The organism is Candidatus Competibacter denitrificans Run_A_D11 (assembly GCF_001051235.1).
GTDB classification, from domain to species: Bacteria; Pseudomonadota; Gammaproteobacteria; order Competibacterales; family Competibacteraceae; genus Competibacter_A; species Competibacter_A denitrificans.
Map to the genome: position 1 here is coordinate 1 of NZ_CBTJ020000032.1, position 57,671 is coordinate 57,671.

Annotated in this window: 50 protein-coding genes (1 of these 50 running past the window's edge); 17 read left to right on the forward strand and 33 right to left on the reverse strand. The window is 53.6% G+C overall.

What is annotated here, in order from left to right:
• Window positions 1-299: 299 nt before the first annotated feature.
• From tyrS to argC, 3 genes are all read right to left on the reverse strand, one after another.
• Window positions 300-1,502 (reverse strand): tyrosine--tRNA ligase, encoded by a 1,203-nt coding sequence (gene tyrS / locus BN873_RS06630; RefSeq protein WP_048671994.1) that lies wholly within the window; start codon window positions 1,500-1,502, stop codon window positions 300-302.
• Window positions 1,503-1,683: 181 nt separating this feature from the next.
• The gene (erpA, locus tag BN873_RS06635) at window positions 1,684-2,046 is read right to left on the reverse strand and encodes an iron-sulfur cluster insertion protein ErpA (RefSeq protein WP_048671996.1); all 363 of its coding nucleotides are present in this window, start codon (window positions 2,044-2,046) and stop codon (window positions 1,684-1,686) included.
• A gap of 75 nt (window positions 2,047-2,121) precedes the next feature.
• A complete protein-coding gene (argC, locus tag BN873_RS06640) occupies window positions 2,122-3,153 on the reverse strand; it encodes an N-acetyl-gamma-glutamyl-phosphate reductase (RefSeq protein ID WP_071244043.1) in 1,032 nt (343 codons plus the stop codon).
• A gap of 184 nt (window positions 3,154-3,337) precedes the next feature.
• Between argC and BN873_RS06645 the strand changes: the two genes are divergently transcribed.
• Window positions 3,338-3,838: a peroxiredoxin family protein gene (locus BN873_RS06645; protein WP_139031656.1), complete on the forward strand. Its 501-nt coding sequence runs from the start codon at window positions 3,338-3,340 to the stop codon at window positions 3,836-3,838.
• Window positions 3,839-3,886: 48 nt separating this feature from the next.
• Here BN873_RS06645 and BN873_RS06650 read toward each other — a convergent pair whose 3' ends face one another.
• The 5 genes from BN873_RS06650 to BN873_RS06670 all read right to left on the reverse strand — a co-directional run bounded on the left by BN873_RS06650 (window position 3,887) and on the right by BN873_RS06670 (window position 10,202).
• Window positions 3,887-5,074: a polysaccharide deacetylase family protein gene (locus tag BN873_RS06650; protein WP_048672001.1), complete on the reverse strand. Its 1,188-nt coding sequence runs from the start codon at window positions 5,072-5,074 to the stop codon at window positions 3,887-3,889.
• Window positions 5,075-5,194: 120 nt separating this feature from the next.
• Window positions 5,195-6,658 carry a glycosyl hydrolase family 57 gene (locus BN873_RS06655; RefSeq protein WP_048672003.1) on the reverse strand — a complete coding sequence of 488 codons (1,464 nt, stop codon included), beginning with the start codon at window positions 6,656-6,658 and terminating at the stop codon, window positions 5,195-5,197.
• Window positions 6,659-6,822: 164 nt separating this feature from the next.
• Complete coding sequence (gene glgA / locus BN873_RS06660; RefSeq protein WP_048672006.1) at window positions 6,823-8,295, reverse strand: glycogen synthase GlgA; 1,473 nt, start codon at window positions 8,293-8,295, stop codon at window positions 6,823-6,825.
• Window positions 8,296-8,389: 94 nt separating this feature from the next.
• A complete protein-coding gene (locus BN873_RS06665) occupies window positions 8,390-9,670 on the reverse strand; it encodes an alpha-amylase family glycosyl hydrolase (protein ID WP_048672008.1) in 1,281 nt (426 codons plus the stop codon).
• A 187-nt stretch (window positions 9,671-9,857) separates the two neighbouring features.
• Window positions 9,858-10,202 carry a (2Fe-2S)-binding protein gene (locus BN873_RS06670; RefSeq protein WP_139031657.1) on the reverse strand — a complete coding sequence of 115 codons (345 nt, stop codon included), beginning with the start codon at window positions 10,200-10,202 and terminating at the stop codon, window positions 9,858-9,860.
• Window positions 10,203-10,388: 186 nt separating this feature from the next.
• On the opposite strand from BN873_RS06670, the gene BN873_RS06675 reads away from it, so the two are divergent.
• From BN873_RS06675 to BN873_RS06685, 3 genes are read left to right on the forward strand one after another with little or no spacing between them, the layout of a single operon-like run.
• Window positions 10,389-11,096, forward strand: a complete 708-nt coding sequence (locus BN873_RS06675) for a glycosyltransferase family 2 protein (RefSeq protein ID WP_048672012.1) — start codon at window positions 10,389-10,391, stop codon at window positions 11,094-11,096.
• 10 nt (window positions 11,097-11,106) lie between these two features.
• Window positions 11,107-11,526, forward strand: coding sequence for a DUF2304 domain-containing protein (locus tag BN873_RS06680; protein WP_071244045.1), 420 nt, complete (start codon window positions 11,107-11,109; stop codon window positions 11,524-11,526).
• Window positions 11,526-12,689: a glycosyltransferase gene (locus BN873_RS06685; RefSeq protein ID WP_102047001.1), complete on the forward strand. Its 1,164-nt coding sequence runs from the start codon at window positions 11,526-11,528 to the stop codon at window positions 12,687-12,689. Before BN873_RS06680 ends, BN873_RS06685 begins: the two co-directional genes overlap by 1 nt.
• On the opposite strand, the gene BN873_RS06690 is transcribed toward BN873_RS06685, so the two are convergent.
• The 8 genes from BN873_RS06690 to htpG all read right to left on the reverse strand — a co-directional run bounded on the left by BN873_RS06690 (window position 12,676) and on the right by htpG (window position 22,407).
• Entirely contained in the window at window positions 12,676-14,133 is a 1,458-nt protein-coding gene (locus BN873_RS06690) for a hypothetical protein (protein ID WP_048672016.1), read from the reverse strand. The two genes, BN873_RS06685 and BN873_RS06690, sit on opposite strands and share 14 nt — an antisense overlap.
• A 5-nt stretch (window positions 14,134-14,138) precedes the next feature.
• Entirely contained in the window at window positions 14,139-15,338 is a 1,200-nt protein-coding gene (locus tag BN873_RS06695; RefSeq protein ID WP_139031658.1) for a hypothetical protein, read from the reverse strand.
• A gap of 8 nt (window positions 15,339-15,346) precedes the next feature.
• On the reverse strand, window positions 15,347-16,348 hold the full coding sequence (locus BN873_RS06700; RefSeq protein ID WP_071244049.1) for an NAD-dependent epimerase/dehydratase family protein: 1,002 nt from the start codon (window positions 16,346-16,348) through the stop codon (window positions 15,347-15,349).
• The gene (locus BN873_RS06705; protein WP_048672024.1) at window positions 16,342-17,163 is read right to left on the reverse strand and encodes a glycosyltransferase; all 822 of its coding nucleotides are present in this window, start codon (window positions 17,161-17,163) and stop codon (window positions 16,342-16,344) included. The genes BN873_RS06700 and BN873_RS06705 overlap by 7 nt, the downstream gene beginning before the upstream one ends.
• A gap of 3 nt (window positions 17,164-17,166) precedes the next feature.
• The gene (locus BN873_RS06710) at window positions 17,167-18,675 is read right to left on the reverse strand and encodes a methyltransferase domain-containing protein (RefSeq protein WP_048672027.1); all 1,509 of its coding nucleotides are present in this window, start codon (window positions 18,673-18,675) and stop codon (window positions 17,167-17,169) included.
• A gap of 5 nt (window positions 18,676-18,680) precedes the next feature.
• Window positions 18,681-19,547 (reverse strand): DMT family transporter, encoded by an 867-nt coding sequence (locus tag BN873_RS06715; RefSeq protein WP_048672030.1) that lies wholly within the window; start codon window positions 19,545-19,547, stop codon window positions 18,681-18,683.
• Window positions 19,544-20,254: an ABC transporter ATP-binding protein gene (locus tag BN873_RS06720; RefSeq protein WP_048672033.1), complete on the reverse strand. Its 711-nt coding sequence runs from the start codon at window positions 20,252-20,254 to the stop codon at window positions 19,544-19,546. The genes BN873_RS06715 and BN873_RS06720 overlap by 4 nt, the downstream gene beginning before the upstream one ends.
• A 251-nt stretch (window positions 20,255-20,505) precedes the next feature.
• Entirely contained in the window at window positions 20,506-22,407 is a 1,902-nt protein-coding gene (htpG, locus tag BN873_RS06725) for a molecular chaperone HtpG (protein ID WP_048672035.1), read from the reverse strand.
• Window positions 22,408-22,548: 141 nt separating this feature from the next.
• Here htpG and BN873_RS06730 point away from each other — a divergent pair, with 141 nt between their 5' ends.
• The gene (locus BN873_RS06730; RefSeq protein ID WP_048672037.1) at window positions 22,549-23,160 is read left to right on the forward strand and encodes a Uma2 family endonuclease; all 612 of its coding nucleotides are present in this window, start codon (window positions 22,549-22,551) and stop codon (window positions 23,158-23,160) included.
• A 15-nt stretch (window positions 23,161-23,175) separates the two neighbouring features.
• Here the strand turns inward: BN873_RS06730 and BN873_RS06735 are convergent, their stop codons facing one another.
• The 7 genes from BN873_RS06735 to ffh all read right to left on the reverse strand — a co-directional run bounded on the left by BN873_RS06735 (window position 23,176) and on the right by ffh (window position 28,051).
• Window positions 23,176-23,658: a methylated-DNA--[protein]-cysteine S-methyltransferase gene (locus BN873_RS06735; RefSeq protein ID WP_048672040.1), complete on the reverse strand. Its 483-nt coding sequence runs from the start codon at window positions 23,656-23,658 to the stop codon at window positions 23,176-23,178.
• Between the two features lie 2 nt (window positions 23,659-23,660).
• Window positions 23,661-24,476, reverse strand: coding sequence for a 3'(2'),5'-bisphosphate nucleotidase CysQ (gene cysQ / locus BN873_RS06740; protein WP_048672044.1), 816 nt, complete (start codon window positions 24,474-24,476; stop codon window positions 23,661-23,663).
• A gap of 75 nt (window positions 24,477-24,551) precedes the next feature.
• Complete coding sequence (rplS, locus tag BN873_RS06745; RefSeq protein ID WP_048672046.1) at window positions 24,552-24,899, reverse strand: 50S ribosomal protein L19; 348 nt, start codon at window positions 24,897-24,899, stop codon at window positions 24,552-24,554.
• 4 nt (window positions 24,900-24,903) lie between these two features.
• Window positions 24,904-25,695 (reverse strand): tRNA (guanosine(37)-N1)-methyltransferase TrmD, encoded by a 792-nt coding sequence (trmD, locus tag BN873_RS06750; protein ID WP_048672049.1) that lies wholly within the window; start codon window positions 25,693-25,695, stop codon window positions 24,904-24,906.
• 63 nt (window positions 25,696-25,758) lie between these two features.
• A complete protein-coding gene (gene rimM / locus BN873_RS06755) occupies window positions 25,759-26,259 on the reverse strand; it encodes a ribosome maturation factor RimM (protein ID WP_048672052.1) in 501 nt (166 codons plus the stop codon).
• A 33-nt stretch (window positions 26,260-26,292) separates the two neighbouring features.
• A complete protein-coding gene (gene rpsP / locus BN873_RS06760) occupies window positions 26,293-26,547 on the reverse strand; it encodes a 30S ribosomal protein S16 (RefSeq protein WP_048672055.1) in 255 nt (84 codons plus the stop codon).
• Window positions 26,548-26,680: 133 nt separating this feature from the next.
• Entirely contained in the window at window positions 26,681-28,051 is a 1,371-nt protein-coding gene (ffh, locus tag BN873_RS06765) for a signal recognition particle protein (protein WP_048672059.1), read from the reverse strand.
• Between the two features lie 166 nt (window positions 28,052-28,217).
• Between ffh and BN873_RS06770 the strand changes: the two genes are divergently transcribed.
• Entirely contained in the window at window positions 28,218-29,027 is an 810-nt protein-coding gene (locus BN873_RS06770) for a cytochrome C assembly family protein (protein ID WP_320411704.1), read from the forward strand.
• A gap of 63 nt (window positions 29,028-29,090) precedes the next feature.
• On the opposite strand, the gene BN873_RS06775 is transcribed toward BN873_RS06770, so the two are convergent.
• The 3 genes from BN873_RS06775 to BN873_RS20045 are packed head-to-tail and all read right to left on the reverse strand — an operon-like array spanning window position 29,091 to window position 32,298.
• Window positions 29,091-31,019 carry a polysaccharide biosynthesis protein gene (locus BN873_RS06775; protein ID WP_048672064.1) on the reverse strand — a complete coding sequence of 643 codons (1,929 nt, stop codon included), beginning with the start codon at window positions 31,017-31,019 and terminating at the stop codon, window positions 29,091-29,093.
• On the reverse strand, window positions 31,016-32,044 hold the full coding sequence (locus BN873_RS06780; protein WP_071244047.1) for an MraY family glycosyltransferase: 1,029 nt from the start codon (window positions 32,042-32,044) through the stop codon (window positions 31,016-31,018). Before BN873_RS06780 ends, BN873_RS06775 begins: the two co-directional genes overlap by 4 nt.
• A gap of 23 nt (window positions 32,045-32,067) precedes the next feature.
• Complete coding sequence (locus BN873_RS20045) at window positions 32,068-32,298, reverse strand: hypothetical protein (protein WP_139031659.1); 231 nt, start codon at window positions 32,296-32,298, stop codon at window positions 32,068-32,070.
• A 20-nt stretch (window positions 32,299-32,318) separates the two neighbouring features.
• Between BN873_RS20045 and BN873_RS06785 the strand changes: the two genes are divergently transcribed.
• The 4 genes from BN873_RS06785 (at window position 32,319) to BN873_RS06800 (ending at window position 36,949) form a co-directional block, all read left to right on the forward strand.
• A complete protein-coding gene (locus BN873_RS06785) occupies window positions 32,319-33,131 on the forward strand; it encodes an ABC transporter permease (RefSeq protein ID WP_048672067.1) in 813 nt (270 codons plus the stop codon).
• A 2-nt stretch (window positions 33,132-33,133) separates the two neighbouring features.
• Window positions 33,134-33,883, forward strand: coding sequence for an ABC transporter ATP-binding protein (locus BN873_RS06790; protein WP_048672069.1), 750 nt, complete (start codon window positions 33,134-33,136; stop codon window positions 33,881-33,883).
• Window positions 33,884-33,906: 23 nt separating this feature from the next.
• Window positions 33,907-35,841 carry a glycosyltransferase family 2 protein gene (locus BN873_RS06795; RefSeq protein WP_082161135.1) on the forward strand — a complete coding sequence of 645 codons (1,935 nt, stop codon included), beginning with the start codon at window positions 33,907-33,909 and terminating at the stop codon, window positions 35,839-35,841.
• An 85-nt stretch (window positions 35,842-35,926) separates the two neighbouring features.
• Window positions 35,927-36,949: a glycosyltransferase family 2 protein gene (locus tag BN873_RS06800; RefSeq protein ID WP_048672074.1), complete on the forward strand. Its 1,023-nt coding sequence runs from the start codon at window positions 35,927-35,929 to the stop codon at window positions 36,947-36,949.
• Window positions 36,950-36,985: 36 nt separating this feature from the next.
• Here BN873_RS06800 and BN873_RS06805 read toward each other — a convergent pair whose 3' ends face one another.
• Window positions 36,986-38,443: a class I SAM-dependent methyltransferase gene (locus BN873_RS06805; RefSeq protein ID WP_048672076.1), complete on the reverse strand. Its 1,458-nt coding sequence runs from the start codon at window positions 38,441-38,443 to the stop codon at window positions 36,986-36,988.
• A gap of 124 nt (window positions 38,444-38,567) precedes the next feature.
• Window positions 38,568-42,215 (reverse strand): glycosyltransferase, encoded by a 3,648-nt coding sequence (locus BN873_RS06810; RefSeq protein WP_171820426.1) that lies wholly within the window; start codon window positions 42,213-42,215, stop codon window positions 38,568-38,570.
• 859 nt (window positions 42,216-43,074) lie between these two features.
• On the opposite strand from BN873_RS06810, the gene BN873_RS06815 reads away from it, so the two are divergent.
• From BN873_RS06815 to BN873_RS06835, 5 genes are all read left to right on the forward strand, one after another.
• On the forward strand, window positions 43,075-44,679 hold the full coding sequence (locus BN873_RS06815) for a hypothetical protein (protein WP_139031660.1): 1,605 nt from the start codon (window positions 43,075-43,077) through the stop codon (window positions 44,677-44,679).
• Between the two features lie 215 nt (window positions 44,680-44,894).
• Complete coding sequence (locus BN873_RS06820) at window positions 44,895-45,356, forward strand: hypothetical protein (protein WP_048672080.1); 462 nt, start codon at window positions 44,895-44,897, stop codon at window positions 45,354-45,356.
• 76 nt (window positions 45,357-45,432) lie between these two features.
• Window positions 45,433-47,022 carry a hypothetical protein gene (locus BN873_RS06825; RefSeq protein WP_048672083.1) on the forward strand — a complete coding sequence of 530 codons (1,590 nt, stop codon included), beginning with the start codon at window positions 45,433-45,435 and terminating at the stop codon, window positions 47,020-47,022.
• Between the two features lie 117 nt (window positions 47,023-47,139).
• Window positions 47,140-48,033 (forward strand): peptidylprolyl isomerase, encoded by an 894-nt coding sequence (locus tag BN873_RS06830; protein WP_082161137.1) that lies wholly within the window; start codon window positions 47,140-47,142, stop codon window positions 48,031-48,033.
• A 66-nt stretch (window positions 48,034-48,099) separates the two neighbouring features.
• Complete coding sequence (locus BN873_RS06835; protein WP_048672088.1) at window positions 48,100-49,764, forward strand: hypothetical protein; 1,665 nt, start codon at window positions 48,100-48,102, stop codon at window positions 49,762-49,764.
• Window positions 49,765-49,825: 61 nt separating this feature from the next.
• Here the strand turns inward: BN873_RS06835 and BN873_RS06840 are convergent, their stop codons facing one another.
• From BN873_RS06840 to cysQ (BN873_RS06860), 5 genes are all read right to left on the reverse strand, one after another.
• Window positions 49,826-50,704: an ATP-binding protein gene (locus tag BN873_RS06840; RefSeq protein ID WP_082161138.1), complete on the reverse strand. Its 879-nt coding sequence runs from the start codon at window positions 50,702-50,704 to the stop codon at window positions 49,826-49,828.
• Window positions 50,705-50,715: 11 nt separating this feature from the next.
• Window positions 50,716-52,848, reverse strand: a complete 2,133-nt coding sequence (locus BN873_RS06845; RefSeq protein ID WP_053085258.1) for a carboxy terminal-processing peptidase — start codon at window positions 52,846-52,848, stop codon at window positions 50,716-50,718.
• A 55-nt stretch (window positions 52,849-52,903) separates the two neighbouring features.
• Window positions 52,904-53,752: a LabA-like NYN domain-containing protein gene (locus BN873_RS06850; protein ID WP_048672091.1), complete on the reverse strand. Its 849-nt coding sequence runs from the start codon at window positions 53,750-53,752 to the stop codon at window positions 52,904-52,906.
• Window positions 53,753-53,968: 216 nt separating this feature from the next.
• On the reverse strand, window positions 53,969-55,090 hold the full coding sequence (gene zapE, locus BN873_RS06855; protein ID WP_048672094.1) for a cell division protein ZapE: 1,122 nt from the start codon (window positions 55,088-55,090) through the stop codon (window positions 53,969-53,971).
• A 50-nt stretch (window positions 55,091-55,140) separates the two neighbouring features.
• Entirely contained in the window at window positions 55,141-56,061 is a 921-nt protein-coding gene (gene cysQ, locus BN873_RS06860) for a 3'(2'),5'-bisphosphate nucleotidase CysQ (RefSeq protein WP_242434387.1), read from the reverse strand.
• Between the two features lie 124 nt (window positions 56,062-56,185).
• Here cysQ (BN873_RS06860) and yrfG point away from each other — a divergent pair, with 124 nt between their 5' ends.
• A complete protein-coding gene (gene yrfG / locus BN873_RS06865) occupies window positions 56,186-56,851 on the forward strand; it encodes a GMP/IMP nucleotidase (protein ID WP_102047002.1) in 666 nt (221 codons plus the stop codon).
• 29 nt (window positions 56,852-56,880) lie between these two features.
• Window positions 56,881-57,671, forward strand: partial view of a trypsin-like peptidase domain-containing protein gene (locus BN873_RS06870; protein WP_048672101.1) — the 5' portion only. It continues 421 nt past the right edge of the window; 791 of the gene's 1,212 nt are visible here — the first part of the coding sequence; its start codon is at window positions 56,881-56,883; its stop codon lies off the right edge, out of view.

A 57,671-nucleotide genomic window follows, 5' to 3' on the forward strand; every position in this document is an offset into this window, starting at 1 on the left:
CAGAAGTCTATTAGGACTGCTCCTAATTTCTTACGAAGGTCGCCCGCGCGCCTCTCGGCTCGCAAACTCCCCCCAACAACCCCTGAGTTTTAAAGAGATAGAGCTTCAGCCACTGCCCCGATGGCAGCCAGCGTTGAACTACAATAAATCCTACTACTCAAATCTTAGAAAATCCCTTCCACTTGATTTTCCCTAATTTCAACTCCGAATCTGCAATTTGCGAATTCAGGTTAGAAGGGGAATTCTAATCTTAAAGATAATCTTGTCAACATTATTTTTATCGAAAGCCCCGGCCCTCATCACCTCACCAGCACTCGTGCAATTCGGCGCTTGCCGACTTGGTAAACGTGGCAGCTTCCAGCCATGAGTTCGATGTCTCGACTGCCGACGCGCTCGCCATCAATGCGCACCGCACCTTGCTGGATCAGGCGCACCGCCTCGGACGTACTATCTGCCAGGCCCGCCTCCTTGAGCAGATTGGCGATGGGCAAACGGCCATCACGAGATTGCACCTGCATCTCCAGCAAATTTTCCGGCAGCGCCCCCTTTTGGAAGCGTTCGATAAACGCCGCCAATGCCTTGCGACCAGCATCAACCCCATGAAACCGTGCTACCAACTCCTCAGCCAGCTTAAATTTGATATCCCGCGGATTCAAACCCTCATCGGCCACCTGTCGCTGCCATCCAGCAATCTCACCAGCCGACCGAAAACTTAACAGGTCGAAGTAACGCCACATCAACTCATCGGAAATCGACATTAATTTGCCGAACATTTCATTCGGTTCATCGCGGATACCGACATAGTTACCGAGCGATTTGGACATCTTTTGCACACCGTCCAGACCTTCCAAAATCGGCATGGTCAAGACGATCTGTGGTGGTTGGCCGTAATGTTTCTGCAATTCGCGGCCAACCAATAAATTGAATTTCTGATCGGTGCCGCCCAACTCGGCATCCGCCCGCATGGCAACTGAATCGTAGCCCTGAACCAGCGGATACAAAAATTCGTGGATGGCTATGGGCTGGCCACTGGCATAACGCTTACCGAAATCATCCCGCTCCAGCATTCGGGCAACTGTATGCTTTGCAGCCAGGTGGATAAAATCAGCAGGTGCCATTTGATTAAACCAACTGGAATTGAACAACACCTCGGTCTTGTCAGGATCAAGAATCTTAAAAATCTGTTCCTGATAAGTCTTGGCGTTATCCAGAATCTGGTCCCGGTTCAGCGGCAGGCGCGTGATGTTTTTTCCAGTGGGATCACCGATCATCCCGGTAAAATCACCGATCAAAAACATGACGTGATGGCCAAGCTCTTGAAATTGCCGCATCTTGTTGATCAGCACGGTGTGACCAAGGTGTAAATCGGGCGCGGTGGGATCGAAACCGGTTTTGATCCGCAACGGCCGACCCGACTTGAGACGGTCCACCAGTTCTTCTTCTAGCAGCAAATCGACCGCGCCGCGTTTGATCAGCTCAAGCGATTCTTCCAGCGAGTGCATGGTTCATCCTCAAAAATGGCGGAGATTCTACCAAACCATGCTCGACTCGCTAGGCGTCCAAACAGGTTCTCCAAAGCATACATAACCATTCGGCACAAACCCGCGCCGAGGCAAAAACAGGGCAAATCCAGGAAAGCGCAGTCTGGCCGGGCAAAATTGGGAGATGCCCGGCGCTGGCTTATCAGGCAGAAAAAGACGAGCCACAACCGCAGGTCGTGACTGCATTGGGATTGCGAATAACAAACTGGGCGCCTTCGAGACCCTCGGTATAATCGATCTCGGCACCGACTAGGTATTGAAAGCTCATCGGGTCAATCAGCAGCTTCACACCGTGGTTCTCTACCACGGTGTCGCCATCACCCAACGCTTCATCGAAAGTGAAGCCATACTGGAACCCAGAGCAGCCACCACCGGAGATGAATACCCTCAGCATGAGGTTCGGATTCTGCTCTTCTTCCAACAATCCCTTAACCTTTAAGGCAGCCGCATCGGTGAACAACAACGGGCTTTCGGCGGGTGTAAAGGTTTCTGCAATGGCACTCATAGTTCTATCCTCTTGAAAAGACCCATAGTATTGTCTAGTTCTTGACCAAAGCGGTCAAGAATAGTTTGACCGCGGTTAGGGTAAAAGCGCGATTCCTTCCAGCCCAGCGGCTTCCGGCAAACCGAACATTAAATTCATGTTCTGTATCGCCTGCCCAGCCGCGCCTTTGACCAGATTATCAATCACCGACAGCACCACCGCTGTTTTGCCATGCTGAGGCCGATGGATCGCCAGCCGACACTGATTCACTCCACGCACGCTGCGAGTCTCCGGATGTGATTTCGGTGGCAACACATCCACGAAATCTTCAGCGGCGTATCGACGCTCGAACAAAGCTTGCAAATCGGCATCAGGATCAGTCAGCGTCGCGTAAAGCGTGGCATGAATCCCGCGAATCATCGGTGTCAGGTGGGGAACGAAAATCAGCGCGACCGGCCCCCCTGCCACTGCGCTCAACCCCTGGCGAATCTCCGGCCAATGCCGATGCCCTGCCACGCCATACGCTTTGAAATTGTCACCGGCCTCAGCCAGCAAAATACCCACTTCGGCCTTGCGGCCGGCGCCGCTGACCCCGGATTTGGCATCAGCAATCAGCGATTGCGGATCGATCACCCCCGCTTCCAGCAAGGGTAGAAATCCAAGCTGCACAGCCGTCGGATAGCAGCCGGGATTAGCGACTAACCGCGCGTTTCGGATCGCTTCACGATTGATCTCGGGCAACCCGTAGACCGCTTCAGCCAGCAACTCTGGACAGCTATGCGGCATCCCATACCATTGCTCCCACTCCGCAGAGTGCCGCAGCCGAAAATCAGCGGCCAGATCGATCACTTTGACGCCAGCACTGAGCAAGGCCGGCACGCTTTTCATGGCGGTACCGTTGGGGGTTGCGAAAAACACCACATCACAGCCTTGCAAGGTAGCTTCATCCGGCTCAACGAACGCCAGATTCACCCGGCCGCGCAAATTGGGAAATAAATCACTGACCTTAAGACCTTTTTCACCACGCGAGGTAATGACCGTCAATTCAACGCCAGAATGGCCGGCCAACAATCGCAATAATTCAACCCCGGTATAACCTGTTCCGCCGACGATACCCGCTTTAATCATCATCTGCTCCACGCGCCTGCTCGTTGCCAAACCAGCATAATACGGCCTTCAGCGGCCCGCGCAAATCGGATCGCCTCTGGCATAATGGTATCGGTCACAGCGACTTTCATTGCCTACTGCGGTCTATCTGACAGGCCGGCTAGCTATCCGCACCGCGCTTGTTGATCTTCAGGAGACCCATTTTGTGAAATTGCATAAAGAAACTATGATTGCCGGCATCGTCCTCGTGGTTGCGCTGGTTGCGACCGCCGCTTGGTTTATGCCGATGGGCTTACGCGCGGCACCATCCTTGGTCGGCCAGACCTTGGCCGGGCAAACATTGACCTTGGAGCAGTATCGCGGCAAACCGGTATTGGTGACCTTCTGGGCGACCACCTGTCCGTCTTGTATCGAGGAAATGCCCCATCTGATTGATCTGTATCGGGAACTGAACCCCAAAGGGCTAGAGATCATCGGCGTCGCCATGGCTTACGACCCGCCGGAACAGGTCCGAGCCATGGTCAAACAGCGTCAAATCCCCTATCCCATCGTTTTAGACACGCAAGAGCGCATTGCGCGCGAGTTTGACAACGTGCGTTTGACCCCAACCACAGTGCTCATCACCCCGGAAGGCCGCATCGCGCATTATCGGCTGGGCTTGTTGGACATGCCTAAACTGAAGGATACGATTGAGAAAATGCTTTGATGCAGTGAATCGCGGCCACTCTCCGCAATTCACCGATCAATGGATCGCTCAGACGTAGCGCGGATCAGCGCGATTCAGATACTCACACGCCTGGTCAAGATCAGCATGACAGCGCATCACCCAGGCATCCCCCCAAAAGAAGTTGCAGCTCGTTTGCGCTCGTAAAACTCGCCAGTAGGCTTCCTCCAGCAGTTTCGACAATTCCGGGTTGCGTGAACCGAGGTGTTTGGCGTTTTGCATTGCCGCATGGACCGCTTGGCTGATTTCGTCTACCCGTGTCAATGCATCCTTCTGTGCCGGTGTGCCTGCCCATCGGACGAAATCGCCCCCCTCGTGCCAAGCGGTATTCCAAGCGCCAGGCCCAGCAACAACCTCGCCGCTGGCGCCAAAGCGATCAAGATAATCCTTGATGAAGATCGGCTGAATCGAGTCCTGATCGGCGCGGGCGCGCTCCATCAGTCCCCGGTAGAACGTATCCCAAAAATTACTGCCCGGCATCACGTTGCGGAACCAACCGGTATTTTCACCATCAGTACATGTCGTTACCAACGGTGGGAAATCGCACGCCTTGGTGCGCTCACGAATTTCCTGCTCAAACCACGCCACTTCCATCCCTGTTTTCTGGGCCTCGGATAATTCACGGTCCCGCACAATCACGATGATTTCTTCCCCGCCGAAGCGGGCAATATGCGGTCGGTAACACAATTCCGCCGCAGACATTTTGCCGACTGGACGCACATGCTCACTGTCCACCAGCACGAACCGATAACCGAGACGCCGCAAAAAGGGGATCATTTCCATGCAAAAGCCCATTTCCGGCGGCCAAAATCCTTGAAAATCGCTGTGCACAAACCAGCGCCGCCCCACCCCACGCCAACGCGCCAAATGTGACTCCCAATCGGCTGGCGGGGTCAGCGGCATAACCGGATGGTAATAGGCGGTACCGAGCATATCGATTGCCCGGTTATTTTGTAACTGCCAAAGCAGCGCCCCACAATCGACGATGCCGTAAGCCCGACTCTGAAATTCCGAGTGGGTCAACGTTTCCATCAAGGTGCCGGATACGCTGAGATGGACCCGCCCGATGTCCTGATAATCGGCTAAGGTGCGGGGAATGCGGTCCATGGCTAATAGAATTTCCCTGGCCTCTCCCTCGCGAAGGGCCAAGAGATGCTCTAAGTTGCCATGAGGCTGATGCAGGTTCAGCACCAGTGCGTGATAGCGTTTATCCGTCATGATTCAGCCTCCTTGGGAGATGGGCGGGGATCAAGCACTGTGTGCGGTCAGACCCCCTACCTTTACCCCCTTATTTTTTATCCGATGGCTCGGCCTCAGCACCAACGCGCGTCATCGCTCTCAAAAATCTGCCTCGACGATAGCGCTCACCCGCCGACAGATCTCTCGGCCATAATCAGTCCACAACCCCTGACCCCAGTATCGGTAGCAACTGGTCTGCGAGCACATGAGATGATAAAGCGCATTGCGAAACCGAGGATCACTGGGGGATACATCCGGCTTCAACACTTTCTCATAGAATTGCGAGCTGGCTTTTTCCATCGGCCCCAGCACGTTATCGTAACCACGCACCCAGGAAATATCGTTGGTCCAACTGCCACCCTCCATGTGAAACCGACCATCCTCTTTCTTCAATTCGGCGATCACGGCTTCCAACTTCTCCGGCCCACCACCCGGTTGAAAACGATCCCAAATCCGCTTCTGAAATAGCGGTTGGAGTTGCGGTAAATCGCTTTCCTGAATGCCAGAGGCGAACAGATGCTCCAAATATTCGGTCGCATTCATAAACGGCGTATCCGATCCTGACGCTTCGCGCACCGAGTCCATGAACTTGCCGGGAAATTCGTTCATCATCACGCCGCCGTTCTCACCATCGGCGATCTGGGTAACCAGCGGTGGCACCGATTTTCCGGCCAGTTCCCAGCGCGACAACCCTTTGGCTTCGTAAAAGGGTTGCATCTGGGCTACCAGCTTGGTATCGCTACCCTGGGTCTTGATGATCGCGATAATGCTGACTGATTCACCCTGAGAATTAGTGCATATCAGCCGATGGGGCAGATGCTTTTTCTCCGGCCCCCAACCGTTCTCAGGCTGTTCAACGGTATGCTCCTGCACCAACACCCACTGAAAACCACAATCGACCAGGGTTTTGATGTACTCGTAAGCGGTATCGGGGTGATTAGGCAAAGCCATTTCCGATGGGGAAAACCCACGCACACGCCCTAGCGCTTCCAAGCCGAAAATAGCAGCAAAATGATGCTGCCAAGCCTTGACGTGCAGCCGGAAATCCTGGGCTGGCGTCGAAGGTGCCACCGCATGGCCCCACGGACATCCCAACCACTCCACCGCCCGCCGGTAAGCAGGATTGCACGTTGCATTCTTGAGGGCGTCGAACACATCGTGCAACCCCATCGCCCGCAAGCCGTGGAACAAGGTGCCGGAATACTCCAACATCACCCGCGGCTCCTTGCCCTCGTGAATCAGTTGCGGGATAAATTCGCCTATCCGCTTGTAGCACCAGTGAAAAACCGGCGCATTGTGATTATCGCCAATGCCCTGGTTATCCATCATGTACTGGAGGTTGCTGATAATGGCCGCCGTGGCCAGGTCGCCGCCACCTGCGGGAATCAAGGGTTGGTGCATGTGCAAAGCGATGGCACACGCCGCGCGGATACGCCCGAAATCGATCCGACTCTCCGGCAGGAAAATCGGTTGGCTGCGGCTAGCGCGCAGGGTTTCTTCGACCAGATGTTCCGAACCGCAAACGTTCGGCAATCCATCGACATACTCCGGAAGCTGGCTCATGCGTGACGTTCTCCTGGATTGATCATTGCTCATTGGGCTAAAGAGGCGGCTTCCTGGCGGCAAGCGCTGCACCGCCCATAAAGTCCGACCCGATAAAGGTGAGCGCCTTAGCGCGCTTGTGGCGCCGAGGCGCCATCAAGAAGATAGGGGCCTGTCCGCACAACTCACTTGCAGCGGATGTGCTCGTAGATATTCATGTAATCCTGGCCGGGACGACACCATGAATAATCGTATTTCATGCCATGCACCATCAACTGGCGAAAATCGTCGGGGTAAGCGAACCACAGGTTAATGGCGCGATACATGGCGGATTCGAGACCAGCATGATCGGCGTTATAAAACACAAAGCCGTTGCGTTCTTCCCACGGCTTGCCGTCGTAATCTTTATCAAACACCGTGTCTTTCAAACCACCGATTGAGCGGACAATCGGCACCGCGCCGTACTTCAGGGCAATCATCTGGGTCAGGCCACACGGCTCGAACAAGCTGGGCATGATGATCATGTCCGCGCCTGCGTAGATTAAATGCGACAGATCCTCATCGAACGCCAATTCCAGATGACAGTCCGGATTGTCATTTAGGTGCCGTTTCAGGTTCCAGAAATGCTGGTTGGTATGCGATTCGGGACTGGAGCCGAGCAGCACGAACTGGGCGTTATTGCGTAGTGCATAGAAAATCGCATGGTGGATGAGGTGAACCCCTTTTTGACTGTCGAGCCGACCAACGTAAGCGATGATCGGCTTGAACTCCTTGCGCAATAACAGCCGGTCGCGCAACGCTTCCTTGTTGGCGTATTTTTGGTCGAGGCTATCGAGGCCATAACGGCTGGGAATGTGCGGGTCAACTTCCGGATTCCAAACATCGTAATCAATGCCGTTCAGTACACCGCCGAACTTGCCTTTATGCACATCCAAGGCATGATTCAAGCCATAGCCCTGATCGGTAAAACGCGCTTCGTCCGCATGGGTCGGCGAGACGGTGGTGGTGAAATTGGCGTAGACGATGCCACCCTTCATCAAGTTAACGGCGGTAGGGTTAAAATTGTCCCGCAGCCGATCAAAGTTGAAATAATTTCCGATATTGGTCAGGCCGACCGCCCAGAGCACATACTCGCCGGTCAAGCCCTGATGCTTGAAATTGTGGATCGTGTAGCAGACCCGCTGCCAGTGCATACCGGCCTGGGCATACTGCTCGTACAACAGAACGGGCACCAACCCGGTCTGCCAATCATGGCAATGGATGATATCCGGCCGCCGGTTATCCTTCAGCAGAAACTCTAAAGCCGCCTTGCTGAAAAAGGCAAACCGACTGACATCATCGGGAAAACCGTAGTAATGGGCACGATTGAAGAAGTTGTCCTGTGAGTGCGGCTCGATGAAAAAGCATTTACGGCCGTGTACGAAGCCGAACCAGACCGTGCAATGCACGGCCCCGTTGTACCAGGGCACCCAGAGATCGCGCATACTGACCTGCAAGCCCCAGATTTGGTCATAGCGCATACAATCGTACTTCGGCAGGATGATGTGGACTTCATTGCCACGGATCTCTAATTCCCGGCTCAAGCCAAATACGACATCACCCAACCCGCCAACTTTCGCTACCGGGGCGCATTCAGGAGCAATCTGCACGATATACATAAACGTCCATCCTTAATTTCATAATCCGGGCACGGCTTCGGCGATGCGGACAGCTCACCTTCGCGAGGCTCGCATCGCCACCAAGCCGATTTGCCTAGTGCGGCATGTGATCGCGGCTAGTGACCAGCACGAAGGCTTGGCCAGGGCGTAAATCATAAGAAAACGGCCGAGGAATATACTCCAGGGGATAGTCGGGAGACACATCAATCAGCGGGGCGCCGGCCTGAATATAGATGCCAAGATTTTCAGCATAAAAATACTGATGATTCCAGGGATCTTTGTTGAGAATAATCAAGGCTTCTTCGTGGGTTTGCGCCGAGGCTTTCCACATCACCAGAATATTCGGGTTTTGGTAGGGCAATAGGCTAGTCGGACACTCTTCCTGGAAAATCCGATATTGCCGCTTGATGGCATTGACCCGCCCGATAAATCCGCACAAGTCGATATTCGGCGATTCCCAATCGGTCGGTCGGGTATTGACGACATGGAGGCGGCGGCGGAAGCCGTACTCGAAACCGATGGGGATCATTGCTCCAGCCGAGAACAACGCCGCAAACAGATAGCGCTGTTTCATAGCCGCTTCGTTGCCGTTGACTTCCTGAAACAGGCGCTCGGTATCATGACTTTCGGGGAAGCTGATGGACGGCGCGATCTCGCGCACCAACTGGTATTGCTCCATCAACCAAGCGCCGTGGAAATCCCACCACTTGGAGCTATTGAAGACATAATCAAAACCCGCTTGCGCGGTCTGCTTGGTCTGGTCGGCAGTACAGCCGAGCGTTTCGGCGGTAAATAGAGTATCGGGGTATTTTTGCCGAACTTCCTGAATCAAACGCCGCCACAACTGCCCCGGTACTTGATAGGCGGCGTCGCAACGGAAGCCCTTAAAGCCCAGCTTCAACAGATATTCGACAATCTGATAAAAATAGCGATAAAGCCCTTCAGGATCAGAGGTGTGCTGATGATTGAAGCGTACTAAGTCGCCCCACACGACCTTTTGCCCATTTTCGATACAAAACGGATGGGCGATCTCGCCATTTTCAATGATGAACCATTCTCGGTGCTGGCGGGTTAATTCGGAGTCGAACGCACAATGATTGATCACCAAATCGACCATCACCTTGAGGCCAAGCTTGCCAGCAAGCGCCAGGGTTGCTTGAAGCTGCTCATCACCGCTTTTCTTGGAACGCTGATCAATCAGTAGGGGATTCAACTGAAAGTAATCGACGGTGGAATACAGGCTGCCTGACGCCCCCGGCTTTTGCACAGGATTGAGAAACACCCAATCGAAGCCCATATCAGCAGCTCGTTTAAGGTGCGGCTCCCAAGACCCACAGGGACCAGCCAACAAAGGAAAAAGATTATAGACGAGCATGGCAACTCCCCTGAGTCTTTAGTTATGATGTGGCCACACCGAGTTGGTGCGCCCGAAACAAACAGCGCTGGCTTCCATAGAGAAAGTACCGGTAAATCCTACCATGAAACCGCGCCAACTTGAGCCTGCCCAGCCGCTAGGCACCTCGCTAACTTGGCGAACCACGCCTTCTCTGCCGCTGGAATCCTCATAAATCGACCGCAAACCATGCGGCTCGCTCAGGCGCTGGTTTTTCGGGAGGGGCCGGTAGGGTCGCTTCGGCTGATTGTGCAGAATGCGCCGCGACAGCGGATAATGGCGGCGTTACAGCGGAGCTGGCAGGCGATACCGCGCAAGCATCAAGAAACTGGCGAATATCCTCCAGGCACTTGCCGCATTCAATGCCGACCCCGAAGCGGACGCTGAGGTCTCCGATAGTGCGCACACCTTGCTCGAATGCCTGGCGGATCTGTTGATCGGTAATCGACTTACACATGCATAGATACATGACGGCTTCCTCCCCACCCTCCAAGATGGTTTTCGGTTTGCTCACGATTTCGATTGCAGTATAGACCCTGTTGGGACATAGTTCGGCCGCGAAAGCCGCTGATCACCAAAACGGCTCCAGCAGACACCGAGCCATGAACAACGTAGCAACGCACCACATGATCCGCGACACCCGCCATAGTCTGGCGATCCACTTTAAATTCGCGCAACACCGCACCCCTCAAACCGGCCGATGCCTGCACAAGACCGTTTGATCGTTCTGATTCCCGCGTTCAACGAAGAACCTACGATTGGTGCCATTGTCAGCCACGTCAAGCGGCGCTGGCATTGCCCGGTAGCCGTGATCGATGATTGCAGTACTGACCGCACTGCCCAGGTCGCCCGTGCCGCCGGTGCCATCCTTCTACCCCTGACCCTCCAACTCGGCGCTTGGGGCGCGATGCAAACCGGTTTGCGTTATGCCCTACGGCAAGGTTATCGCACCGCTGTCACGCTGGATGCTGATGGCCAGCACGACCCGGATAGTATTGGTGAGCTTTTACAACCTCTAGCGGCCGGCCACGCCGATGTCGCCATCGGTGCCTTCCCCGAACGCGCCAGCCGTGCCCGGCGGATCGCTTGGTCGTATTTTCGCTGGCTAACCGGTCTACAACTGGAAGATATTACTTCCGGTTTTCGTGCTTACAATCACGCAGCCATCAGTGTACTCGCCGCCCCAGAAGCGAGCTTGCTCGATTATCAAGATGTCGGTGTGCTCTTAATCTTGCGCCGCCGAGGGTTACGGACCATTGAGGTGCCGGTTGCCATGCAACCACGTACGCAAGGCGCGTCGCGGGTTTTTCGCTCCTGGTGGCTGGTGGGACAATACATGTTGCAAACGAGCGTCCTGTGCCTTGCGCGTATCGGCCACGGCCATTTATCACGCTCTACCGACGATTGAGCTTTAATTCATGATCACATATCAAGTCACCTCCATGGTGATTGGGGCTTGCATCGCTGCCGTGATCCTTTGGCTAGTCCGGCGGGATCACTTGCATGGGCCTTACGCCATCTGGTGGATGGGAGCCGCCGTTACGGTAGGTGGACTGGGATTTTTCCCTCAACTCTTTGATTACTTAGCAATTTATGCGGGGATTCGATACCCCCCTATTCTGGCTATTGTGCTGGCTTTAGGGCTGTTGATTCTCAAGATCCTAACGATGGATTTGGAGCGGTCCCGACAAGAGCGCTTAATTCGGCGTTTGGCGCAACGACTGGCGATGCTGGAAGCGGGTGAGCCATTAAAGTCCACTGAAATGGCCGAGCCAAACACGGAACAGCGGTCGGAACATCCATCTGACTCTTCAGCAAGCGCTGTTCGAACCCCGTGATGCGCGTCCTGCACGTCGGTAAGTACTATCCACCATTCGCCGGTGGCATGGAACGCTTTCTGGCCGACTTGTTGCCTGCACTGCAAGCTCAGGGTATCGCCACCGCCGCGCTCGTACACGATGAACGGCGTGATCGCTGGGGACAGCGGCCAGGGCCAGTTGATGCGCCCGCTATTTACCGTGCCCCCTGTCATGGCCAACTACTCTATGCACCGCTCAGCCCGGCGTTTCCCTTCTGGCTCCAGCGCGCCATCCGCGAATTCAGGCCCGATCTGCTGCATCTACATCTCCCGAACACCTCGGCCTTCTGGGCGTTATTGATGCCTGCGGCTCGTCGTTTGCCGTGGGTGGTTCATTGGCACGCTGATGTCGTGGCCTCCATGATCGATACACGTCTAGCCACCGCGTATCGACTCTATCGACCATTCGAGCAGCGCCTATTGGCTATCAGCAAAGCCATCATCGCCACATCACCGACTTATTTGGCGGCAAGTGCTGCTTTGATGCCGTGGCGAGACCGTTGCCATATCACTCCACTTGGACTGGATGCAAACCGCATCGCTACGCCTGACCCCGCCATGCAACAACGTGCAGCAGCACTCTGGGGACAAGCGGCTTTTCGCGTCTTGGCCATCGGCCGTTTAACGTATTACAAAGGCCACGACGTCCTGATCCGGGCAGTCGCCGAACTAGCGGAGAGCCGAACGCTGATCGTTGGCACTGGCGATCAGCGCGACCGGCTGAGGGCACTAATCGACTCGCTCAGTCTCGGCAACCAGGTGCTACTGCCGGGTTTTCAAACGGAAGCAGATCTTAATGCGCTGCTGGAAAGTTGCGATGTGTTGTGCCTGCCGTCGCTGGAACGCACGGAAGCGTTCGGCCTGGTCTTATTAGAAGCAATGCGCTTTGGCAAACCAGTCATAGTCAGCGACATTGCCGGATCGGGGGTTGGATGGGTGGTGCGTGCAGCAGGCCATGGTTTGTTGGTGCCAACTAACGACCCGGTAGCCCTGGCCGTCGCACTACGCCAGATGCAGTGCGGCTCCAAGCTCCGCCAACAGCTAGGCCGTGCTGGGTCTATTGCACTGACCGAACAATTCGACATCCAGCCAGTCGCCGCCAAAGTCAGCGCCTTATACCGGCAAGTCCTCATCCATCGTTGAGTGTTCCGCTGTAGGGAACAGAGCCAGTACTCCCCTCGCCTAGGCGCGGAGGAATCCAGACAGTGAGCACCCAAAACAAAAGCGCCGGGACAACATGCATGAATACCCGATTGATGCTGGTGTATTGCGCCGCCCACTGCTGAGCATCAGTGCAAAAAAACAAGACGAACAGCATCAACCCACAAGATCCGACGAAAACAGCCATCACCCGCCGCCAACGCTCTGCCCACAACTTCGGCACCGCGATGACGAGAGAGACCAGCACCAAATACCAAAGCAAATGCCAGTTAGCTAAAACAAAAAAATTCTTCCACACCGGACCCCAAGTACCGCGATAGCCCAAGGCGAACCGCCCCAAATAGGGCACTTCAATTAAATCCGGTCGCAACGTAAAGTGACCCAGGCCAGGGATATTGAAAGCCATCCCCCCCAACCACCACCAAGCGATGGCCAAGATCATCACTACGCCGGCGAACACTCGTAATGGCCGCCCTCTCAACCAAACCACCAACAGCGCCGGTACAAACATCGCAAGCCATACTGTCCCTTCCAGTTTGATGAGAGGGCAAGCGAGTGCCAGCAGCAACGCTAAAACCCCTTGCCGGCGGTCAGCGGTACGCACCCATTGAAAGAAGGCAATAGCCGCCAAACTAAATGCCGCCGCCATCCACAGATCGGCATAACCAGCCAGGGCTATATGGGTATCCAAGATAGGCAAGGACAATAGCAACCAAGTAAATAGCAAGGCGGCCAATGGGGTGGCACCCCACAACCGTACCTGACCGTAAAAACCCAGGCCCAAAGCCAGCGCAGCCCCAAGCCATGGCAGGTTAGCTATCGTCTCCTGCCAGTTGCCAAAGGCCAGCGTCGGCCATGATGCCAATAATGAAACCGTGATCGGATAAGCCCATGCTTCGACGGTATAAACAGCGGGGGCAGGATCGGCGAGCCATTGTTGAGGAGTGACGAAGGGTGCCCATTGCCGCAGTTCAACCCAGACTTTCGACCGAACTGCCCAGTTTGTCCAGGCATCCCATGGATAGAGTGGGCGCCACCAAATCTCCAACGCCAGTCCCGTCACGCGCCAAAGCAACCAACTGAGAAGCAAGGCAAATACGATCCGCTGCCAAAGCGGTTGCTGACTCCAACGCTTACCGAAAAACGCAAAATGCCCAGCAACACCACCCCGGTACCACAGCCACCAACCCCCCGCTGCGCCCAGCACGATCAGCTCTATGAGAGGATCACTGAAATCGGGTGCAAAACCGGCCACAGCCTGCAACCGTAAAAAAAAAGTAACCGTCAGTAACCCCAAGATATAGCCATAACCCAACGCCAGCGGCCAAAGCCCAGCAGGCGGTGCATCGCGCCAAGCGCATCGAATCCACAAGGCACCAACAGCCCAAGGCAACCCCAGCGCTAAACCCACCAACCACCATCCCACTGCGCTCACTCCCCTAAAACGCGCAGCACCGCGCCCAATTCCGCTGCGTATAGTCGTTCAGCCGGTAATTGCCCACCGCCTGCCCACATCAGCAGCCGACGCTCGCGGTCATAGCGCACACCGGGCAAAGGGGATAGGATCAGAACGTAATCGCCGGGACGGGCCGTACCGACAGCAGGTGGCTGTAAGAATCCCATGTAGCCGTTATGCGGTAATAAATGGTAACGGGCGCGCCCTGCCCAATAACCGCCTGGGGTTGTGCTGACGATAAACAGGCGCCGAACTGGTTCCCTGGGAAGCCGCCGACGCACTTCAAGCAAAAATTGATAAAACTCGCCTTCCGCGCCTGCCAGTGTCCGCTCATCTCCGGTCTTGCCAGCAAAAAGAGTCTCGGTTTTCACCAAACGCTGGCTCAAATCCCATTGCCAGCGCACATCCAACACCAGCCAACCGAGCAGAAACAGTGCCGCATACGACTTCCATGCGCCTAGCGCACGCGGTGTCTGTCCGAAGAGAGCCAAAAAAACCATACTAAATCCGACCCAAAGCGCGACGATCAGCACAGGAGGAAACAGGGCATCCAACGGTGCGCCTGCGGTGAAATTGATCGAGCGCTGGCTCCAATCCTCGAAAGCGGTCCATTCGGTCAGCGCCATGCGGGCAAGCTCCGCCACCCCCAACATCTTTGGCACCAATTCCAAACGGCGAACCACCAGTGGTCGGGCGAGAGACCCCTGTATAACCAAACCTATCACAGCGATCCGCCCGCGCCAGCTCGGTTGTGTGGCTAAATCGAAGGTACCGCTCGCCGCTCCGACCACGGGCAGCAGCACCTCACGCACCGTATCCGGTTCAGCCAGGGTGCTCCAGATCAGTCGTAGCTTATGACCGGATTCCAGGCCATCCACCTGCCAAGACACTCGATGATAGATCGATGCCCGCACCATGCGGGCCGAACCTTGCACCGAACTCAACCCTTGCGCGCCAGATTTGCGAATCTCCAAACCAGCCGGGGTTTGGCCACCCTCGCCACGGGCCAATTGCAGGGCTTCCCCAGCAAGCACCACCGGTGGCATAACCTCCTCCAGCCCCCCAGCCCGATAGAACAGCACCAGCACAAGGGCCGTTGCCAAGAAACCGCACACCGTAGCCGCGATAACTCGACCCACTGGCCTTAATCGGTCTGCCATCCATGACGATTGCATGATCCAACTCATCCCTGCAATCCACTTTCTTTGCAATACCGCACCAACGTCCAAGCGGGCCGATACCCTAGCTCCACCTCGATCCGGCTAGAATCGTAGCACGCCCATCCCAATAGCTTATCCACCATTGCATGAACCTTCCGATCCGCGCGCCCGGCTAGCCGCAACAACCCATCCGCCAAGGCTGCGATACTATAAATCGCCTTGGCTGGCACGGTATAGCTGATCAACGGTCGCCCTAGCGTCTCCCGGAGGATGAGGGACAACTCCCGCCCTGAATAGGGTTGGCCATCAGTCACAAAATACGTTTTACCGGCAGCCACAGGATGAGCGGCCCCAAGCAACATCGCTTGAACAACATCATCGACATGCACCAATGAGCGCCGGTTACCCGTTTCCGGTAATGGTGGCAACCAGCCGCGCCGTGCGGCCGCGATCAGCCGCGCCAGATTGGCTTTCATCCCCGGCCCATACACCAGCGCGGGTCGTAGATTGACAGTATGGAATCCATGCTCATGCCCCAAGGCGGTCAACCGCTCCTCGGCCGCTCGTTTCGCACAGCCATAAGGCGTCTGGGGCTGCATATCCCAACATTCATCGACGCAATGCGAACCTGGATCAGCCACTGCCTTGACCGTACTGAGAAACACCAAGCGCTCGACGCGGGCAGCCGCAGCGGCGATGAATAGGCGCACACTCCCCTCGAAATTTACAGCCCAATGGCGGGCGGAAAAATCCGCCACGCCATCTGCGTCGGCATGAGCGAAACCGGCAACATGGAACACTGTATTGGCACCGGAACATGCCCGCGCCAAACTGGCCGGATCAGCAAGATCGCCAAAGACGATTTCAACCCCTTGCCAATCTGCTGGAAGCACACTAGAGGATCGGGTCATCACCCGCAAGTGCGCGCCTCGTGCCCGCAGCACTGCGACTAACCGTCTGCCGATAAAGCCAGTCGCGCCGGTAATTAAGACGGCGCGCTCATAGTAGAAATCGGGGCTTACCACCACCGCCACCCATGCCGATTGAAAAACAGTGCGGCGGCACGCAGAAACAAGCCAACATGGCGCAGCCCCTTGCGCGCAGCATGACCACCCAGATGGACGATACGAACTTTGGGCACCCGCGCCAGGCGGGCCACGCGCGCCAGCCGCAGACTCAAATCGAAATCCTCGAAGTACAGAAAATATTCTGGACGAAACCCGCCGACCCGATCCAACGCCTCACGTCGGCATAGCATGAAGCAACCACTGGCGATGGACGGGTCCCATAAGACCGTATCACCCAACTGGTCGCGCAGCTCGTAACGGTCCAAGCGAGCCTGAAAGCGGCGCCGAATCCACAGCGGTGCAAAACCACGTAACGCCAAATCGAAGACAGCCGGGTAGTTTTTGCATAAATACTGCGGCTGGCCGCTACCATCGTGTGCTACAGGGGCTACTAGGCCCGCTTCGGGATAAGCGGCCAGAAACGCCAATCCTTCGCTAAGCGCGTCCTCTTCCAGCAACACATCCGGGTTCAGCACCAAATGAAAATCCCCGGCGGATCGCGCCAGCGCGAGGTTGTGGCCGGCCCCATAGCCCACGTTACCATGACCACTCAGCAGATCTAGCTCCGCCGCCGGCGAGGCCGTAACCAGCAAACGTTGCAGCGGCACAAGCCAGTCGGAACCAGGGCCGTTATCCACTAACACCAATCGCGCCTGCGCCAATAGTCCTTGCTCCCGAGCGTGCGCCAGCGCCCGATCCAGCCGCTCTAGCACCGTCACCAACATCGGCATGTCCGGCGCGTAAGTGACGATGGAAATAGCCAGCGAATTCACAGTTTAGTCCCGCCAATGCCGACGCAGCCCGGACCATACGCGCTCCCGCCAAGAACGCCGCAACCCATGGATCTCGGCAGCCTGTGCATCAATCCGCGCACGCAGCTCATTCAATTGATTTTCCAGATCGATTCGACCTGCCGACTGCGTAGATAACATAGCCTCCAATTCCCTGTTGCTTGCGGAGGTGGTGGCCACAGCGGCTGTCAATTCGTTGTTGCGAACGGTCAAGTGTGTGTTGGTCGCCTGCAATGCCTCTACTTGCTGACTTAAAACCGCTTGGGCTGTCTCTGCGTCCCGGCGCGGAATGCAATGCTGAACCAGTGCCAAATAATCGAGCGACATCGGCCATGAAAACTCCACGGCGAGTTGGCCACCTGCCTGCAATCCTACCAACGTCACTGCCGGGACCGGCAATTCCAAATGCGGATCTTCTCCAGCCAGGAATAACACCACCTCATTGGAAGACAAACCAGACTCGACGATGACCAACTGCCGGCTAGGCTGGGTCGCTAAGCTTTCGCGGTGGCCGTCCCAACGCCAAAGCAACTGCCCGGCGTCATCGTGTAACACCAAGCCATACAAGCGCATCAAGCCCGGCCGATCAGCAAAATCGAGCCGTAACGCTTGAATTGGCCCTGCCAAGGCAGGAATGGGCAGCGTTAAACTCTGCCGTTCCGCCCCCATTTGACCCCAGGTCGCGCTGCTCGCGTCGGCCTGATAATCGGCCCCTGATAGCCGCCAAAACAACTGGCAAGCAAAGCGCAATTCTGGCGGCGGGCAGCGCAATAGCGGCCCTGGGGATTCATCTACTGGGCCGGTGATATTGGCAGAGACGATAAACTGATAGACCAGTGCGTCAGGTCGGCCAAGCAATGCCCGAATCAACGCGGGCGGTAACGCATCAAGGCAGCGTTCAGTAAATTCGGACTGGTGGAGTTCACAGATCGCGGCATCGACCGCCACCGCTTGCAAGCCGGCCTCTTCCAGCAATCGCAGCAGCGAGCGCAAAGTAAAAAACCGCAGATGGGTTGCATCAAGCAAGCCTTCCGGCCGGTAGCGAAACTCCCCCGCCAGCAATTCGGCGATGAGACCGGCATGGGCTACGTTCGGAACAGATGCGAGAACCTGTCCATTCGGAGCCAGCAATCCTGGCAACTGGCCGAGCAAATTGGCGGGCCAGCGCAGATGCTCCAGAATATCGGCGCAGATGATGAATTCGTAGTGACAATCGCCAAAATACTCAGCCAGATCAATCTGTTCAAGATCAACGCATTCGAGGCGACGGTACCAATGAGCCGCTTGCTCAACCGCTGCTTGCTGGTATTCAACGCCATCCACCGTACACCCAAGCTGCTCTACCAGATGACGGCCCAAGATACCGGGACCGGCACCCAGATCCAACACGACGCTACCCGGACGTACTAAACGGGCGAGCTTCGCCAGCGAATCCTGACCCTTGAGGTCCAACGGGCGATGATAAATGTGGTGGCTTAAAATTCCCCGACCCATCTCAGCTATCGCTTATCTCGCGCCCGCGCCAGAACAGCACCTAAAATGATGGCACCCCCCAGCAAAGCCAGTGGCCCTGGCGTCTCTCCCAACAGCAGGAAGACCCAAACCGGATTCAGCACCGGTTCGATCATGGGAATCAAAATACCTTCAACGGCACGCACATGGCGTAGCGCGAAAGCGTACATCACGTAAGGCAGCCCCAGTTGCACGACACCGAGTAGCACGAGTCCAACCCAACCGGTAACATCCGGCAGCGACTGAAACATAAAAGGCAATCCAATTAAAGCGGCTAAAAGATTGCCAAGCACCAACGCGGGAATGGCCGACTGGTCACGATGGCGGCGCAGAAACAGCGTCAGCCATCCAAAACAAAAACCGCTGACCAGCGCAACACCGTTCCCGAGATAGCCCTGAAAGCTCAGCTCATCGCCGAAAAACAGCAGCATTCCGAGCATGATCACCGCCAGACTTAGCCAGTCGTTCCGCCGGGTCGGCTCGCCCAGAAACCAGGGACTAAACAGCGCCACATAAACAGGAGCGGTATATTGCAGGAGAATGGCATTGGCCGCCGTGGTGAGTTTGTTGGCAACCACGAACAGCACCACAGTTCCTGCATAGGCGACCGCTGCGCCAATCTGCTCGAATGACCCGTTAAATTGTAATTCGTGGCGGAAAACCAGCACCATAATAGCCGCGCCAATCAGGCTGCGCATCCCAGCGATGGCCAGCGGATTCCAGTCAACCCACTTGATCAGTAACCCCCCCAGACTCCACAGCAGCGCCGTTACCAACAACATCAGCACAGCGCGGCGGTGGGTTAAACTGGCGACTGCTGTCGCAGAGGTCGAATGCTCAGGCGTTACGCTCATTCGCCGCCCAAATAGGCGTTGCGGACTTCCGGGTTGGCCAATAGTGCATCGGCGCGATCTTCCAGCACGATCCGGCCGACCTCCATGACATACCCGCGATGCGCCAGCTTCAACGCAGCACGGGCGTTCTGTTCGACCAAGACAATCGTCACACCCGCTTCATTGATTTCCCACAAAGTTTGGAAGATCGCCTTGACTAATAATGGTGCCAAGCCAAGGCTAGGCTCATCCAGCAGCAGAATGCGCGGGTTGGCCATCAAGGCCCGGCCAATGGCCAGCATTTGCTGCTCGCCACCACTTAAGGTGCCGGCCAACTGGTTATGGCGCTGGGCCAATACCGGAAACAGCTCGTAAATCCATTGCAAAGTTTTAGCGATTTTGCCCGCATCGGTTTGCGAAAAAGCCCCTAAATTCAGATTTTCCCGCACGGTAAGGGTGCCGAACACTCGACGACCTTCCGGGGATTGAGCAATTCCCATCGCGACCAGGCGATGAGCGGGCAATTTATGAATCGGCTGTGATTCGAAGCGGATTTCCCCTTGTGCCGGGCGCAACAGGCCGCTGATTGTGCGCAAGGTGGTAGTTTTACCGGCGCCGTTGGCTCCAAGGATGGTGACGATCTCGCCTTGCCGCACTTGCAGGTTGATCCCGTGCAATGCTTCGACATTCCCGTAGCGGACGTGTAGATCTTCGGCTTCTAGCAACATGGGTTTGGGCTAACTGTTTCATCGTCAATGGCGGCAACAGCGACAGGCTGAGGAATCAGCGCTGCTGGAATTGCTCGAAACACCAACATCAAAATGTTCAAGCGCCGATTATCCTACCGCGTGCGCTAGCCGATGTCCCGCATCGTAGTCATTTCGTAGCAAAGAACCGGCGCAAAAAAGCATCGGCCCTTCTCTATCTTAGGGTAGAAAAGGGCCGATCAGCCGACGCTCCGGCTATCCCTTAAGGTGTGTTACCCCATCGCCAGCAACAAAGCGTTCAAGCGCTTCACAAAACTGGCTGGGTCTTCCAACTGACCACCTTCCGCCAACACTGCCTGCTCGAACAGCAGATTGGTCAAGTCACCAAAGCGACTGGCATCACTCTCGCTCTTAAGACGGCCGACCAGCGGATGCTGAGGATTCAGCTCCAGATAGGGCTTGCTCATCGGCACATTCTGGCCGGCGTCGCGCAGCATTCGTTCCAGATGGGAACTGAGCGCGTGTTCGTCCACCACCAGACAAGCCGGCGAATCGGTCAGACGAGTCGAAACCCGCACCTCTTTGACCTGATCGCCCAGCACCTCCTTGACCTTCGCCAGCAAGTCCTTGTGCTGATCCTCCGCCTGTTTTTGCTCCTGTTTTTCCTCTTCCGAGGCGATCTTGTCCAGATCCAACGCGCCCTTGGCGACCGATTGGAAATGCTTGCCGTCGAACTCATTGAGGTGCGACATCAACCACTCATCCACGCGGTCGGTCAGCAGCAACACTTCCAGGCCCTTCTTGCGGAAGATTTCCAGGTGCGGGCTGTTTTTGGCGGCGGCGAAGCTTTCCGCCGTAATGTAGTAAATCTTGTCCTGACCGTCTTTCATCCGGCTGATGTAATCGCTCAGGGTCACGATCTGATCGGAGCTGTCGGTGTGAGTCGAGGAGAAGCGGAACAGCTTGGCGATCTGCTCACGGTTGCCGTAATCCTCCGCCGGGCCTTCTTTGAGCGCTCGGCCGAATTCCTTCCAGAATTTGCCGTATTTCTCGGCGTCGTTTTGCGCTAGATCTTCCAGCAGCCCCAGCACTTTCTTGACCGAACCGGCGCGAATGCCGTCCACCACCTTGCTGCTTTGCAGGATTTCGCGGGAGATATTCAGCGGTAGATCGTTGGAGTCGATCACCCCACGCACAAACCGCAGGTAACGCGGCATCAGATGGTCTGCATCGTCCATGATGAACACCCGTTGCACGTAGAGCTTGACGCCGTGGCGCTGCTCCCGATCCCACAGGTCAAACGGCGCACGGCCGGGCAGGAACAACAGCGAGGTGTATTCCAGCTTGCCCTCAACCCGATTGTGGGTCCAAGCCAACGGGTCCTCGAAATCGTGACCAACGTGCTTGTAGAACTCTTTGTATTCCTCTTTCGTGATCTCTTGCTTGGGCCGCGCCCATAGCGCCGCTGCCTGATTGATACGCTCGTCCTCGATTTGAGGGGGCGCATCCTTATCTTCGCTGTACTTCTGCACCGGCATGATGACCGGCAAGGTAATGTGATCGGAATATTTGGTAATGATCGAGCGTAACTGCCACTCGTTCAGCAATTCGGCCTCGTCCTCGCGCAGATGGAGAGTGACCTCAGTACCGCGCGCCGCTTTATCAATATTTTCAAGCGTGTAGTCACCCTCGCCGCTGGATTCCCACAACACACCGTGCTCTGGCCCCAAACCGGCGCGGCGGGTGCGCAGGGTCACCTTGTCGGCGACGATAAAGCTGGAATAGAACCCGACACCGAACTGGCCAATCAGGTTGGCGTCCCTGGCTTGGTCGCCGGTCAGCTTTTGCATGAACTGGCGAGTGCCGGAGCGGGCGATGGTGCCGATGTTGTCGATGACTTCCTGCCGATCCATGCCGATGCCGTTATCGGCGACGGTGATGGTACGGGCATCCTTGTCGAAACTGACCCGGATTTTCAGATCGGGGGCCTTTTCGTACAGCGCACCATCGGTCAACGCTTCGAAACGCAACTTGTCGCAGGCATCCGAGGCGTTGGAGATCAGTTCGCGCAGAAAAACTTCTTTGTGGGAATACAGGGAATGCGCGACCAGGCGCAACAACTGCTGTACTTCGGCTTGAAAACCAAGGGTTTCCTTGCGGGCTTCGACGGTCATGGGTAACGGACTCCTGGATGATAGAATTTGAGGTTTAAACCCCAATATGCGGACGAACAGTGGGATTTCAAGGCAGTAGCATTTCCCGATCCAGCAGGTTGGATTAAGCTGCTTACGATCCTATCTCACAGGAGCTTCACCGTGTCCCAAGTGCAAACTAAAAGTTTTTTTAGCGCCGATGATTACTTGGCTTTGGAAGAACACAGTCCTGAAAAGCATGAATATCTAGCCGGTGAAATTTTCGCAATGGTCGGCGCAACCGACGCCCATGTAACGATCACAATGAATTTGGCTTTTTTGCTACGCCCCCACGTCCGCGGCCGACCTTTCCGGGTCTACATGCTCGACATGAAACTCCGTGTAGAGACCGCTGACGCCTTCTTCTATCCCGACCTACTGGTGACTTGCACCCCGGAAGATCATGCGTCGCCGCGCTTCAAGCGCCAGCCCACCGTGTTGGTCCAAGTGTTATCCAAAACGACCGCTGCGTTTGATCGGGGCCAGAAATTTGCCATTTACCGCCAGATACCGAGCTTGCGCGAATACGTTTTAATCGAGCAAGAACGCATGAGTGTGGAATGCTTTCGCCGTGACGAACGAGATCGGTGGGTATTACAAAGTTACGGCCCCGGCGACCGGGTGGAATTGTCGAGCCTGGAGTTCAGCAGCCCTATCGAGGCGCTTTATGAAGATGTGGCGCTGCCAGAAAATCCCGACGAACCTTGGCGGTTGTCCGAAGAAAAGCCGGAGTGAACGGACAGCCATGCCCTACTCGAACGCCAAGCCTTCATGCCGCAACAGCCAGCGTTTAATCGCCAGCGGATCGCCCTTTACTTCCCCTGCGTAACCGCCTAACCCCTGCCGGCTCACCACCCGATGGCAGGGAATTAGAATTGGTATCGGATTACTCCGGCACGCCCCGCCGATGGCGCGAGGAGCGGTATCCAGTCGCTGCGCCAGTTCGCCATAGCTCAGCACAGAACCTGTCGGAATCGCTTGCAGAGCCACCCACACTCTCTGTTGAAACGCCGTCCCAGCCGGGGCCAGTGGCACATTGAATGAGGCGAGCGGATGGTGAAAATAGGCGATCAACTGGGTTACGACAGCCTCGGTCGCCGCATTCACCGGCGCCTGTTCGGCAGCATCGGCTGGCAAATAATCCAGCGCGCTCACCGCCTTATCGCTCATGCGAATACCGATGCGGCCCATCGGCGTGGCAATGACCGCCTGATAATCACCGCTCCCGTTCATATTCAATCCTCGCGCGGAACGAAGCTCAACCAGTCGCGGCTGGCGTCGCCGTAAACGATGAAGTAGGGATTCAACAACGATTCGTGGGTATTGTAGCGCAACGCTTCGCCGGTCTCCGCCGACACCACCCGGCCACCCGCCACTTCGACGATAGCTTGCGCGGCGGCGGTATCCCATTCTGAGGTCGGTCCAAAACGTGGATACACGTCCGCTAAGCCTTCCGCCACCTGGCAGAATTTGAGGGAGCTACCGATGGTGACCAGTTCATACGCCCCCAGCTTGGCGGCGAATTGTTGCAACTTCGGCCCGCCGTGGGATTTGCTGCCGACTACGCGCACCGGTTCACCGAGCCGCAATGGCTTAATAGTAATCGGTTGCGGTGGCTGCCCCGGTTCCTCCCGAAACGCGCCATCACCACGCGCAGCGGAGTAACACACGCCAGTCACTGGCACCCTCACCACCCCGAATACCGGTTCGTGCTCCTCGATGAAGGCGATGTTGACGGTGAATTGGCCGTTGCGCTGGACGAATTCCTTGGTGCCATCCAGCGGGTCCACCAACCAATAGCGCCGCCAGTTCGACCGCTCGGAAAAAGGTACAGCCGCCGATTCCTCGGACAGCACCGGAATATCAGGCGTCAAATTTTGTAAGCCGGCGACGATGACGCGATGCGCGGCCAAATCAGCGACGGTCAGCGGACTGTTGTCATCCTTGGCAGTGACATCAAAGGCGGTCGCGTAAATCTCCAGAATCTGCTCGCTGGCTTCTGCCGCTAACGCCCGCACAGGCTCAAGCCAAGCAGACCATTCATCGCGCATCGCTGTTTTCTCCGGCTATAAAACGCGAAAGGGCGATCTGGAAGGATCGCCCCGCTCGTTAAATCTGGGATTGAATTAGGAAAGCTTTTCCTTGATACGGGCCGCCTTGCCTTCCAGACCACGCAGATAGTAAAGCTTGGCGCGGCGCACGTCGCCCCGTCGCTTCACGGTGATATCGGCAATAGCCGGGCTGTAGGATTGAAACACCCGCTCCACACCTTCACCGTGAGAAATCTTGCGCACGGTAAAGGCCGAGTTCAGCCCTCGGTTGCGCTTGGCGATCACGATGCCCTCGAACGCCTGCAAGCGCTCGCGGTTGCCTTCCTTCACCTTGACCCGCACCACCACAGTATCACCGGGACCAAAGTCCGGGATTTCACGGTTCATCTGTTCTTTTTCAAAGGCTTCAACCAGTTTGCTCATCACACTACGCTCCACGTTGCTCCGTGAGATCCCCGGCCACGCCGGCCTTCTCCACTCTCTTTTGATATTCGCGAATAAAATCATCCAACAACATCTGCTCAGCGGCATCCAACACCCGCTGCGCTAGCAATTCTGGCCGCCGTAGCCAGGTTCGGCCCAGGGACTCACGCCGACGCCAGCGGGCAATAGCAGCATGATCGCCACCCAATAACACCGCCGGTACGCGCCGACCGTCGATTTCCTCAGGGCGGGTATAGTGCGGGCAATCCAACAGACCATCCATAAACGAATCCTGTTCGGCCGACTCGCTATCGTTCAACGCCCCCGGCAACAACCGGGCCAGCGCATCAATCAACACCAACGCCGCCAGCTCACCACCGCTCAGCACGTAATCGCCGATGGACCATTCATCATCCACCTCGGTCTCGATCAGGCGCTCGTCAATCCCTTCATACCGGCCAGCCAGCAAAATCAGTCGATCTTCCTGTGCCAGTTCCCGCACACCGTCTTGATTGAGCGGCCGGCCCTGTGGGCTTAAGTAAATCGTCTTGCCGCTTGGTTCTACCGCTTGTCTAGCCCGCCGCAGCGTATCGCGTAGCGGCTGCACCTTCATCACCATTCCTGGTCCACCACCATAAGGCCGGTCGTCCACTGTGCGATGACGGTCGTGGGTCTCCGCGCGAGGGTCCCAGGTCGTGACCGTCAACAGCCCGCGTTCGACTGCTCGGCCGGTAACCCCAAACCGTAATAGCGTTTCAACCATTTCAGGAAACAGGGTCACTACATCTACACGCACGACGACATTCCTCGCTACACCCCTTGCCAACGACGGCATCGGGACCGAGCAAGCAGCACACCCCTAGAAGTCCGGGTCCCAATCCACTCGCAGCAAGCGCTGCGCGAAATCAATTTCGACGACGACCCTATCCCGGACAAAGGGGATCAGTCGCTCTCGCTCACCTTGCACGACCATCACATCGTTGGCGCCGGTCGCGAATAAATACTTGATGGTTCCCAAGTCGATGCCGTCCATGGTTGCCACCCGTAACCCTTCCAAATCCACCCAGTAATATTCACCAGGCTTCGGTGGGGTCAACTGTGCGCGCCGCACGGCGATCTCGCTCTGGATCAAGGTGGCCGCCTGGTCCCTGTCATCGTAACCGGCGAACTTCAGTACTACTCCTTCGCCATGCGCACGACTTGCCTCAACCTGGAACGGCTGCCATTCTCCCTGTTGCCGTAAAAACAACGGGTGGTAGCGCGTGATCCCTGCTCGAGGCTGGGTCTCGGAAAATACCCGCACCCAGCCCTGCACACCGAACAATCCGGAAATCCGCCCCAAAATCACCCAATCCGACATCGCGGCAAAGCGGAGTGACGAGGGGATAACGGGTTATTGAACTTGGTGCTTGCCGGCCTCGGCGATCAGGCTGACGACTCGCTCCGAGGGCTGGGCACCGTTGTTCAACCAGTACTGCACACGCTCTTGGTTGAGGCTTAAGCGCTGTTCCTTACCGCTGGCGATGGGGTTGAAAAAACCGATGCGTTCAATATAGCTGCCGTCGCGCCGGTTGCGGCTGTCGGTTACAACGACGGTATAAAAAGGGCGCTTCTTGGCGCCGCCGCGCGACAGGCGGATGGTAACCATACGCTATGAATACCTCTTGCGAATTCTGATACGAAAAGCTGCCCACGCGGGGCAGCCGGACGAAGCGGAGAATAATAACTGAAATCGGGTACGTTTGGAACCGATGTATAGCTGTTCGATTCTGTCAGGGCTTCTAGGGCTTGATGGGCGGTAAGCTACCCATCGGCAATCGCCCTTGCAGACCGCGCAACATCTTCATGAAACCCCCACCCTTCATCTTCTTCATCATCTTTTGGGCCTGATCAAACTGCTTCAAAAGCCGGTTCACATCCTGAATTTGGTTACCGGAACCGGTTGCGATCCGCCGCTTACGTGACCCTTTGATAATGTCCGGAAACCGACGTTCCTGGGGCGTCATCGAGTTGATTATCGCTACCAGACGCTTGACTTCCTTGTCAGCAGCCTGATCCTTGAGAGCGGCCGGCGCAGCGTTGAAACCTGGCATTTTATCCAGCAAGCTGGCAATTCCGCCCATCTTGAGCATCTGTTCCATTTGCTCGCGAAAATCCTCCAGATCGAAACCTCGGCCTTTTTGAACCTTCTGCGCCAACTTAAGGGCTTTTTCTTTGTCAACCTTCTGTTCCATCTCCTCAACCAGGCTCAATACATCGCCTTTGCCGAGGATTCGGGACGCGACCCGCTCAGGATAGAACGGCTCCAAAGCCGCCGTTTTCTCGCCCACTCCGAGAAATTTAATTGGCTTGCCGGTGATCTGGCGGATGGACAGGGCAGCGCCGCCGCGCGCGTCGCCATCCGTCTTAGTCAGTACCACACCGGTCAGCGGTAAGTTCTTGTCGAATGCTTGGGCAGTGACGGCCGCGTCCTGACCGGTCATGCTGTCAACCACAAACAGCGTTTCAATCGGATCGAGCACGGTGTGAACCCGCTGGATCTCCGCCATCATCTCCTCATCGATGTGCAGCCGACCGGCGGTATCGACGATCAGCACCTCCATGGCGTGAAGGCGGGCATAGTCCAACGCTTGACGGGCAATGGTTTCTGGTGCTTGATCTGAGGTACTGGGAAAAAATTCCGCGCCAACCTCGCCGGCCAATTTGCGTAACTGTTCGATGGCGGCGGGCCGGTATACATCGCAACTAACCACCATGACCTTTTTGCGCTGGCGCTCCTTGAGCCAACGAGCCAACTTGGCAACGCTGGTGGTCTTGCCGGAGCCTTGCAGGCCGGCCATGAGCACCACTGCCGGCGGTTGCACACGCAGGTTCAACTCGGCGTTGGCCTCACCCATCACACCGATCAATTCCTCGTGAACGATCTTGATCAGCACTTGACCAGGCGTCAGGCTCAGCAAGACTTCCTCACCGATGGCTCGTTCGCGGACCCGGTTGATGAACTCGCGCACTACCGGTAGCGCCACGTCAGCTTCCAACAGCGCCATGCGAACCTCGCGCAGCGCGTCCTTGATATTGTCCTCAGTCAGGCGACCTTGGCCGCGCAAATTCTTGACGGTGCGCAACAGACGTTCGCTGAGATTTTCGAACATGCCGGATCAACCTTCGATGCTGTGGGAGTAGTACGATGAGAATGTGCGAATGTATGGATTATAGGGAAATTGGCCAAGAGAGCCATCGAAGCCACTAACGTACTTTAAGCGACTTCCGTTCCGTGCCATTATCCTCTGGAAAAACGCTCACGTCGCGGAATACATGATGAACGCGGTCATCGGTAGCTTGGCAGTCGCCCTTTATCTGCTGGCCGGAGGTTGGTTAACGTTGCGGCTGGCGCACGCCGGCGATAGCGGTGTTTGGCCCAGAAGCCGCCCTTTGGCTCTCGCTTGGGGAGCCATTATCCTGCACGCGATGGTTTTATCACGCACGGTGTTCGAACCTGTTGGCTTAAATCTTGGCTTTTTCAACGCGCTGTCTTTGACGGGTTGGCTGATCAGCGGGGTCATGTTAGCGGTCGCGCTGGTCCGCCCGGTCGAAAACCTTGGGGTCTTGGTGTTACCGTTTGGCGCGCTGACGCTGATTCTCGGTCTACTGTTTCCGTCCCAGCGCATCGTCGCCGATCCCAGCCAATGGCCGCTTGAACTGCACATCCTTATCGCTATCCTCGCCTATGCTTTGTTGGCGCTAGCAGCCGTTCAGGCGGTGTTGCTGGCCATCCAGGATCACCGTTTGCGCCACCGCCAACCTGGCGGTTTTCTACGCGCAATTCCGCCGCTAACAGCGATGGAAACACTGCTCTTTCAGATGCTTGGAATCGGCTTCGTCCTACTGACCAGTACCTTGATCAGCGGCTTTTTCTTTCTGGAAGATTTGTTCGCCCAGCACCTCGCACACAAAACAGTCCTCTCTTTGATCGCCTGGTGCGTCTTTGGCGTGTTGCTCTGGGGCCGTTGGCGCTTTGGCTGGCGCGGCCGCACGGCCATTCGCTGGACCTTGAGCGGTTTCGTTTTTCTGATGCTAGCGTTCTTTGGTAGTAAGCTGGTCTTAGAGCTGGTTCTGCGGCGCTATTAAGCTGGATTCGCTTGGCTTCTAACTCTTTCGGTTTTTGCTGCGGCAAGTCCAGATCAATGGTTGCTAACTGGCTAGCTCGGTAACGGTCTTGCGGCTTTCCGCACGCCATACCCAATCTTCAATCCCATTTTCTGGTCGATATTCCGCTACGGCTTCCTGCAAGATCAGGCGCACCAGAGGATAATCGAACCTGCGCCCGGCAGCATCCAACCGCTTTAGACAGTCGCTGATCGCCGACCAAGGTTGATGTTCCTCATGAGCACGACGAATCATCGGGTGCTCCGTCGGTAAATCGTCGGCATCAATCAATAACTCTTCGCGCAGCTTCTCGCCACTGCGTAGACCCGTGAACTGAATTTCGATGTCACCTTCAGGATGGGAGTCGTCGCGGATCGTCAAACCGGACAGCGCGATCATTCTCTGCGCCAAATCCAAAATGCGAACCGCTTCGCCCATATCGAGCAAAAACAGATCACCGCCTTGTGCTAGCGCGCTTGATTGGATCACCAACTGCGCTGCTTCGGGAATCGTCATGAAATAGCGCTCTACATCTGGATGCGTCACCGTCACTGGCCCACCTTTACGGATTTGTTCGCGGAACAAGGGAACCACCGAACCGGAAGAATCCAAGACATTGCCAAAGCGCACCATGCAAAACCGAGTGCCACCCCCCTCCCCGGCCAGACCCTGCAAGATGAGTTCGGCTAAGCGCTTGGTGGCGCCCATGACGTTGGTGGGGCGCACTGCTTTATCGCTGGAAACCAGCACGAAGGTTTCAACCTGCGCGGCGCTAGCGGCCTGAGCGGCATGTAAGGTGCCGAAAACGTTGTTATAGACTCCTTCGAGCGGATTACGCTCGACAATAGGAACATGTTTGTAGGCAGCGGCATGATAGACCGTTCTCACTTCGAAACTTTCCATCACCCCTTGTAACCGCTGTTGATGGAGCACCGAACCTAATAGAGGCACCAATTCAATGGGTGGCCATCCCATGTTGTCCAGCATCGCATTCAGCTCTTGCTCGATGCTATACAGCACGAATTCGGATCGCTCAAGTAGCACCAATCGACGAGGCCGCAATACCAGAATCTGCCGACACAGCTCGGCGCCGATGGAACCACCGGCACCAGTCACCATAACCGATTGACCGGTGACTCGCGCCCGCAAAAAAGCTTCATTGGGCTGTACGGAATCACGACCGAGGATATCCTGCACGTCGATTTCGCGGAATTCGTCAATGCGCCGCGCACCACTGGTCAATTCACCCAGGGTCGGCAACGCCATGACCCGTGCTGGCAAGCCAGCTAGCATCTCAAGGATTTCCCGGCGGCGGCGGTGGGAGGTGGAAGGCAATGCCAACAAAATCAGGCTGGCTTCGTGACGAGTGATCAAGCGATGCAATTTGGCGGGCGCCCAAACCTTCATACCCAGGACCACGCTACCCCATAGACGCGGATTGTCGTCAACGAACACCACCGGTTCAAAGCCACTGCCGTAGCGGAGCGCATTGACCAGTTGAGCACCCGCCTCACCCGCACCGTAGACGATCACTGGGGTGCGGGCGGTATTGGACCGAAACCGCCGGCGTAAATAACGGCGCAGTAGTAGCCGACCACCGCCCACCAACGCCGTCAACACCAGCCAACAGATCACCCAAGACGAGCGCGGTACTAACCCTTCACGCAAAAAGACCCAAACCGCCATCATCGCTAGGATACCGACACTTACCCCGAAGACGATGGTATAAAGCAAACTTTCGTCAGCATAGCGCAGAATCGGCCGATAGAGGCCAACCCCTGCAAAGATAGGGATCAGGATGGCGGGCGCCAGCAGAAACAGCCACACCACATCCTGTAGCATGTCTGGCCACCAGTCACCCAGGCGGATCGCGAAAGAGGCCCAGACCGCGACAAGGACTGCGAGCGCGTCGCCGACGACTAACAACAATCGGCGAACGTCAGGAGGTAAATTCAGGAATTGTTCGAGCTTCACGGGGCCGATACTGTAGCATGACGCCGCTCTAATCGCCCCACCCCCCAGATCAGGAGGCTATAAATGAAAACCCAGATCACGAGTAGCCAGGTTTGGCCAGCCGGTGGTAGTTCCATCGCTAGCACCGCTGACCCCGCGCAAGCCAGCATCAGCACATATTCTGCAAGAACCGTTTTGCGATGCCCCCAACCGAGCAGGACCAATCGCTGATAATAATGCGACCGATGAGCTTGCCAGACTTTCTCTCCTCGGAGTAGCCGACGCAACAAGGTTACGGTAGCATCGACGATGAACGGAGAGAACACTAAAATCGCTATCCACAGCGGAAACAAGTTAGCCTTACTACCCCAAAGAGTACAAGCTGCTGCCAGAAATCCCAAGGCTGTCGAGCCTGTATCTCCCATGAAGATCTTTGCGGGTGGAAAATTGTGAATAAGGAAACCGGCGCTCGCTGCCGCTACGATCAAGCAGACATCAGTGAAAGTGGCATCCGCCCGCCCAAGCCAAGCCAGCGTCGAAAAACCGATCAAGGTCATGCCGCCTGCGAAACCATCTATGCCGTCCATGAAATTGTATAAGTTGATCATCCAGCCCCCAAACAGCAGGGTAATGAAGATAGCTACCCAAGAGGCCAGCGGTAAGGTCAAGTCAGGTAACTCTAGGTTGCCAGGGGCCAGACCTGCAGCCAATAAGCTGACAGATGCTAATAGATGGATTAGGATGCGCCACTTGGCGGCAATATTCCGGCAATCATCAAGAAATGAAATAATCACCAGTGGTGTCAACCCCAATAGCAGGTAAAACTTAGTTTCGGACAATGGGTAAAATCCTATCCCTCTACTCAGGGCAGAACTAACCAGTATTCCTGCAAGCATGGCGATGCCCCCTGTACGGGGCACAGCCAGCTTGTGTAGGGAGCGAACATTAGGGTGGTCGAAGATCCGAAGCAGAGACCCCACACGAACCAGAATGACATCAAGGGCGATCACTACAATAAAAGTAAATAAAATATTGGATATCAACATATTTAGTATCTTTATACAACCAATTAAGCTACAAGATTGACTTTCTTGATACGCTCACAAATTAATTCTCTCAGGTAGTAGTCTATTTCAGCGTGTTTTATATTCCAAGCGATAGCAATATGGCGAGAATTACGATTGATACCGTTCATATTATGATATTTATAAAGAAAAGATCTTGTGGGCGAGCCACAAAAAATAGTTAAACTGACACAATGGCTTAGGCTGGAAGAATCACCAGCTTTAATGAATTCCATCCAGAAGACCGCCTTTCAATATGCCTAAATATGACTCAGCCAAGCGACCACCCCTCATTATTGACGAATTCTTTCAACTCATTCGATATCGTGATTTGGTCATATTAATTATAGAAAACATCCTCAAGAGCCGTTACAAGCGGTCTACGCTCGGTATTTTTTGGATGCTACTCAATCCGCTGCTACAAACAATTGTTCTGACTATCGCTTTTGGAACAATGTTTAAATCATCACTGCCTAATTATGCAGTTTATTTATTATGTGGCTTACTGATTTGGAACTATATTACTCAAACCACTCAATACGCGATGGTCTCCATGACCCAAGGCGGGGGGTTACTTAGGCGAATTTATATTCCCAGAGCTACCTATATTGTAGCCTCAGCAGGAAACGGTTTAATTAATTTATTAGTTTCAATTGCTTCCTTAGCTATCATTATTTTTTTTCTCAATCATCCTATAACTCTAAGTTGGTTTTTCCTACCGATTAGTATTCTAATCCTAACAATGTTCACTCTTGGTTTTGCATTATTACTATCCACCGCCGCCGTCTTCTTTAACGACACCGTAGATATTTATCAAGTTTTAACCCAAGCACTATTTTTTCTAACCCCAATCATGTACCCGCCTTCGATTCTTCCAACCGAAATCGGGAAATACTTAATATGGAATCCCATAATTCCACTCATCGATATTTTTCGTATTCCCATATACAACAATACACTACCCGATATGGATATTATTATAAAAGCCATAATATTAGCAACTATCATGCTAATTGTTGGTTGGACTCTGTTCACTAATAAAGCTGATCAAGTGATTTACCGCCTTTAACAATGAATAATAATATTATACAACTCGAAAATGTAACAATATCTTTTCGGGTTCCACACGAAAAAATACCCACCTTCCAAGAATATGCAATTCGTTGGCTAAAAAGGCGAAGAGTAAGCTATACCTACTTTAATGCACTTAATAATGTAAGTTTTTCTGTAAAGAAGGGTGATACAGTCGGGATTATAGGGTCGAACGGTGCTGGTAAAAGCACTTTACTCAAAGTAATAGCACAAGTTATTCGCCCTAATCAGGGGCGGCTTTATGTAGAAGGCCGTATAGCTCCCCTATTGGAGCTTGGGGCCGGATTTGACTACGAATTAACTGGACGAGAAAATATTTTTTTAAACGGTGCCATACTGGGATTCAGCCGAAAAAATATAGCAGATCGTTTAGAAAGTATTATGGAATTCTCTGGTATTGGTGAATTCATTGATGCCCCAATTCGCACCTACTCAAGCGGAATGGTGGCAAGATTAGGATTTGCCATCGCCACTGATACTCAACCAGATATTTTAATAATAGATGAAATTTTAGCAGTAGGAGATACTGACTTTCAAAAAAAATCAGCAAAAAGGATATTACAATACCATAATGATGGTTCAACTATCCTGGTTGTTTCTCACAACCTGGATTCAATTAAAAACCTTTGCAACCACGTTATTTGGCTAGAACATGGCTTGGTTAAAAATACAGGCCCTGTTGACGATATCCTCAACCAATATCTACAAAAAGATCATCCTGCTGATTAGTAGAGCTTATCAACAGAAAGAATATGAATAGCTATCTTGAAATATTAATTTTCAAATTTTATTACAAAATACCTTTCTTTTCTTATCAAAGAAAAAGAAGGCTTATATTATTAGCGCACCACCATTTAAAATTTCTAACCAAACATACAACATCTTATCAGATATATAAAAGAACAGTATCTCAAACTGGCTGTAATGAATCAAGCAACCAGCTTAGCAATAATTACACTCAATGGATAAAAAAATACGATTATTTACTTCCTGAAGAATCTGAATATTTACAGGAAATTATAAAAAGTTGGCCTTCAAAGCCACTGATTTCAATCTTTATGAGCGTTTCAAATGCTGAAGAGCAGTGGCTGCGTGCTACTATCGAATCGGTGATTGCACAGATTTATCCGTATTGGGAGCTATATATCGCTGAAGGCGCTGATACACAAAATCGTCTCTCTGAAATTTTGAACGAATACATAGCACAGGACTATAGGGTCAAATTAGTTTCCGGAGATGCTCTTTATAATAATTCAATAGCTGCCTTTAATGCAGCTTTAAAAACCATAACGGGCGAATTCATAACCTTCATAAACCAGCAAGATTTGCTCGCTCCTCATGCTCTTTTCTGGATCGTTTTAGATATTCTTGGCCACCCTGAAAGCATGTTATGGTATTCAGATGAGGATAAGATCGACGAAAGTGGAAAACGTAAAGAGCCTTTTTTTAAGCCGGACTGGAACCCAGATCTTTTTTTATCTTATCCCTACAATCTGCTCAGTCGTCTAGGGGTTTATCGTACTTGCCTGGTGCGTGAGTTAAACGGATTTCGAGAAGGATACGAAAGTGCCCAAGAGTATGATTTGGCTCTTAGGGCAATTGAAAAAATTAAATCATCACAAATACAGCATATACCTCGAATACTCTATCATTGCCGTGAAATTACTACTACCAACAAAGATAATACTGAAAAAATAAAAAGCTCTGTACAAATTGCTTTAAATGCAGTTAATGATCATTTAAAACGGAAAGAAATTCAAGCGCAAGCAGTGCAGAGCACAGATCATTTGTATATTAGAATTCGATATCAATTACCTGAACAATTACCACTCGTTACTTTGATTATTCCAACCTATAATAGTTTTAAATTACTAAGCCCCTGCATCGAAAGTATCATCAAAAAAACAAGCTACTCAGCTTATGAAATAATTATTGTCAATAATAATAGCGATGATAAAAAAACTCTTAAGTACTTAGAGAAATCACATACTCTAAAAAAAATCAAGGTACTAGATTACCCCTATCCTTTTAATTATTCAGCCATCAATAATATGGCAATCAAGTATGCACAAGGTGAATTGATTGGTTTACTTAACAATGATGTAGAAGTGATTAACCATGACTGGCTAGCGGAGATGGTTAGCCATGCTCTACAACCAAACATCGGAGCAGTTGGAGCACGCCTTTGGTATAAAAATGATACTCTACAGCATGGTGGAGTCATATTAGGTATTGGCGGAGTCGCTAATCATGCACATAAGGGCCTTACTAAAGGCGATATTGGCTATTTTGGGCGGGCTAATTTAATACAAAATTTCTCTGCTGCAACTGGTGCCTGTTTAGTATTACGCAAGGATTATTTCACATTAGTTGGCGGCTTCGACGAAGCACAATTGGCAGTTTCATTCAATGATATTGATTTATGCCTCAAATTGACCAAATTAGGTTTAAGGATCATCTGGACCCCTTATGCCGAGCTTTACCACTATGAATCTGCCAGCCGTGGTTATGATGATACAGCCGAAAAAATACTTCGATCAGAAAAAGAAATGGCTTATATGCAGAAAAAATGGGGAGACTACTTACTTAAAGATCCTGCTTATAACCCTAATTTAACTTTAGAGACAGAAGATTTTAATCTCTCCTGGCCTCCCCGGATCAATAGGTTACCAATAAACCCCGCATAAATTTTACAAAAATTTTAGTACCTAATTTGGATTAGGTGATTTATATTTAAATAAATCAAGCTAAACTTTTAACTGATAATTTGTAATGACGATTATAGAACCTAAAGTGGCTATTCTGATAGTCAATTTCCGTCGAGCCTTTGATACTATAGAATGTTTAGATTCTTTATTGCATGTGGCAGAACCATCCTTTGATATTTTTTTAGCCGACAATGGCTCAGGAATTAATGAGGTAGCCCAGTTATCTAGCTATGCAGCTAGTCATATTAAACGTATCTACATGATTCCATTTCCTGAAAATTATGGTTTTTCCGGCGCTCACAATCGACTGTTAGAAAAAATTTTTCAAAATTATTCCTATGAATTCATTTTGTTGCTTAATAATGATACGGTAGTTAAGCCGGATTTTTTAAATAAAATGTTAATAAAGATTGATAAAAAAAATAACATCGAGATGGTAGCAGCACGGATGATGAAATATCACCAACCGACTCTCGTTGATAACTTAGGCATCACATTTTACAAGTGCGGATTGGCTTCTAATCGCAAATCTCTAGATGACCCTTTATTAGGGCCTTGTGGGGGCTGTGCTCTCTACACCACCAATCTCCTTAGCCAAATTTATCAATCAACTGGGGAATATTTTGATGACTATTTTTTTTGTTATGCTGAGGATACCGATTTAGCATGGCGTGCCACCTTACTGGGATATCATTCAGCTTATGCTGATGATGCAGTTATTTTTCATAAAGGCTCCATAAGTAGCGGTGGTCCTAACAGTGATTTCGTATTATATTATGGTATTCGTAATTCGCTATTTGTATTAGTTAAGAATATACCAATATACTTCTTGCTAAAGAATAGTATTTGGATAGTTATGGTGCATTGCGCCATATTATTACGATACATTATGAAAAGGAAATTTACGATCATATGGTATCTATATCGGGATTTTTTTTTAGGTATTCCAACCATGAAAAGAAAGCGGTCACATACTATGGAAAATATAAGGATTACACCCAACCAAGTTAGTTCACGAGTAAGTAATAATTTTTATGATCGAACTTATCTTAGAAATGCTCTAAAAGAACTATTCTTAAAGAAATAGGAGATCCCCAAGTCTTGCCGGGGATCTCCTATTTCTTTAACCAATAGCACTACGTAACTCTATTTGGTAAAGGTGATACTCGCCAGCCACCTCGCCAGGGTCGATGCGTAGCCGACCGGTCACACCTGGAGGTAACTCAATTAGTAATGTATTGTGGCCACGATAAATAGATGTACGAACCGATTGCTCCTCAGCATAATCAGATTGATCGCAAAGCATATAAAAAACCTGGAGAACGGAATGGCTCGGAGCCTCTATATCAATTTTTAGAACTGACCTTTGCAGTGAAGCACCAAGGGATGGCAGATAGAGATACGGATCATTTCCATGAGCATGTAGCCGGATATGATCATCAGCAGATGTGATATCGACCTGATGCGCTCCTACCAGTAAATTTGCATTATCTTGGGTAACTGTCAGTTCAATTTTTTCAAGTCTATCGAATTCCTGTAGTCGTTGCTCTCGCTGCACTGGCACTTTCACGCAAATATCAGAATAGTTAGTGAGAAACGGAGTCCGGGATGCGAATGGAATCAAAGGCTCAACCGGCACAGTAGCACCATCAGGCTTTCGAAAAATCAAATTCAGAACGAATCGAGCAAAACCGACCGGAATACGAAGATCGCGCGCCAGAAAAAAAGTTTGCAGCAAACGTTCTTCAAGCGTAATCGGAAACCACACCTGCATCTCGGGTTCATAGCCATCGGCCGCAAGCACCGCTCCAAGATCCTCAATATCGAGTGCGATCTGGAAATCGTGAAAGCTAATGCCGGTACCAAGCCGGATTCGCTCCAGCTCCGCTGCTTGTTCGGATATGCGGATGGCCTCATCCAGGGTTTTGATGATGCGTTGGCGCTGGGTTCTATGATAATACCGAAGCGCAATGGGACCTGGCAGCAAGTGGAAAAATGGCAGAAAGGTCGTGTGAACATCCATATAGGTAAGCCGGTTAGGTGTCTCAATGACTACCAGATGGCCGCCTGGCCGGAGTAGCTTCCAACTCGCCTGAATCGTTTCCAGGCATTCAGCGCTCGTGCAATGCTCAAGAACCGCATAAAGCAATACAATATCAACGCTGTTTTCACCGTGGCGGTGACAAATCTGGCTCAATAGTTGGTCGGGTGTCACCGCATGGTAGGTAACATTGCTCAAGCCGAGCATCTGGGCACGGAGCCGCGCTCCCTCCACATGGGCAGCGTCAATATCATAACCGACCACATGCCCAGCTAGCCGCGCAAAAGCCACCGTACTGGAGCCAGACCCACAACCGATTTCGACAATCTGGGAACCCGCTAGCGGAGTGGTACGATTGACCCACGGCACTGCGTATTGAGTGGCTTGATTGTAGCGTCTGAATACCGCATTCTCGACAGCAAGTCGGCCTTCAGCGGACTCACGATCCAGCTTGCTCAAATGGGCATTCAGGAAAACCTCGTTAAAGGCTGCCTCCATCTGGGCCGTAAAAGCCGCATCTTTCTGCGGATCTAGCAACATCCAATTCTCCAAGAGAAAAATAAATCACTCACAAATCGCTCTATCCATCAGGCTGCCGCATAAAAACTGAGTTGGAAAGTCATGCTTTCGTAAAATCAGGTTTGATTAATTACCACGGCACTTTTCAGACATCGGCCACACTGGCCAACGCCGCTTCATACAATAGTTCGGCGTAGTCGGTACCCATTTCCGCATAGCCGGTTAAGCCTTGCAGTACCCAGGGTGAGGCTGCCCGATACCGCTCTCGACGCGGCCTATCCTGGATCAAGGCAGTCAAGCGCGCAGTTAATTTCCCTATGTCACCGACGGAGTAATAATCGGCGTTAATCCCTTCGCGGACTTGCTCGACTACGCCATTGACTGGGGTAGTAAGGATTGCTAAACCAGCCGACATTGCTTCTAAAATGACACGGGGGTAGCTTTCCATCCCCGAAGTGAGGACAAAAATATCGCTGGCGCGATAATAGAGAATTACATCCGAGGTTTCTTTGATTATGGTCAACAAGGCACGCCGGGCTGGCTCCAGCCTCTCGACAGCAACATGTAATTGCTGGCTGTACTCATTATCTCGGTCACCTACAATGAAAAAACGTAGCTGTTGAGCCTCAAGAGTCACTTTATCCAGACGCGAGAGCGCTTCAACAAGATCGATTTGGCGCTTACGATCACAAACGGTACCAACTGACAAAATAACAATATCATTATCGTTGATACCTAATGCCGAGCGAGCGCTTTGCCTGTCCGTTTCACTCAAGGAGGCTATTGAATCAGGCTCCAGACCATTAGGGATGACCGTAAAGTTATGGCAGAAATCAAGCTCTCGATAGATATTGCGAGTCTGCTTAGCGACGAATATTACGCGATACGGGTATTTGAAACACTCAATGGGGCGAGATCGAATAGCTGGAGGAACAAAATCAAAATAATTTTGCCAGCCCTCGCTTTCATGGATCACCCACAAGCAAGGCAACTGTGCCTGATGAGCAACATCGACCGCAAAAAAACCGTGTAAGGTATTAGCAAACACTATATCAATAGCAGACTCAGCCAGCAGTAGCCCAATGTCACCGAGAGCCTCCAAATAGCCGGGCAAGGTATTATGCTTGCTTAGGGGATGCGATAAAATTTTTACCTCAATCCCCGACTGCTCGTAGGATTCCCGCAGCGGCCCATCATTGGGAGAGAAAATAAGCGGCCTAATCTGTGTGTTCTTTTGCAGAAATTTGGCTATCTCCAGCATTTGCCTGGGCGCACCTTCCCAATTCAGATTGTGGGTAAACATGGCCGCGCGCAATTTCAATCCTGTATTCCGGATCAGGCGGCGGGGGGTGATCTGGAAATTAGGATTTTCCCGGCTCAAATTGGGATTTAGATAAGGATCACGGACCAGATTAAAGCGCTTGCGGTAAGCCGCGATCTCTTGGGGCCTATCACTAAAACCACGAGTCTGCCCTTCAAAATGCAATAGTTCCGCATTGGGTGTATAAACTACTCTATAGCCACGCTCTCGGAGCCGATGACAATAGTCCGGATCATTATAGGCAACCGGAAATTGTTCTTCATCGAATCCGCCCACCTCTAGAAAAAGCTGGCGTCGCGTCAACAGGCAGGCAGCGGTCACCGCCGCACAGTTCCGGGCCATGGCAATATACGCCAGATAGCCGTTATCTCCCCGCCGCGTCAGTTTAAACGCATGATCGCATAACCCATCAATACCCTGAGCAACTCCAGCGTGTTGCACACGGCCATCTTTATAGCGCAACAAAGCGCCTACGGCACCTACCTTGGAAAGTTCCGCATAACCAACCATGTTCGATAGCCACTCTGGCGTGACTATTTCCGTATCATCGTTCAAAAAGAGCAGGTATTCCGTTGCAGCGTGCTGCGCCGCTTGATTCATGACGTAACTGAAGCTAAAACCTTGGCCCGGTCGGTTGGCAATGCGAATGACCTCCTGATTGAGGCTATCTAGATAACGGCGCGCTTCAGGCTGATCATTTTCATTATCGACCACCATAATCCGATAGTGGCGATACGTGGTTTTATTCAAGGATTTGAGGCAACGGCGCAGTAAATCTGGCCGGTTATGTGTGGGAATGATCAAAGTAACCGAAGGGCCTTCGTCGGGAAAACGGATGTAATAAATACCATTCCCATTTCTTTTCGCCCAGTCCGGCTGATAAGCTTGACCTTTACTGCCGCGTCGGTCGAGGGCTGATTGGACGGCTTTCAAACCGGCGGTAAAGCTATAAGGTTTTTCATGTCCCGAGAAAGCTGTCGAGCCACGAACACAGCGCCAATGATAAAGCACATAAGGCAAGTGCCCAACATGACGTGCCAATTCTCCGGCCCGCAATGCAAAATCGTGATCCTGCGACCCTTCAAAACCTTCTCGTAAGCCACCGAGCTGCTCGAACAGGCCGCTTCTAACAACGAGCACCTGCCCGGCGTACATATAGGAGAGCAATAACTCAGGCGACCAGTCCGGTTTGAAATGCGGATCATAACGCCGACCTTCTTCGTCGATCTTATCGCAATCGGAATAGAGCAAATCAGTTTCAGGATGGTCGGCAATATATAACGCTACTTCAGCCAGGGCATCGAGTGTCAACTCGTCGTCCTGGTCCACCAACAATAAAAAATCACCTTTCGCCAAACCGGCGGCACTATTAGTTGCTGCGCTGATATGGCCGTTTACTTCACGGAAGTGCACAGCAATACGCGGGTCTTGCGCAAGCTGTTCCAAGTAAGGTCGAACTTGCGGGTCAGTGCTGGCATCATCGGCGATGCACAACTCCCAATCGGTATGGATCTGGCGTTTTACCGACTCAATTGCGCGAATAAAAAAGCGCATAGGCGGATTATAGACCGGCATGACGACCGATATTTTCGGTAGCCGAGAACGGTGTGCCGCCAAACGGTAATAAATTTCACTTTCCGCTCGCGGATTCCATTGATTGACGCGCAGCCAAGCGGCATAGGGATCGTCTGGAGCTAACGGCGACCGGGCATCGGGCATCCTCTCCTTAAAATCTAATTGGCCTCGAGTTGTCAATCGATCCAGGCGTATGGTGCGTGGAGATAACCCGTTCAGCGCCCCTGCCACGATAGGGCGAAGGCGGGTTTCCAGCCAGGGCAGATGAGTGCCAGCCGAGCGAAGCGGTGTAGTCAATCGCCAAGCGACGCTGTTTTTGATTGCATTAAGTTCCGTAGCCAGCACCACCGATTTTTGCCGACTGTTTTCCAACTCGTAGGCTCGGTGCGTCGCCTCAGCCGCTCGCTCTTGCAGTGCTTCTCTGGACTCCTCAAGATGGCGTTGTACGCCGTCCATGTCCTCTTGCAACCGTGCCACATCAGCAATTTTTTCTTGTATTACCTCCCTGAAAGCATTGGCTTGCTGCCGGGTGTTTTCTAAATCGCTCCGCAGGCTCGCCATCTCGGCCTCCAGATCAGCGACTTTATGGCGCTGATGATCAGCCTCACGCTCTTCGGCCCGCACTGCAATACCGAACAAGCGGCATCCCTGATCGAACTCCTGCCGAATTGCGTCGAGCCGCTGCTGCGCGACTGTATCCTGCGGGTCTTCGCTTAAAAGCTGACAAATTGCATACGTTTCGGACACCCACCATGGGATGCCCATCCGGTTCGTCAAATCCTGATCGGAAACCACTTGATGGCGAACTTCGGCCGAAAGGAATTCGGTTATCTCCAGTTCGGTATCCACTGAAAGCCTGGACCAGACCAGGCTGGCTTGCCGACCGATTCGATCCATCAGTCGCCGCCAATCCAGCAACAGCTCTTCGTAAGAACAAAACGCGCGTGGCAGATGGCGGGAAGCTTGCTCAGCGTCCAAAACATGGCGGAGCCACAGCAAAAATGATTTACCTTCGGTGAAACCATCTCGCTGATGCAGAGAGCGCGCCACTTCAAGCGGATTACGGAAGGGCACAATGACCGTAGGCGCAATTTGTAGCGCATCAAATACATTGAGCCATAAAGGTAGCAGCCGACAAATACGCGGATCCTTCACTACGATGGGTCCGGCTGTCCCAAATTCAGCCAGTAGAATCGCTTTGAGTTCTTCCAAATGGGCTGTCAACAGCGGGGCTGAGTACCAGTCGGGATTGAAGCGTGACCAGTCATGCCAATAGGAACCAGCCGATGTTAACACCCGGTCGTGGAAATCAACGACCGACTGCGTTTCCCAGAATCCCTTAACATTATATTGGCTAGGAGGAATCAGATGCCTGGGCAGGCTAAAGCCTAACAGATTGATGACTCGCGTCAGCGCTGATGTGCCGCTGCGATGCATACCGAGAACCAGTATGGCCTGGCGCTCTACAGGGAAGTTGGGCATAAAATCAAGCCTGTCAAAAAACCAAATGTCAGTGGCAAACTCGTTCCAGCGCTGTCATCAAATTCAGGGTATTTACGCCCGCTAACGCTCTGGAGCAGAGACATAATAAAGGTTTTGCACTATATATTTTCGTCTGCTTTCTATCCACATCGAACCACGGTTTGATCCATAATTTCATGTGTCATCTATCACATGCCATGTATGTAAATTTGACACTGCTCTTCTGGTTTGCGCGATTTTCAAACAAAAATAGGGGGTTGCAATGCAAAAAACGATGATGAAATCACTGACGATGGCCGTCGGTATCGCGCTGGGTGGGTTGGGGGTATTGCCCTCGGCGCAGGCGGTGTATGTGTCGGCCAACAACCTGGGTCAGGCGCTGATCTTTCCCTACTACACCGTGCGCGGCGGTTGGATGACCCTGTTCGGTGTCACCAACACCAGCGCCCTGACAGTCGCTGTCAAGGTGCGCTTCCGTGAAGCGTATAACTCGCGTGATGTGTTTGACTTTAATATCATCCTCTCACCCTACGATGTGTGGACCGGCTGGGTGGCGGATGCGGGGGATCGGCCCGCGCTCTTCTCCGAAGACAAATCCTGCACCGTAGGGGCTATGTCACCCAACGGCATTCCGTTTACGGACGGCCTGAACACCTACACTGGTACAGCGGCGGATGGTGGCCCGACTACCCCAGACCGGATGAAGGAAGGCTATGTTGAGATGATCATGATGGGTGCGGCCAATGTGGTCACTCCCGCTGGGACTCCCGACCTCACCCCCCTGGCCCGCGGTGCGATCCACGTCAACGGGGTCCCGACGAATTGCCAGGCTCTGATCGACGCTTTCACCAATTACAACCAGTTGGGAACTGCAGGTATGGCCCCCACAGCCGGGTTCTTGCGCGGCGAGTTCCAGTTCTATGGTGTTGACCCCACGAGTAATCGATCGCTGAACCCGCTGAAGGGGACGTTTGCGCTGGTTAACGGCGCCAAGGGCTTGAACGCCGTCGGACTGCCTGTTCATTTAGAGGGTTATGCATGGCGCGCTGACAGAGACGTGCTCGACCCCGGAATTTTTATGACTTCGCAGTTGCCTAAAGACGAAGCTGGCGGTAAATATTACGATTCCTACAACGAACCAAGCTTGGGGAGCCGTTACCAAGATAGCGTTAGTGGGTATCTTCAGGTTCATCGTAACTATAATGAGTTGATATTTGGCCAACGGCCAATACCGGCGGTTGCATTTAGCCATAATACAGCCGGTGCTGTCCGAACAACCGGCGCACTCGAAGCAGTCGGCCTTCTCAATGAATGGTCGCGGCGAACCAATGCAGCGGCGGGCTGGGTCACGGCCACCGATTGGGTCATCACCTTCCCGACTAAGCATTTCTTTGTTGACAATGACCCCGATAATGAATACGCCGGGCGCAATAGTTTCCGTGGTAACGCTGTTGCGGCCCCCGGTCTGACTGCCGATGATCTTACACCGTTTAGCCAATCGTTTGTGGACACCGCCGCCTCTCCCGTAGTGCGTCGGGGCAAGTCGTGCGATTCTGTCAGCTATCAGTTGCGTAACCGCGAAGAGCAGCGTTCGACCACCAGTCTGTTCTCACCAAGCGGCAGCTCTCAAATGTGTTATGAAGCCAACGTGCTGACCTTCAACAAGGGTGCGATCCTCGAATCGCCGATTGCTCAAAGCATCAACTATCCGGAGAATTTCACCTTCGGTTGGCTGAATGTTCGCTTCTCTGGCGCCAACGCGGCCAATATGGGTCTGCCAGCGGTGGGCTTTGGTATCACTAGCCGCGATGATGGCAGCAGCACGTTGCTGAGCGAGGCGGGCTTGTATAACCATACTATCGTCCGGCCTGCTCTTTAGCCCCACAGCCCGCACCCAGTGCGGGCTTTTTTATGCACGATAAAGGTCAATACCGTATGGCCCCCAGGATTGCAGGGCGATACTATGGTTCAAGTTAGCCAACTATAAAGCCTTGTTGTAAGGTTTGTTGTAAATTTGAAAACAGTTGTAAATTTGAAAAGAGTGTTGTAGATTGCGTTTAAGCTCTAAAATAGCCAATCTTAAGGAGCATTGTGGTGCGTTTGTTTCGCTTTTTCGGTGTGATGGTACTAACGCTTCTAGCTCTAATGGTGACTTTAGCGATTGGCGCGGACCAACAGCCTGTGCCACCCGCTGAAACCGCTTCAGCCGCTGAAAGCCTTCAAGCGCGGCGTAAAGCTCTGGAACAGCGTGTTACCGCCAAATGGGATGCCTTGATACGCAGGGATTTCGCAGCAGCCTATTCCTTCACCTCACCAGCCTATCGAAAACTGTATTCGAAGGAACGCTTTCAAAGCACCTTTGGCAACAAGGTAGGTTGGAAACGCATTGAGATCACCAAAGTCGACTTCAAGGGTGATGATGCCGCAACAGTCGGCCTAAATCTCTATGTCGTGTATAATGGTTTTGTAGAGGGAAAACCTATTGACATGAAAACGTATGTCGAGGAACCTTGGGTCTATGCAGAGGGACAGTGGTGGTACTTGATGGAAAATTGATTTCTGGATCGCGATTGGCTTGGGTAAGCAAGCCGCTTCGTGTTGTTTTAGTTACTTCTTTTAGGAGTTTTTGAAGATGAAGAAATTCGGCAAAATGAAATCACTGGCGTTGGCCGTGGGTATCGCGCTGGGTGGGTTGGGGGTATTGCCCTCGGCGCAGGCGGTGCATGTGTCGGCCGACAACCTGGGCCAGGCGCTGATCTTTCCTTATTACACGGTGCGTGGCGGCTGGATGACCCTGTTCGGTGTCACCAACACCAGCGACCTGACAGTCGCGGTTAAGGTGCGCTTCCGTGAAGCGTATAACTCGCGTGATGTGTTTGACTTTAATATCATCCTCTCACCCCATGACGTGTGGACCGGCTGGGTGGCGGATGCGGGGGATCGGCCCGCGCTCTTCTCCGAAGACAAATCCTGCACTGTGGGAGCCATGTCGCCCAGCGGGATTCCGTTTACGGACGGCCTGAATACCTACACTGGCTCGGCGGCCGATGGGGGCCCGACCACCCCAGATCGGATGAAGGAAGGCTATGTCGAGATGATCATGATGGGTGCGGCCGATGTGGTCGTGCCCAAGCCGGCGGATGACCTCACCCCGCTGGCCCGTGGTGCGATCCACGTCAATGGGGTTCCGACGAATTGCCAGGCCCTGATCGACGCTTTCACCACTTACAGCCAATTAGGAGCAGTGGGTGTTGCTCCCACAGCGGGTCTATTGCGTGGCGAATTCCAGTCCTATGCCACTGACCCCAGGAATAATAACCTGCCGCTGAACCCGCTGAAGGGGACGTTTGCACTGGTTAACGGCGTCAAGGGCTTTAATGCTGTTGGTTTGCCCGTCCACTTGGCTAACTTCGCGGTGCCTGCTGGTGCTGGGGCGTTGATGACCGCACAGTTGCCGCAAGCAGATGCCGGTAACCAATTCAATGATTCCTACAATGAACCAAGCTTGTATTCAGCCACCACAGCAGCCGAATACTTGGCTGGGGGCGGTGGGGCTGTAGCAGCCCTTAACCCTGGCGTCGCCGCACCAGGCGCAGGACCCACTTTCGTCACAGGTGCGTTGGAAGCCGCCAGCGTTCTGAATGAATGGTCGCGGCGAACCAATGCCGCGGCGGGCTGGGTCACGGCAACCGACTGGGTGATCACCTTCCCGACCAAGAATTTCTATGTAGATAATGATGCCGGTAATGAGTTCGCCGGGCGCAATACTGGGCGTACTAATAATATTGCCGCGCCCGGTCTGACCGCCGCTACTCTCGCACCGTTCAGCCAATCGTTTGTGGATACGGCAGCCGCTACGCCGGTGCGTCGGGGCCAGTCGTGTGATTCGGTCAGCTACCAGTTGTATAACCGCGAAGAGCAACGCTCCAGCGCCTTAGGCTTCTCGCCCGGTGGCACCGCTCAGTTGTGCTACGAAGCCAACGTGCTGACCTTCAACCAGGGCGCGATCCTCAACTCGCCGATTGCCAAGAGTATCAACTATCCGGAAAACTTTACCTTCGGCTGGTTGAACGTCCGCTTTATCGGGACCAATGCAGCGAACAGGGGCTTGCCAGCAGTGGGCTTTGGTATCACTAGCCGCGATGATGCCGGCAGCGCGCTACTCAGCGAGGCGGGCTTGTATGACCATTCCATCATCCGGCCGGTTGCTCCTGCTCCGTGATGAGTAGCTGATTTAGCTAGTATCGCCTAGCTGTAACTTCAAGGCCCACGCGCAAGCGTGGGCCTTTTGCATCTGAAACTTGATTACATTTGCAAGACCGACTTGGGGAATCCCATCATGGCGCCTGTAAAAACCGGATTGTTTGGAATGATGCTGTTGCTATCGATAAACCCGCCAGGGTGGGCCTCTGATCAGGAACCGCGCATTTTGTTACGTTCGGGTACCACTGCCATCACCGAACAGGATTTGCAGCAGGAGTTGCTCGTTCTAAGCGAAGCCGAACGGCTGCAAGCTCTTAGTAACGTGGATAAGCTCAAGGCTTTTTTACGTGAGCTTTATCTCGGTAAGCGCCTGGTCGCCGAGGCCGAAAAGTTAGGGTTGGAAAACCAGCCCATCGTTCGTGCCCACTTGGCAGCGCAACGACGTTGGGTACTGTCCGATGCGTTGCGGGGACATCTTGAAAAGCAGATCGAACAGCCCGATTTCGCGGCGCTCGCACGCGAACACTACGCCACCCACCGTGACCAATTTCAGCTACCGGAACAATTCAAGGTTGCACATATCCTGAAAAAAATCCGCTGTGACTGTGAGCGGGAGGAGCAACGGCGGCGGATCGAGCAACTGCTGGCGCGACTTCAAGCAGGGGAGGACTTTGCAACCCTGGCCAAGAGTGAATCTGAAGACACCGCGACCGCTGCCAAAGGTGGGGATCTCGGCGATGCCACTAAACCTGAGCAATTGGTAGCACCGTTTGCCGAAGCCATGGCCAAGCTTGCACCAGGACAGCTCAGCGGGGTGGTTGAAACCGAATACGGTTTTCACATCATCAAGCTACTGGAGCGTCAGCCGGCACGATCACAAAGCTTTGAGGAAGTCCAGCAAAACCTGGAACAAAAGCTACGCATGGACTACATGAAAGATCGATTACAGCAACAAGGGCAGAGTTATTTGCCCGGTGCAGATGCACAATACGACAGCTCTGCCCTGGAAACCCTGATCCGTCGTCCTTAAAGCCAAGCGATGCAGTGATCTTGGCTTGTGTCGGCATGTCCTGTTGACCCCAGGACCGTAAGCACCATGCACAAACAACGCAAACTACTCCAGGTGAGCCTGTTTGGTGTCGTCTTACTAGGGTGCATACTCAATGCGATCTATCGATACTTTGGCGCTGGCCGGGATGATATCTTCATTACCCTGTGGGCGGGCAAAATGCTTGGCACCGCCCCTTGGTTCATCAATTACAACGGCGAACTCCAGGAAATCTCCTCCAGCATCCTCGGCGCACTGATCGCGAAATTCGCCTATTTGTGCTGCGCTGACACCTATTATCTAGCCAATAAGCTATTGGGTGGTGGTGCTGCGCTAGCCACACTCTGGATTATAGGGCACGGCCGACACGCTTTTTTTGGTATTAGTCCTACCACCAGTGCCATCACCGCAACGACATTGCTCGGCTTCAACTCCAGTTTCGCCTACTGGAGCCTCAGTGGGATGGAAACACCCTACTATGCGCTCCTTGTTTTGCTCCATAGCGTCCTTGTCATCCGAATTTTCAGCCCCCCAAAACACCAGACGCCGCCACAACACAATTATGTTTATCTGGCTATCGTCCATATCCTTGCAGTCCTGTGCCGACCAGAAGGGTTTTGTCTACTGGGAATCACCCTGGTTTTAGTGCTAGCCTATTGGCCAACCCTTGCAGATCAATGGCTTCGCATTTTCAAAATCGCCCTTCTGCCGCCCGCGCTTTGCCTGTTGCTGTTGCTGGTTATCAGGTACGCAGTGACTGGAGCGATTTTCCCCAACCCCGTCTACGCTAAAGTATCACTCAGCCATCTCGGCAGCATCCAAGAAGGATGGGATTACCTCAGCAAATTCTATGGCTTGGGGCTAATAGGTGTGCTACTCGCCGCAAGTACCATCGGCGCTGGGTTGTTGGCATGTTATGCTATTTATTGCCGCTTGCTGTGGGCCAAATTGTCGCACGGTCAACTCGAAAGCCGCCTGCTAGCACCGGCCTTGAGCATCTGCGCTTACGACACCTTTATCCTCCTCGTCAAGGGCGACTGGATGGAATATCACCGCTTTCTGGTTCCGACCCTGGGCTTGAAGGTGTTGCTGCTGGTCATCGCCGGCGAGCGGCTCTATGCCATGGTATCTACTCGGTTTCCCAAACCGGCGATGCTGGCAGCGGTCCTCTTTTCATCATTTACTATCGCCAGTGAACTCAGTTATCGATCCCCGCAAGATTGCTCGGCTCGCTTCTCCAGCGAGATTCTTGCCAAACTGCTCGCTCATCCCAACGAGACCACTATCGGACTCAACTGCGCCCACCAGCGCGATAACAATGCCATCCGTCCGTTCATTGAGCAGGAATTGGCTAAGTATCTAGCACAAAAAGGCACTTTAACCATCGCTACCTATCAGGGAGGGTTTTTCCCCTATTTTGTCCGAGAGAAATTTTCGGCGCGTGACATTTATTTTGTAGATACCACCGGCTTGCTGAATCTGGAAATCGCTAAGACAGGAGGAGAAAAAATCCCGACGGGCAATAAACACCTTGACGATATTCCAGCTATCCTTAGCGGCGCCATTCCCGATCTATCAGAGCGTGTTTCCCGCTATCAACCGAATATGATTTACATGCTGGGTGACAAGGAAACAGATCGAGCCCAGTTGGCTACCCTTGGCTTCGCCAGAATTTATGAGGCACCTGGCGCGGTTGTCTATCTAAAGCAATAGAGTAAGCTTCAAAAGTCACCCGAACTACTCGGATGGCAGCACCCGTTCATATGCACCCAAACTATTGAACACTCTGCCGCCCCACCCAATCGCGTGCAAATTGCCAAGCGACTCGGCCACTGCGCGAGCCGCGCTGTAAAGCCCAGCGTAGTGCCTCTTCGCGCGCCGCTTCATTTAAGCTGACCGATGAATCGAGCTGCGCTAACCAGTAGGCGACAATCGCCAGATAATCATCCTGGCTGAACGGATGAAACGACAGCCACAAGCCAAAGCGTTCGGATAGGGAAATTTTTTCCTCGACTGCCTCGCCGTGATGGAGTTCGCCATCGACGATGCGGGCTTCTTGATTGTCCCGCAGGTACTCCGGCAACAAGTGGCGGCGATTGGACGTGGCACACAGCAGCACGTTGTCAGGGGCGGCGCTGATCGAGCCATCCAGCATCGCCTTGAGCGCCTTATAACTCGGCTCGTCAGCCTCGAAAGACAGGTCATCGCAATACAGCAAAAACCGCTCCGGCCGGTCGTACAGAGGTTCGACGATATCGGGTAAATCGAGTAAATCGTTTTTATCCACTTCAACCAGCCGCAAACCCTGCCCAGCATATTCGTTGAGCAACGCCTTGATCAAAGAGGATTTACCGGTACCGCGCGCACCCCACAGCAGCACGTTGTTGCAGGGTTGGTCCGCCATAAATTGCCGAATATTCAAATCCAGCGCCGCTTTCTGGCGATCAATCCGCTGCAAATCCGCCAAGCGCAAGCGATGCGGATGCCGCACTGCTTGCAAACAGCCACGATGACCCATGCGGCGCCACCGAAACGCCCGATCATTTTCCCAGTCAGGTGGCGCGGGCGGAACCGGCCACCACGCTTCCAACCGTTCCAGGGCACCAATCAACCGAACCGCTAGCGCCGCATCAAGGGGCAAAGTGGTCGCCACGATCTCGGACTCTAGCGACCCATCACTAAAGCGTCCGCCGCTTTGCCACCACCGCCCAACAACACCAGATCACCGACGATGCGAGCGCTTTCCTCTAGTGCCGCATCAGGAATCACACTGTCCTTGCCCTCTGGAATCTCGTCACCGGGCTTAAGTGCCGGCAATCCCTTGGACGCCCGATAGCGATTCTCACGTTCACGCTGCCAATTTTCGATCCGCTCCCGCTCCGCTCGCCGCTGGCTTTCCAACAGCGATACCGTGGTCTTCTCCCGCTGTTGCCGACTAAACTCCAAATCTCGCAGAAACGCTTGGTAGTCGGCATTCTCGGCGATACGCGCCTGATGGCGACGGGCCAGTTCCGGTATCAACCCCGTCAAAGCCTGATCACCGCGATAGCGCGTCGGCGCGATTTCGTCCCATGGCAATGCGTTCTTTTGCGCGCTCTCACCGATGTCCTGGGTATCAACGAGCGACGGAATCGCGATATCGGGCCGAACCCCGCGATGTTGGGTACTGCTGCCATTGACCCGGTAAAACTTGGCGATGGTGAGCTTAAGCTGACCCTGCGGCTCCTTGGCACGGGTCAGCCGGTTCAAATCAACCAGGGTCTGGACCGTGCCCTTGCCGAATGTCGAATCACCAATGACCAGGCCCCGCCCGTAATCTTGGATGGCGCCGGCAAAAATTTCCGAGGCCGAAGCGCTGGCATGATCAACCAGCACCGCCAACGGCCCATCGTAAGCCCGGACTGGATCGCTGTCCTTTTCAATTTCGGGTTCTTCTTTACCGGCATTCTTCACCTGAACCACCGGTCCTTCGCCGATGAACAATCCAGTCAGATCCACCGCCTCTTGCAGCGACCCCCCCCCGTTCTCACGCAAATCCAACACCAAGCCGTCGATTTTGCCACGCAATTCTTCCAGCAGGCGGCGCACGTCACGGGTGGTGCTGCGGTAGTTGGGATCACCGCGCCGGGCGGCATCGAAATCGCTGTAAAACGCTGGAACGGTGATCACACCAATACGTAGCTCACGGCCACCCGACCCAGAGAATCGCTTGATCTCCTGTTTGGCGGCCTGTTTCTCCAACTTGATGGTATCGCGCACCAAGCGGACGGTCTTTTCCGCCGCCGACGCACCGGCCTTGCCAGGCAACACCTTCAGCCGCACGACAGTCCCACGCTGGCCACGAATACGATCCACCACATCATCCAGCCGCCAGCCGACCACATCTACCCAAGGACCACCATCCCCCTGCGCCACAGCCACGATCCGATCACCCGATTTAATCTGCTGACTCAGATCGGCCGGACCACCCGTCACCAACTCCACCACCGTCACCTGCTCTTCATCCATGCGCAGCACACAACCGATGCCTTCCAGCGACAGCCGCATTTGAATGTTGAAATTCTCGGTATTGCGCGGTGAAAAATACGCGGTATGTGGATCGAACGCCTGGGCAACACCGTTCATATACAGTTGGAATACGTCGTCGCTCGTGGACTGCTGCGCTTGCCGTAGGCGATTTTCGTAGCGTTTCACCAATAGATCACGAGCCGCCGCCTGATCTTTGCCAGACAGCATCAGCGTTAACAGCTCGTGCTTGATCCGCTTGCGCCAAATCTCATCAAGCTCGGCCACGGTCTTGGGCCAGGGCGCGTTCTTGCGATCAACGTTCAAGGATTCATCAACGTTGAACCGGGGTTCTTGTTGCAGCAACGATTGAATGTACGTAGTGCGCTCATTTAGGCGGCGCAGATAAATATTAAAAATGTCGTAAGCGGGTTGCAGGTCACCCGTTCTTAACGCATCGTCAAGCGTCGTGCGATAAGGCTCGAAGCCGGCAATATCGCTGGCCAGGAAATAGACGCGGCCAAAATCCAAATCGTCCAGATAGGTGTTCAGCACGAGCGAGGACAGCCGATCATCCAACTTGCTCTGTCGGTAATGATGCTGCGACAGTAATTTAGCGATGGTCTGATCTAAAAACGCTTGCCGAGCATTCGGCGCCAAGGCTTTTCCAACGGGATCGGTGACCGGATCGGCTGTTTTCGCCAGCGTCCAGGACAGCCCCAACCCCAGCACGAGCGCCAAAGCCAAGAATACTGATCGACCCAAGTGCTTCAAATGACGAACATTCTGCATCGTTCTTCTCGAAGAGAGCGGAGTTGCACCCACTGCATTAGCCAGATCGACCCAGTTATGGCGTAGCAGCGGGGTGAACCAAAATAATATCGGTGGCGACCGGCTGCTTGCCGTTCGGCTCTGCCAAGGTAAATTCAAAAATATGGTTGCGCGATGGTAGTTTCATGACATTAAAGCCATCCGGCAGGCTAGAGTCGTGAAAGAAGGCGGTTCGGTACGGCGATTCCGAATCGCGCGAATCAGTCTTCCAGAGAAAAGGCGACAACTTGATCAGAAACCGCATGAAACCAAAGCTCTTGTTGTCATCATGATGATAGCAATAGCCCCGCACCCGCGAACCCATGGCTCCCCAAGACGGCGCAAAATAGTCGTCGCCACGGGTCGGTAATAAACCTGGCACTAAATAACCGGATACAAAAATATCCGACTCGCGCCGTAACTCTTCAGACACGTTATCGAACGCCAAGGTTTCCACTCGACAACCCTTGTTTTGCAAAGCGCGTACCACCTGAACAAAATCACCGTCACCGGTCGCCAGCAATACTCGGTCCAAATTCTCCGATTGCAGCAACACATCCACGGCCATATCGAGATCGGCGTTAGCCTTGCCGAAACGGTTACCTGCTTCATCCTGAAACCATTTGACCCGCTTTTCGATCACCTTGTACCCAAGCTCGCGCAAGGCTGATTGATAAGCACGCGCCTTATCGCGATAGACCACATTGGTTTCGGCGCGTTCTTCATCGTAGGAGAGATAGACGTTTAAGCGGAGGGGTTCTGCTTGATCACGACAAGCGAACTCGCGCAATACGTCATATTGCATACGTTGTCCGCCATTGCGGGAAATGTTGGCTGCATCGACGTAAACGCCCACTTTGGCGAGCGACTTAAAATTTACGGTCATAAAAATTTTAGTGTTCAAGGTGATGGAAGTTAAAATGCGGGGATCTTCCCGCCAATAAGCATAACGGTATTATCACAAAACCGTAACCAATTCGCCATTTTTCGGCAGGCTCTCGAAGTAACATTACACACACTAAGCCAGCAAAACGGCAATGCCAAGAACAGGCGCCACGCTTATTGAGTCAATGCCATGTCTTGATTCGAGATCCGGCGACCGCTACGGTAAATGCGGTCGCTCCAGATACTGATGGGACTGCATTTCCTGCAAGCGGCTGACGGTACGCTGAAATTCGAATTTTAGCTTCTCGCCCTGATACAACTCCAGGATCGGCGCGGCGGCGGAGAGAACCAGCTTGACGCCACGGTCATAAAATTCGTCCACCAAATTCACGAAACGCCGGGCCTGGTTCTCCATCTGCCAATCAAGCACCGGCACATTGGAAATGAGGACGGTGTGAAAGCAGCGAGCAATTTCAATGTAATCTGCCGTTCCGCGCGGCCCATCGCAAATCGCCCGAAAACTGAACCAGATGATCCCGTCAGCCTCGCGTAAGGTCGGAATGAAACGGCCTTCAATTTCCAGATCCCCTCCGCGATGGCCGGGTTCGGGTGCAATATGATCGAAAACCTCGTTTAAGATCTGTTCGGCTCGCTCGTCCAGGGGATAGTGATAAATTTCGGCTTTTTCCAGATAACGCAGCCGATAATCAACACCGCCGTCCACATTCAGTACATCGAGATGCTGTTTGAGCAATGCGATGGCCGGAAGAAAACGGGCGCGCTGCAAGCCATCTTTGTAAAGACCATCCGGCTCAATATTCGAGGTTGTAATTAAGGTGACGCCATTGGCGAAAAGTTCTCTGAGTAACCCGTCTAACAGCATGGCATCGGTAATATCGGCAACGAAGAATTCGTCCAAGCAGATCACCCGGGCTATCTCCGCGAAGCGACGCGCGACAATCCGCAACGGATCTGGCTGATTTTTCAAGCTCTTCAATTCAGCGTGTATGGCTCGCATAAAACTGTGGAAGTGAATGCGCTGCTTGCGCTCCAAGGGCAAGGCATCGACAAAGGTATCCACCAAATAGGTTTTACCTCGACCGACACCGCCCCATAGATACAGCCCGCGAACCGCTGGCGCACTCTCTGTCACACCGGTATTTTCGCGGCGAGTCAACCGCCCAAACAAGCCGGTTTTCTGTGGAGTCGGCACTGCTTTTGAGGGTGTGGCCATCAGTTGATCGTAAATTCTTTGCAGATACTGAATCGCCCGCTCCTGGGCGGGGTCATGCTGAAAACCTTCCTGCTGCAAATCCTGGCGATAGCGTTCGTATGGCATAACTCAGCTCAAAACATTGTTGTTTTAAATTGTTGTTCTAATCAGTCAACTCAAGCCGGCCACCCGTGCGAGCGACGCTGGGGCAGATAGTGCGGCCAATCGCGGGTAACGTCACCAAACACAAAAAAATCCGGGTTAACCAAGACCGGCCGGGCGTTGTAACGCAGCGGACGTAGCTGCATATCGGTCATGTAACCACCCGCTTGCTCAACGATCACCTGAGCCGCCGCCGTGTCCCATTCTCCAGTGGGACCAAAGCGCGGGTACAGATCGGCTTTCCCTTCAGCAACCAAGCAAGACTTTAAGGCACCACCCATACCAAAATGCCGGTGTGGACCCAGATGGCTGAGATAGTCTTGCAAGCGGCGGGTACGATAGGATTCCAGACTGCTGACCACCCGAACCGGATAGTGGCAAACCCGCGCCGCTTGAATCTGGCACGGCGGCTGACCGGCAGGCTGTTTATAAGCAGCATCTCCCAAACAGGCGTAATAGCAAATGCCGCTCACCGGTGGCAATACCACGCCAAGGACCGCTTCATGGCGATGAATCAAGGCAATATTGACCGAAAACTGGTCGTTGCGCTTGATGAATTCGCGGGTGCCATCCAGAGGGTCCACCAGCCACAGCCACTCCCAGCGGCTGCGTTCGGCGAAGCCGACATCGGGCGCTTCCTCGGACAACACCGGTATATCCGGGGTCAGCTCGGCAAGGCCGCGCAGAATACACTCGTTGGCGGCGAGATCTGCGGCAGTTACCGGACTTTGATCGGCTTTTTCCGTCACGCTGAACGACCCGGCGTACACTTCCAAAATACGGCGTCCGGCCTCCCGAGCGATAGCCTGCACCGGCTGGACCAGGGCGAATAAATCGACGTTGGCAACGTCGGGCATGGCACGGACATCCTCGCGGGTCGGAGTGTTGAGGGCAAACGATGTGCTGGGAACGTCAGCCTCTTGGCGTTTTCGCACAAACCGGTTCAAATGCGTCAAAACTCGCTGCGGCAACCATCAAAATTCTGCGTGAACCCGGTCTGTCTGCTTTAATTTTACACGAGTTTGCTCGTGCAAACCGTTTACCATGACGCTAATAAAGATGAACCTACGGCTACCATGGCCGCAAATTGCCACCGTCCTGCTCGATATGGACGGGACCTTGCTGGATTTACGATTTGACAACCATTTCTGGCGAGAATTGGTCCCCGACCGCTACGCCAAGCTCCACGGTGTGTCCCTGGAGCGTGCCCGGTCCGAGGTCGCGGCCCATACCCAAGCCGTCGAGGGAACTCTCGCCTGGTATTGCCTAGATTACTGGACGCGAGAATTGAGGCTGGATATCGTCACGCTCAAGCATGAAATCGCTCATTTGATCGCCGTCCACCCCCATGTGCTGGATTTTCTAAACGCTTTGCGGGAGGCTGGCAAACGGGTGGTGCTAGTGACCAATGCCCACCCGAAAAGCTTGGCGCTGAAAATGGAAAAGACTCGCTTGGTGGGATATTTTGACCAGATAATCTGCGCACATACGCTGGGTCTGGTCAAGGAGCAAGCGGCATTTTGGCCCTGTTTGTGTGCAGCAGAACGGTTCGAACCGGCCAGGACTCTGTTGGTGGATGATCATCCGGGAATCTTGCGGGCCGCTCAAGCCTACGGGATTGCCTATCTCGTATCCGTCTTGCGGCCAGATTCGACCCAGATTTCCCGCACGCCCGGTGAATTTCCGGCCATCCACGATTTTTCCGACCTATTGCCCGTTGGTTGAGTACGGGCTGAGAGAGGCAAAAAAACGGTATGCGAGAACTGCAAGCCGGACAGAATCACCCTATCGAGCCTGATCGGGTCACAGTCGGCGTCAGTGGTGAACCCGAAGAGGCGTTCACCGCTCATTTGCAGGCAGGTCTCCTGCTGCTTGATCAGCATGGGCAGGTGGGCGGCTCAGGGGATGTGGTGTGCGCCGAGCAACCGCGCTCGTCCGATGGCTCCGCTGTTTTCGCCAAATCCCCCAGCGAATTCGAGCTGAACTTGTCGGCCGTACCGGCGACCGTGGTAAAAATGGCGCTGGTCCTGGCGGTTAAACCCGAGCTGCCCCCAGGTGTTACCTTGGGAATCTTTGCCGCGATTCGCGCCTGGCTAGCGGATGCGGCCGGACAGCCGCTGTCACTGTTTCCACTGCCGTTGCCTTGCCGGGGCGAGCGGGCGCTCATCTTGGCCGAGTTCTACCGTCACCGCGAACAATGGAAATTTCGGGCGGTGGGCCAAGGCTTTGCGGCAGGATTACCAGCACTCGCCGCCCACTTCGGGATGCGCCTTACCGATTTACCCTCCCCGCCCCCGGCGGCCAGTCCGTCGGACGGACGACGCCAAACCGGACCCGGCGATACCTTCACCGGGACTGGTTTCTGCATCCACCCCGATGGCTATATTCTTACCAACCATCATGTCATTGAAGATGCTCGGCAAATTCTCGCCCGCTCGCCCCGCCACCGCTGCGCCCTGGAATTGGTTTTTGCCGATCCGACCAATGATCTCGCACTGTTGCGGGCCGATACGCCACCGCCCGGCGTGGCAAAATTTCGTGATGG

Bases quoted from the DNA above. Each gene is read 5' to 3' on its own strand.
- tyrS (WP_048671994.1), bottom strand. From the start codon at position 1,502: ATGCACTCGCTGGAAGAATCGCTTGAGCTGATCAAACGCGGCGCGGTC.
- erpA (WP_048671996.1), bottom strand. From the start codon at position 2,046: ATGAGTGCCATTGCAGAAACCTTTACACCCGCCGAAAGCCCGTTGTTG.
- argC (WP_071244043.1), bottom strand. From the start codon at position 3,153: ATGATTAAAGCGGGTATCGTCGGCGGAACAGGTTATACCGGGGTTGAA.
- BN873_RS06650 (WP_048672001.1), bottom strand. From the start codon at position 5,074: ATGACGGATAAACGCTATCACGCACTGGTGCTGAACCTGCATCAGCCT.
- BN873_RS06655 (WP_048672003.1), bottom strand. From the start codon at position 6,658: ATGAGCCAGCTTCCGGAGTATGTCGATGGATTGCCGAACGTTTGCGGT.
- glgA (WP_048672006.1), bottom strand. From the start codon at position 8,295: ATGTATATCGTGCAGATTGCTCCTGAATGCGCCCCGGTAGCGAAAGTT.
- BN873_RS06665 (WP_048672008.1), bottom strand. From the start codon at position 9,670: ATGCTCGTCTATAATCTTTTTCCTTTGTTGGCTGGTCCCTGTGGGTCT.
- BN873_RS06675 (WP_048672012.1), top strand. From the start codon at position 10,389: ATGCCTGCACAAGACCGTTTGATCGTTCTGATTCCCGCGTTCAACGAA.
- BN873_RS06680 (WP_071244045.1), top strand. From the start codon at position 11,107: ATGATCACATATCAAGTCACCTCCATGGTGATTGGGGCTTGCATCGCT.
- BN873_RS06685 (WP_102047001.1), top strand. From the start codon at position 11,526: ATGCGCGTCCTGCACGTCGGTAAGTACTATCCACCATTCGCCGGTGGC.
- BN873_RS06695 (WP_139031658.1), bottom strand. From the start codon at position 15,338: ATGCAATCGTCATGGATGGCAGACCGATTAAGGCCAGTGGGTCGAGTT.
- BN873_RS06710 (WP_048672027.1), bottom strand. From the start codon at position 18,675: ATGGGTCGGGGAATTTTAAGCCACCACATTTATCATCGCCCGTTGGAC.
- BN873_RS06715 (WP_048672030.1), bottom strand. From the start codon at position 19,547: ATGAGCGTAACGCCTGAGCATTCGACCTCTGCGACAGCAGTCGCCAGT.
- BN873_RS06720 (WP_048672033.1), bottom strand. From the start codon at position 20,254: ATGTTGCTAGAAGCCGAAGATCTACACGTCCGCTACGGGAATGTCGAA.
- htpG (WP_048672035.1), bottom strand. From the start codon at position 22,407: ATGACCGTCGAAGCCCGCAAGGAAACCCTTGGTTTTCAAGCCGAAGTA.
- BN873_RS06735 (WP_048672040.1), bottom strand. From the start codon at position 23,658: ATGAACGGGAGCGGTGATTATCAGGCGGTCATTGCCACGCCGATGGGC.
- cysQ (WP_048672044.1), bottom strand. From the start codon at position 24,476: ATGCGCGATGAATGGTCTGCTTGGCTTGAGCCTGTGCGGGCGTTAGCG.
- rplS (WP_048672046.1), bottom strand. From the start codon at position 24,899: ATGAGCAAACTGGTTGAAGCCTTTGAAAAAGAACAGATGAACCGTGAA.
- rimM (WP_048672052.1), bottom strand. From the start codon at position 26,259: ATGTCGGATTGGGTGATTTTGGGGCGGATTTCCGGATTGTTCGGTGTG.
- rpsP (WP_048672055.1), bottom strand. From the start codon at position 26,547: ATGGTTACCATCCGCCTGTCGCGCGGCGGCGCCAAGAAGCGCCCTTTT.
- ffh (WP_048672059.1), bottom strand. From the start codon at position 28,051: ATGTTCGAAAATCTCAGCGAACGTCTGTTGCGCACCGTCAAGAATTTG.
- BN873_RS06770 (WP_320411704.1), top strand. From the start codon at position 28,218: ATGAACGCGGTCATCGGTAGCTTGGCAGTCGCCCTTTATCTGCTGGCC.
- BN873_RS06780 (WP_071244047.1), bottom strand. From the start codon at position 32,044: ATGTTGATATCCAATATTTTATTTACTTTTATTGTAGTGATCGCCCTT.
- BN873_RS20045 (WP_139031659.1), bottom strand. From the start codon at position 32,298: ATGGAATTCATTAAAGCTGGTGATTCTTCCAGCCTAAGCCATTGTGTC.
- BN873_RS06785 (WP_048672067.1), top strand. From the start codon at position 32,319: ATGCCTAAATATGACTCAGCCAAGCGACCACCCCTCATTATTGACGAA.
- BN873_RS06790 (WP_048672069.1), top strand. From the start codon at position 33,134: ATGAATAATAATATTATACAACTCGAAAATGTAACAATATCTTTTCGG.
- BN873_RS06795 (WP_082161135.1), top strand. From the start codon at position 33,907: ATGAATAGCTATCTTGAAATATTAATTTTCAAATTTTATTACAAAATA.
- BN873_RS06800 (WP_048672074.1), top strand. From the start codon at position 35,927: ATGACGATTATAGAACCTAAAGTGGCTATTCTGATAGTCAATTTCCGT.
- BN873_RS06805 (WP_048672076.1), bottom strand. From the start codon at position 38,443: ATGTTGCTAGATCCGCAGAAAGATGCGGCTTTTACGGCCCAGATGGAG.
- BN873_RS06810 (WP_171820426.1), bottom strand. From the start codon at position 42,215: ATGGATCGAATCGGTCGGCAAGCCAGCCTGGTCTGGTCCAGGCTTTCA.
- BN873_RS06815 (WP_139031660.1), top strand. From the start codon at position 43,075: ATGATGAAATCACTGACGATGGCCGTCGGTATCGCGCTGGGTGGGTTG.
- BN873_RS06825 (WP_048672083.1), top strand. From the start codon at position 45,433: ATGAAGAAATTCGGCAAAATGAAATCACTGGCGTTGGCCGTGGGTATC.
- BN873_RS06830 (WP_082161137.1), top strand. From the start codon at position 47,140: ATGGCGCCTGTAAAAACCGGATTGTTTGGAATGATGCTGTTGCTATCG.
- BN873_RS06835 (WP_048672088.1), top strand. From the start codon at position 48,100: ATGCACAAACAACGCAAACTACTCCAGGTGAGCCTGTTTGGTGTCGTC.
- BN873_RS06845 (WP_053085258.1), bottom strand. From the start codon at position 52,848: ATGCAGAATGTTCGTCATTTGAAGCACTTGGGTCGATCAGTATTCTTG.
- BN873_RS06850 (WP_048672091.1), bottom strand. From the start codon at position 53,752: ATGACCGTAAATTTTAAGTCGCTCGCCAAAGTGGGCGTTTACGTCGAT.
- zapE (WP_048672094.1), bottom strand. From the start codon at position 55,090: ATGCCATACGAACGCTATCGCCAGGATTTGCAGCAGGAAGGTTTTCAG.
- yrfG (WP_102047002.1), top strand. From the start codon at position 56,186: ATGAACCTACGGCTACCATGGCCGCAAATTGCCACCGTCCTGCTCGAT.